Genomic DNA, 57,309 nt, shown 5'->3' on the forward strand with positions numbered 1-57,309 from the left:
TAAGAGGACGCTCATTTTCTTCAAAATTAACCGTGATTTTGTATTTATAGTCATAGATGAAATCAAAGTATTGAAAGCTTATGATGCGTATGCACATCAGGCTCACCAGTGTTGCGGCGCCGACTAGGAAAACTTTTTTCAATCGCATTGATGCTGTCCTATTAAAGCAGCTTTCGAAAGCGTGACGGAAGAAACAGCGACGTTGCGTCGCTTCTTATTCGGCGGCTGAGATGCGGGTAACCTTAAACCCTTCCTTGCGCAAAAGTTCGATGACACCCTCTTCGCCCGGCAGGTGTAGGGCTCCGACGGCCATGAAAACATTGCCGGTGTCGAGGATCGGCCTGGCGCGTGTCGCCATCACCTCATTGCGATCGATGATGATGCGTTGCTCAAAATCGGCGTAGCCGGCATCGCTATTCGCCGATTTTTTCTCCGCGACAGCTTTCATCATCGGCATGATCATGCCGATCTCGCCCGAGAGATAGAGATCGGTCGTGGTGGACATCACGTCTTCGATGGTGTCGCCCAGCGCCAGCGTCTCGATCAGCGCCTCCAGGTGGAAGGCGATTGGCAGGGCATCCATGGCCTTCAGCTGTTCGACGAGTGTTTCGAGCCCCTTCAGCGCCTTGCCATTCTGCAGGGCGTCTTCGGCCAGCTTCTTGTCGAGAAAGGATGCGCCGGCGGCCTTGCGGCTCATTTCGCAGGCGGGCAGGGCAACAAAACTGGCAATGATCCACGGCTTCATCTTGGCGACCAGCGTTAGCGGAATGCCGCGCTGCTTCAAATCGGCGGCGAGTTTGTCTTCCTGGGTGTCGTCGAGAAAATCCTGGATCGACTTGCCGTCTGGAAACATCGTCAGGTCCGGCCGCATCATCAGGGCGGCTGCCGCCTTACGATCGTCGACGATCTCGTCGGATTCGACAATGACCGTTGCCGATTGCGCATAGGCCGTTTCTGCCCCCTCGGGCATGGCCAGCACGCGCGGATCAGTGACGTGCATGGTGCCGAGCAGGTAGGACGGGGCGATCCCCGTTTTTTCGATCTTCCAGAAGGTGCCCCTGCCGTTCGGAACCGCCGCTGCTTCCTTCTCGAGGGCTGCGAATTTGGCCGGATCCGAAAGCTTGAGCGCGTCAACGAGGTTGTTGCCGCCGCAGGACGCCTCTTGCGCCTTGGCCGGGGCGACCGAAAACAGCACGGCGATCAGGCTGGCGACCAGCGCCACATGCAGGGTGGCGATCAGCCAGAGCAGGCCGTCTCCTACCTTTCCGGCTCTTGCGCGCAGCGTCTGGGCAATCTCTCGCATCATCATTCCCGTCTCCACGGCGTATTTCGTCACGCCGACCCTAGCGTCGGAAGCTTCACAAGCCCTTTAACGAAGATGGTTAATGCCCGACCCCTTTCGACGTCAGGCGGCAGTTTCAGGCGCGGGGATGCGCCCGGTCGTAGATCTCCAGCAGCCTGGCCGAATCGACGCCGGTATAGACCTGGGTCGTTGACAGGCTGGCGTGGCCGAGCAGTTCCTGGATGGTGCGCAGGTCGCCGCCACCGGCGAGCAGATGCGTGGCAAAGGAATGCCGCAGCGCATGCGGCGTCGCCGTGTCTGGCAGTCCGAGTGCGCCGCGCAGTTTCTGCATGTCGCGCTGGATGATGGCCGGCTGCAGCTTGCCGCCGCGGGCACCGCGAAACAGCGGTTCATCGGCGGCAAGAGAATAGGGGCAGAGTTTCACATAGGCGCGCACGGCGTCGATGGCCGGAGCGATCAACGGCACGATGCGGGTCTTGCCGCCCTTGCCGTTGATCCGGAGCGCCGTCGGTGTGCCGTCGAAATCGCCGGGTGTCAGGTCGAGCGCCTCGGAGATGCGCAGGCCGCAGCCATAGAGCAAGGTCAGCACCGTCGCATTGCGGGTGGCGATCCAGGGCTCGTCGGCCAGTTGCGCTTCGGTGGTCACGACCGTCAGGGCGTCGCGGTCGCTCAGCGGTTTGGGCAGTGATTTCGGCTGCTTGGGCGAACGCACGGCCGAAGCGCCGGCGGCATTGGCCAGCCCCTTCTTTTCCAGATGGCGCAGGAAGGAACGCAGGCCGGCGAGACCGCGACCAAGGGTACGCGCACCGGCGCCATCGCGACGTCTGGCCGCGAGGAAACCGCGCAGGTCGCCGGGCCGCAGCGCGTGGATGTCGGAGAGTTTTGCCGGACCTGCAAGGTGGCCGGTGAGAAATGTCAGGAATTGCCGGCTGTCGCGCTCATAGGCTTCGACTGTCTTGCCTGACAGCCGCCGTTCCTGCGCAAGGCTGTCGAGCCAGCGTTGCCGCTCGGTCATGAGTTCGGAATTGCCGATCACCAGTAGCGCGTTCACACCATGCTCCGCAGGCTTTGAAATCTCGCCGCCACTGTGGGGTTTCGATGTTATGTTTTTGCTAACGCCATCTTGGAATCTGTCATGCTTGGATCATATTCAACTGCCATAGCAGGGCAAATGAGGCGGAAAATTTGATGGCAAGACGGGATGCGGCTACCGGTTTCGCACATTTCGCAGAAACGATCGCCCTGGTTTCGCAGGGCCAGCCGGGCCATATCGTCGATACGCTGATTGCCGAGCGTGGCCGCAAGATCGCCGCCCATCCGCTCTGGCCGATGCTGCGGCCGTTCATCTACACGCTGCTCAACTATCGCAAGGCCATCGCGTTTGCCGATCAGGTTTCCAACCTGCCGGGCTTCCAGGCGTTCGAGCATCTGAGCGGCCTGCTGTCGCTGGATGTTCGCGTGCGCTATGCCGAACGGATTCCGGACAAGGGCGGTTTCCTGCTGGTCAGCAACCATCCGACCGGCATTGCCGACGGCATTGCCGTGTTCGACCTGTTGAAGACCCGACGCCCGGACATGATGTTCTTTGCCAATCGCGATGCCGTGCGGGTCAATCCGCGCTTCGTCGAGATGGTCATTCCGGTCGAATGGCGCGAGGAACACAAGAGCAAGCTGAAGGCCCGCGAGACGTTGCAGGTGACCAACCGGGCGATCGGCGAGGCGAAGGCGACCGTGCTGTTTCCCTCAGGCCGTATTGCCTACTGGGCCGATGGCCGGCTGAACGAGCGCCCCTGGAAAACCTCGGCTGTCGGCTTTGCCCGCAAGTACAATCTGCCGATCCTGCCTGTGCACATGACGGCCCGCAATTCCGGCCTGTTCTACTGGTTTGCCAAATGGTCGACCGAACTGCGCGACATGACGGTGTTTCACGAACTGCTCAACAAGAAGGGCGACCTCTTCGATTTCACCATCGGCAATCTCATCCCGCCGGAGGCGCTGGATGGTGATCCAACGGCGGTGACCCGGGCACTCGAGCGGCATACTGTGCATGATCTGGCGCGGGACGGGGATGCGGTGTTCGGGGCATCGACGTCTGCAGCGTAAGGCCATAGGCCGGACCTGCGCTGCCGCGATAAAAGAAGCAGACAGCAAAAAGCCCAGCGATCATCTCGCCGGGCTTCGTTCATTCAGGGCTACCCAAAAATAATCAGGCGATGTTCTGGCCGGTCTTTGCCCAGTCTGCGAGGAAGGTCGCGAGGCCGGCCTCGGTCAGCGGGTGCTTGACCAGCGCCTTCAGGGTTGCCGGCGGCGCGGTGATGACGTCGGCGCCGATGAGGGCTGCTTCCTTGACGTGGTTGACCGTGCGGATCGAGGCGGCGAGGATTTCGGTCTCGTAGCCGTAATTGTCGAAGATCTGGCGGATTTCGCGGATCAGATCCATGCCGTCAAAGGCGATGTCGTCCAGGCGGCCGACGAAGGGCGATACGAAGGTCGCGCCGGCCTTGGCGGCGAGCAGGGCCTGGTTGGCCGAGAAGCACAGCGTCACATTGGTCTGGTGGCCATCCGAGGTCAGGTTCTTGCAGGCCTTGAGGCCGTCGAGGGTCAGCGGCAGCTTGATGCAGATATTGTCGGCGATCTTTGCAATGACGGCCGCTTCCTTCATGATCGTGGCGTAATCGGTGGCGGCGACTTCGGCCGAAACCGGGCCTTCGACGATGCCGCAGATTTCCTTGGTGACTTCAAGAATGTTGCGTCCGGACTTCAGGATCAGGGAAGGATTGGTGGTGACGCCGTCGACGAGACCAAGGTCATTCAGTTCCTTGATTTCGTTGACATCGGCTGTATCGACAAAAAATTTCATGGCTCTCTCCCTTGGGACGCGCGGGCTGCTTCGATGTTTCGGGGTTTTCTTTAACGCAATCCGAAGGCAAGGTCACGGGCGATGACAGAAGATTCGATCGATTTGTTCGGGGGCCTACCCGGCCGCCATGTTGTGCCCGTTCTCGTGCCGATGCCGGCGCCAAAACCCTATTCCTATGCCGTCCCGGAAGGCATGGCGGTCGAGCCCGGCTCGATCGTGCAGGTGCCGCTGGGGCCCCGACTGGTGCCGGGCGTCGTCTGGGATGGCGCGGATGACGGCGCCGTCGATCCGAAGAAACTGAAGTCCATCGCGCAGGTTTTCGACTGCCCGCCTTTGACCCGCGACATGCGCGCCTTCATCGACTGGGTAGCCGCCTATACGCTGTCTCCGCCCGGCCTTGTCGCCCGCATGGCGCTGCGGGCACCAGCGGCGTTTGATCAGGAGCCGATGATCGAGGGGCTTCGCCTGACGGAGACAAGGCCGGAGCGCCTGACGCCGGCGCGGTCGCGGGTCATTGCGGCCGCCGACAACGGTTTTGCCTGGACGCGTTCGGGCCTTGCCCATGCTGCCGGGACCTCGTCCAGTGTCATTGACGGGCTGACGGTGCAGGGCGTGTTCGAGACGATGTTCATGGCGCCGCCGCCAATCGTTGCCGTGCCGGATCCGGATTATGCCGCGCACCGCCTTGAAGGGCCGCAGAAGCAGGCGGCCGTCGATCTCCTGGACAGCGTTGCCGCCGGCGGGTTCTCGGTCTCGCTGATCGATGGCATTACCGGATCCGGCAAGACGGAGGTCTATTTCGAGGCGATTGCCGCGACGCTGAAAGCCGGCAGGCAGGTGCTGATCCTTCTGCCGGAAATCGCGCTGACGGCGAGTTTCCTCGAGCGCTTCCAGGATCGTTTCGGCTCGAAGCCTGCCGAGTGGCATTCCGATCTGGCCCCCCGGACGCGCGAAAAGGTCTGGCGGCAGGTGACCGAAGGAGGCGTCAAGGTCGTTGCCGGCGCCCGCTCCGCGCTGTTCCTACCGTTCGAGAATCTCGGCCTGATCATCGTCGACGAGGAGCATGACCCGGCCTACAAGCAGGAAGACCGGGTTTTCTATAATGCCCGTGACATGGCCGTGGTGCGGGCCCGTATCGCGGATTTTCCGGTGGTTCTGGTGTCTGCGACACCATCCGTCGAAAGCCGCGTCAATGGCGAGATGGGCCGCTACAAGCCGATCCACCTGCCGACCCGTTTTGGCGATGCGGCCCTGCCGGACCTTGGCCTGGTCGACATGCGCAAGCATCCGCCGGAGCGCGGCGGCTTCCTGTCGCCGGTGCTGCTGAAACATGTCGGGAAGGCCATCGGGCGCGGCGAGCAGGCGCTTCTGTTCCTCAATCGCCGCGGCTATGCACCCCTGACGCTCTGCCGCGTCTGCGGCCACCGCTTCCAGTGCCCGGATTGCTCGAGCTGGCTGGTCGAGCACCGGTTTCGCGGCCAGATCCAGTGCCATCAATGCGGTCATGCCGAAAAGACCCCGGAAGCCTGTCCGGAATGCGGCACCTTCGATCATCTCGTTGCCTGCGGACCGGGCGTCGAGCGCATTGCGGAAGAGGTGGAGCGGCATTTCCCCGAGGCCCGCACCATCGTCCTGTCCTCGGACCTGATGGGCGTGAAGCGGCTGCGGCTGGAGCTGGATGCCATCACCCGCGGCGAGGCCGATATCGTCGTCGGCACGCAACTGGTCGCCAAGGGGCATAATTTTCCGCTGATGACCTTTGTCGGCATCGTCGATGCCGATATCGGGCTGGCCAATGGCGATCCGCGCGCTGCCGAGCGCACCTTCCAGCTGCTGAGCCAGGTGACGGGCCGGGCCGGGCGGACCGGACTGAAAAGCCTCGGGCTGCTGCAGACCTACCAGCCGCAGCACCCGGTGATGCAGGCGATCGTCTCGGGCGATTCCGACGCGTTTTATGCGCGCGAAATCCACGAGCGGGAAAAGGCGCTTCTGCCACCATTCGGGCGGCTCGCCTCGCTGATCATTTCAGCCGACAGCCGGGCGGATGCAGAAGGCCATGCCAGGGCGATGCGGCTTGCTGCGCCGCGCGTCAAGGGCATCAGCCTGCTTGGCCCGGCCGAAGCGCCGCTTGCCCTCATTCGCGGCCGCCACCGCTTCCGGCTGCTGGTCCATGGCCGGCGCAACAGCGACATGCAGGCCTTCGTCAAGGTGATGCTGGCTGCCGGGCCGAAAGTGCGCGGCTCTGTCCAGGTGCAACTGGATATGGATCCGCAGAGTTTTCTCTAGGCGGGAGAGTGCCGATGGCGGGGCGCGGAATGTTGCCGCAGGGGCAATTGTATAAGGATGCCGCCTCTCAGCGTCCTTTCGGCGGCTTTCATCCGCAGCCGTCCGGGGCGGTCGATAATTTCGCCGACGCAGAACAAAGGCACCGCCCAGCCGATTCCCTTTCGTCGCGGGCTGCGCTAAGGCTGGAGCGACGCAGCGCAGGACCAAGAGAGCGGCATGGAATTCTATATCCCGACGGAAACAGGCGAATTGCTCGCGTTTTGCGCCGCAGCCGTCACGGCCCTGCTGGGTCTCGTCTTTCTGTTTGCGCCCGGCCTTGCCTATCGGGCGCTGGGGATCGACCTTCGGGAAGGCCGGCGCGGCGGTTATGCCGAGGCGCGCTCGACCATGGGCGGATTTCATCTTGGCATCGGTCTGGCGGCCTTGCTGCTGGCTCAGCCAATGGTCTATCTGGCGCTCGGCTCGGCCTTTGCGCTTGCGGCATTCGGGCGCATCCTCTCGATGCTGTCGGATGGCGGAAACACCGCGCTCAACTGGGCGCTGGTCAGCCTGCAGGTGGTGCTTTCCGCCCTGCCGCTGGCCTATGTTTTCGGCTTTATCTAGGGGGCGATAACCGGCTGCAGAGCCGGGCGGCGTCAGCACGAACCGCATTTTCGGCAAAATTCAGCCTAACGATGCGCAGTTATGACGCATTCATGCGGTTCGCGTGTTGCGAGTCCAGATATCCTATGCTAGACGAACCCGACTTGTGGGGGAAGCGGGCCGTCCGGCCTGGATATCCTTAAAAATATAGCAACAAATTCAACGCGTTGGGTTTACGGTTTTCCGCAGACGGCGTGATTGAATTAAAAAGAGAGAAGCTTGTGCCCGTGGCAGACACATCCCAGCTTATTTCCGGTGTTGCAGAAAGGTACGCGTCTTCGCTTTTCGATCTCGCGCTTGAAGCGGGCGCGGTTGAAAGCGTTGGGTCTGATCTGGATGCGTTCCTGCGCATGATCGACGACAGTGCCGATCTGAAGCGTCTCATCGTCAGCCCGGTCTTTTCCGCCGACGACCAGTTCAAGGCCATTTCCGCGATCATCGCGAAGGCTGGGATCTCGGGTCTGGTCGGCAATTTCCTGAAGGTCGTCGCGCGCAACCGCCGTCTGTTTGCGGTTCCCGGAATCGTCAGGTCCTACCGCGCAACCGCGGCCCGTCATCGGGGTGAAATTTCTGCCGAGGTTACCTCGGCCCATGTGCTGTCCGCAGCACAGGAAACCGAATTGAAGGCGGCGCTGAAGAGCGTCACCGGCAAAGACGTGACGGTTGCCGTCACTGTCGATCCGTCTATTCTCGGTGGTTTGATCGTCAAGGTCGGGTCCCGCCAGATTGACACTTCCCTTCGCACAAAGCTCTCGAGCCTTAAGCTTGCACTGAAAGAGGTCGGCTGATGGATATCCGCGCCGCGGAAATTTCCGCAATTCTCAAAGATCAAATCAAAAACTTTGGCCAGGAGGCAGAAGTCTCCGAGGTTGGCCAGGTGCTTTCCGTCGGTGACGGTATTGCCCGCGTCTACGGTCTGGACAATGTCCAGGCCGGCGAGATGGTCGAATTCCCGGGTGGAATTCGCGGCATGGCGCTGAACCTCGAAGCCGACAATGTCGGTGTTGTTATCTTCGGTGCCGACCGTGGCATCAAGGAAGGCGACACTGTCAAGCGGACCGGTGCCATCGTCGACGTTCCGGTCGGTCCGGAACTGCTCGGCCGCGTCGTTGACGCGCTCGGCAATCCGATCGACGGCAAGGGTCCGATCAACGCAACGCGCCGTTCGCGCGTTGACGTCAAGGCTCCGGGCATCATCCCGCGCAAGTCGGTTCATGAGCCGATGTCGACCGGCCTCAAGGCCATTGACGCTCTTATCCCGGTCGGCCGCGGCCAGCGCGAGCTGATCATTGGCGACCGCCAGACCGGTAAGACCGCCATCATCCTCGACACGATCCTCAACCAGAAGGCCATTCACGACAATGGTCCGGATGCTGAAAAGCTGTATTGCGTCTATGTCGCCATCGGCCAGAAGCGTTCGACGGTTGCCCAGTTCGTCAAGGTGCTCGAAGAACGCGGCGCCCTGAAATATTCGATCATCGTTGCGGCCACCGCATCCGATCCGGCCCCAATGCAATATCTCGCACCGTTTGCCGGCGCTGCCATGGGCGAATATTTCCGCGACAACGGCATGCACGCACTGATCGGTTATGACGACCTTTCCAAGCAGGCCGTCGCCTACCGCCAGATGTCGCTCCTGCTGCGCCGTCCTCCGGGCCGCGAAGCCTATCCGGGTGACGTCTTCTACCTGCATTCGCGTCTTCTTGAGCGCGCTGCAAAGCTCTCCGACGCCAATGGCGCTGGCTCGCTGACGGCTCTGCCTGTCATTGAAACCCAGGGCAATGACGTTTCGGCGTTCATCCCGACCAACGTGATTTCGATCACCGACGGCCAGATCTTCCTTGAAACCGACCTGTTCTACCAGGGCATTCGCCCGGCGGTGAACGTCGGTCTGTCGGTTTCCCGCGTGGGTTCGGCCGCTCAGGTCAAGGCGATGAAGCAGGTTGCCGGCTCGATCAAGGGCGAACTCGCCCAGTATCGCGAAATGGCCGCCTTTGCCCAGTTCGGTTCGGACCTTGACGCTGCGACGCAGCGCCTGCTGAACCGCGGTGCACGTCTGACCGAACTTCTGAAGCAGCCGCAGTTTTCGCCGCTGAAGACGGAAGAGCAGGTCGCCGTGATCTTTGCTGGTGTCAACGGCTATCTCGACAAGGTTCCGGTCAGCAAGATCGGCGCTTTCGAACAGGGCCTGCTTTCGTACATGCGTTCGGAAGGCAAGGACATTCTTGAAGCTATCCGCAAGGACAAGGCCATCAGCGACGACGTCAAGGGCAAGCTCAAGGCTGCCATCGACACGTTTGCGAAATCCTTCGCCTAATCGGGTTCCATTTAGGACGAGGACGGATAACGGATGCCTTCACTCAAGGATCTGAAAAACAGGATCGCCTCCGTCAAGGCGACGCAGAAGATCACCAAGGCGATGAAAATGGTCGCCGCGGCGAAGCTTCGGCGTGCGCAGGAGGCGGCCGAGGCTGCTCGGCCATATTCGCAGCGGATGAGTGCTGTTCTCTCGAACATCGCCCAGGCTGTTGGTTCTGACGACAGCGCACCGCGCCTGATGACGGGCACCGGCCGCGATCAGACCCATCTTCTGGTGGTCTGCACGGCAGAGCGTGGCCTTTGCGGCGGTTTCAATAGCCAGATCGCCCGCTTTGCCCGTGATCACGTGCGAAAGCTTCTGATCGAAGGCAAGACGGTCAAGATCATCTGCGTCGGCAAGAAGGGTTTCGATATCCTGCGTCGCGAATTCGCCTCGCTGATCATCGATCGTGTCGACCTGCGTGAAGTCAAACGAGTCGGCTTTGAAAATGCCGACCAGATTGGCAAGAAGGTCATCGGCCTGTTCGAAAAGGGCGAGTTCGATGTCTGCACGCTGTTCTACTCCGAATTCAAGTCGGTGATCAGCCAGGTTCCGACGGCCTTGCAGTTGGTGCCGGCAGCCGTTTCGACGGATGTTGCTGCGGCTGACACGGGTGCTGCGGCGATTTATGAATACGAGCCAGATGCGGGCGAGATCCTTAGCGATCTTATTCCGCGCAACATTTCGGTGCAGGTTTTCCGGGCTCTGCTCGAAAATGTTGCCGGTGAAATGGGTGCCAAGATGAGCGCGATGGACAACGCCACGCGCAATGCCGGTGATATGATCAACAAGCTGACGCTGTCCTATAACCGTCAGCGCCAGGCTCAGATCACCAAGGAACTCATTGAAATCATTTCGGGCGCGGAAGCGCTCTAAGGTTACGGAAAGAGGGTAAGAATCATGGCTAAGGCAGCTACCCCCACAGATACCGCAGCGGTCAAGAAGCCGGCTGCAACGAAGAAGGCAGCTACCGTCAAGGCACCGGTTGCTGTCATGACAGCAACCGGTGCGGTCGGCCGCGTGACGCAGGTCATCGGCGCCGTCGTCGACGTTTCGTTCGATGAAGGTCAGCTCCCGCTGATCCTCAACGCGCTCGAAACCGACAACAACGGCAACCGCCTTGTTCTCGAAGTCGCCCAGCATCTCGGCGAGAACGCCGTCCGCACGATCGCCATGGACTCGACCGAAGGTCTGGTTCGCGGTCAGCCGGTCACGGATACGGGCGCTCCGATCACCGTTCCGGTCGGTCTGGAAACGCTCGGCCGCATCATGAACGTCATCGGCGAGCCGGTTGACGAAGCTGGTCCGCTGATCACCGCCACCAAGCGTTCGATCCACCAGGAAGCACCGTCCTACGTCGAGCAGTCGACGGAAGCGCAGATCCTCGTCACCGGCATCAAGGTCGTCGACCTCCTCGCCCCTTACGCCAAGGGCGGCAAGATCGGCCTGTTCGGCGGCGCCGGCGTCGGCAAGACGGTTCTGATCATGGAACTGATCAACAACGTCGCCAAGGCGCATGGTGGTTACTCGGTGTTTGCAGGCGTCGGTGAACGCACCCGCGAAGGCAACGACCTTTACCACGAAATGATCGAATCCGGCGTGAACAAGCACGGCGGCGGCGAAGGCTCCAAGGCTGCCCTCGTTTACGGTCAGATGAACGAACCGCCAGGTGCGCGCGCTCGCGTCGCTCTGACGGGTCTGACGATCGCCGAACAGTTCCGCGACGAAGGTCAGGACGTTCTGTTCTTCGTGGACAACATTTTCCGCTTCACCCAGGCAGGTTCCGAAGTGTCGGCTCTTCTCGGCCGTATTCCTTCGGCCGTTGGTTACCAGCCGACGCTTGCCACCGACATGGGCCAGATGCAGGAACGCATCACCACGACGACCAAGGGTTCGATCACCTCGGTTCAGGCCATTTACGTGCCCGCCGACGACTTGACCGACCCGGCGCCGGCAACCTCGTTCGCCCACTTGGACGCAACGACGGTTCTGTCGCGCTCGATCGCCGAAAAGGGCATCTATCCTGCGGTTGACCCGCTCGACTCCACCTCGCGCATGCTCGACCCGATGGTTGTCGGCGAAGAGCACTACGAAGTGTCGCGTCGCGTGCAGACGACCCTGCAGCGCTACAAGTCGCTCCAGGACATCATCGCCATCCTCGGGATGGACGAACTGTCGGAAGAAGACAAGGTGGCTGTTGCCCGCGCCCGCAAGATCGAGCGTTTTCTGTCGCAGCCGTTCTTCGTCGCCGAAGTGTTCACCGGTGCCCCGGGCAAGCTGGTTGCACTCGAAGACACGATCAAGGGCTTCAAGGGCCTCGTCAACGGCGAGTATGATCACCTTCCGGAATCTGCCTTCTACATGGTCGGCTCCATCGAGGAAGCGGTCGAAAAGGCAAAGCGCCTGGCTGCCGAAGCCGCGTAATTTGACGTTGGTCATGGGCGTACCGCGCCCGTGGCCGTCAAGCGTTGCAATGAAACCTCCGTTTGTGTTGCATCGAATGGACTTATCTGCCGGCATCTTCAGGCCGGCAGCGCCAAAAGAAGCGAATGATCATGGCTGATTTCAATTTTGAACTCGTTTCTCCGGAACGCCTCCTGCTCTCGGAGCGGGTCACCGAAGTCGTAATTCCGGCCACCGATGGCGAGATGACCGTGATGGCCAATCATGCGCCGACGATGACCACGATTAAGCCGGGCATCGTTACCGTCAAGGCCGTCGATGGCACGACGGCGCGCTATGTGGTGTTCGGCGGTTTTGCCGATATCTTGCCGACGGGTTGCACGCTTCTGGCCGAATCGGCCGTACCGGTTGGTGAGCTGAGCCGCGACGTCATCGAAAAGCGGATCGAAGCCGCCCGTGCGGAGCTGGAACACAGCAGTGCGGACGAGCACAAGACTGGTATCGAGCAGTTCATCTCCGAGATGACGGCGCTCAACGGCATCGTCGTCGCCGCCTGAGCGGGACCGACCGTCTCTGACAGGAACCCGCTTCGGCGGGTTTTTTTGTGCCCGGATGCGGGCCGCGCATGGCCGGACTGTGACGCCTGCCCGGACATGGCTTTACCGCTCGAACGGAAACGCCCGGGACTGGATGATCCCGGGCGCTGCGGTGGATGGCGCTGATCTTGTTGCTGGCGTTTCCCCGCAGGTCAGCTTGCCATTTTCTCCGCGTTTGACTTCTGTGCATAGTGATGGCCAAAGCGGCTGGCGAGGAAGGCATCAAGGCCGATTTCCTCCTGCCGCACGAAACCCTTTGCAGGCAGGTCGCCATGGGCGAGCATATCGAGCACCGCGCAGATGCTGGCTGCTGTGGTGATCTGTATGGCGCTCAGCATGCGGCCCGCAATCACGCTGCTGTAGACCTTGTTGGCATAGGTTTCCTGCACGAGGCGGCCCTCGCGGCGGCCGGACACGGTGACGAAGATGATGACCACGTCCTGCGTCGTCGAGGGCAGCGCGTTTTCGAGTATGTCCTTGAGCACCTCGCGGCGATGCCGCAGGCCGAGGTCATTGAGCAGCGCCTTCATGATGGCGGCATGGCCAGGATAGCGGATGGTGCGATAGTTGAGCGTCCGTACCTTGCCCTTGAGCGTCTCGCAGAGCGTGCCGAGGCCGCCGGACGTATTGAAGGCCTCGTAGGTGACGCCATCAAGCGAGAATTCCTCGCGCTCTTCCAGGGCCGGAACCTCGATCAGCTGGCCGTCGACAATCGCCTCGCAGGGCTCGATGTATTCGTTGATGACACCGTCCGTGCTCCAGGTGAGATTATAGTTGAGCGCATTGGAGGGATATTGCGGCAGGGCGCCGACCCGCATGCGGACGCTGTCGAGCGAATCGAACCGGCTGGCAAGATCATTGGCAACGATAGAGATGAAACCGGGGGCAAGGCCACATTGCGGGATGAAGGCCGTTTCGGCCTGCGCGGCGATGGCCTTGACCCGGCGTGTCGAGTCGACGTCTTCGGTGAGATCGAGATAGTGGACGCGGGCTTCGGCGGCAGCCTCGGCAATGGCGATGGTGAGGTGGAACGGTGCTGCGCTCAGGACGGCGAATTTGCCTGTCAGAAGGCTGATCAGCATGGCTCGATTGCCAATGTCGATTTCTGCGGTGGAAATGGCGTCATGCTTTTCGATCTCGGCGAGTTGCTGGCCGCTGCGGTCGGCAACGGTCACGGCATAGTCCCCGGAATGGGCGAGCAGGCGGGCGATGGTCGAGCCGATCTTTCCGGCGCCGATGACGACTATGTGCTTCATTTTCATTCCCCTGATGTCATGACAATCCGATACCTTCCAGTATCTCCGATTTTGAGTTGATTTGAAGCGTTGATCCGCGCAATCTGAAGCATCACATTGGTCATAAAGACGGGAGACTTCGGCAAAATGACGCTGGTTGACAAGGATCGGCAGTTGCTCTCGCTTCTGAGCGAGAATGCACGCATGCCGACGGCGGAGATTGCCCGCCGGCTCGGCCTGTCGCGGACGACGGTCCAGACCAAGATCGAGCGGCTGGAACGGGATGGGGTCATTACCGGCTATGGTGTGCGACTGTCGGAGGATTTCGAGCGCGGCATCGTCCGGGCGCATCTTTTGATCACGCTGGCACCCAAGGCGCTCGGCCGCGTCACGCCAGCGCTGGCGGCGATCAGGGAGGTCCAGACCCTGCATTCGGTGAGCGGCAGCTTCGATCTGATCGCGATCGTGGCGGCGACCTCGATCAGCGAACTGGACGGGATCATCGACCGCATCGGCGATCTCGACGGTGTCGAGCGAACCCTGTCGTCAATCATCCTGTCGACCCGCATCGACCGTTAGACGACCGAAGGCGCCAAAAACAAAGGCCCGACTGTTTCCAGTCGGGCCTTGTTCAATCCTTTGATGGCGGTGCCAGGCGTTCCTGTCAGAAGCCCGTGCCACCCTTCAATTCATTCATCACCGTGCGGATGATGATCTTGAAATCGAGCAGCAGCGAAAAATTGCGGACATATTCAACGTCGCAGACGATCCGGCGGATCGCCTTCCAACGGTTTGATGTCGGTCCACGCAGACCACGGGCCTGTGCAAGGCCGGTAAGGCCCGGGCGCATCAGGTGGCGGTTTTCATAGCCCTGAACGAGATCCGCATAATTCCTGCCGGCCGCCAGCATGTCGGGAACATGCGGACGGGGACCGACAAGCGACATGTCGCCGATCAGAACATTCCAGAGCTGCGGCAGTTCATCGAGATTGGTCTTGCGCAGGAAACGACCGACGCGCGTGATGCGCGGATCATTGCTGACCGTCTGGCAGACACCACTTTCGTCTCCGAGATCGGTAAACATGGACCGGAACTTGAGAATTTCGAATGGTGTTTCGTTGAGGCCCGTTCGCAACTGGCGAAAGAAAACGGGGCCCTTGCTTTCGAGCTTGATCATGAGGGCGATGATCAAGATCACCGGGCACAGCACAAGCAGACCGCAGAATGAGCCGAAAATATCGACACCGCGCTTCATCGCCAGATGAACCGGCCGGTTGGGCGCTGCTGCGGGATTGATGTAAAAATTATTGTCGTCTGCACGCCGTCCGGTCTTCTGCAGGGCAGCAATTTGCCTTGAAGAAATCGCTCTTCCCAACCGACTGACGTCGCTTCCGATAACCGTTGATTGTTGTAGCATCATCTTCTCTGTCATTGCTTCAAATACTCCTGGCACTTTTGACAGACAACACACGGCAAAATTTTGACCGCGGGCTCAAATATTGTTCGAACAAAGTTGCCGTTTAAAACTCTTAAAACAAACGAACGGGCAACATGCAGGCTATCCTGTATGCATGCATTGTGACCGTGGTTGTATCGTCCCTGGAAATTTCTTGCGCCTCATAAGGCGATTAAGCTGTTTAATGATGTATTAAATATGATCGACTTTGACAACCGGGTAAAGGTGCTATTGTCGGTGTTGTGGTTAATTTGCAGCGGTTCAGAATGGACCAATTTTGGGCCTGTTCTCTTATGTCACAGGGGGTTGCTGCAAGGACGTCCCATAATGGTTCAAGGCTGCCCTGCGAAAACGCAGGGGCTCCGGGTGCTGGAAACGCAATCTATGCGCGAATAAATTGAATCGATTTAGGTCGATGTGCCGCGAATTGCAGCGGTTCGACAGGGTGTTTCGGCCCGGGGCCTAGCGATTCGTTTCGGACGTGTCTCTTTTCGGCAATGAAATTTCCCCGGGCACCGCGCCTTCGCCGGGAATAATGCCACCTGATAGCGGATCTGCCGCGCCATCCGGCAAAGGGAACCATTCCGAGCGATCGAAATAGCGGACCTCCAGCTTTTGCGTGCGGCGATCGGCGGCCTGGCTGGCGAGGAAATTGTAGCGGGGGACCTCGCCGAACTCTTTCTTCAACTGGATCCGGCTGCCAAAGTTGCGGATGTCGAAATTCTCAAGCGCCTCGATCTTCTCGAGAACGTCGGCGCTGTCGCCCCAACGCACTTGCCGCAGAAAGATCATCACCGCCTCGCCCCCCAGGCGCGCCACCTGTTCGCGATCTGCGGGTTGCTCGATGTTCATCTTGATCCGGAAGGAGGTAACGCGGTTTTGGTTGTCGCCCTTGATGGCAATGAAGACGGATGAGGCGATCGTCTCCTCGGCCGCAGTCTTTGGCAGGGTGTTCATGGACGAACATTCCCAGCTGTCCTTGCCGGCGCTGCTCACCGTCCAGGTCAGGTCGGCGAAGCCGCCGCTGCGCATGCGATCGCACAGGGTTTGCGGATCGCTCTGGATCAGGCGAACGAAACGCTGCTGTTCGGCGCTGAAATCCGAAAATGCGTGTGCGGGCAGGGTGATCCGCGGCGCTGGCAGACGCTCGCGCCGTTCTCCAAAGGGGGATTTCCGCTCTATCGACCGAGGTACGGAGGGTGCCACATGCGGAAACCCGACATAATCCAGCAGGGTTTTTAGATTGCGGCTGTTGTTGGCGAGAAGAACCGTTGCGAAAATCGCAGCAAAGACCGTCATCACCGCCAGCAGAAAGAAGAACTTTCCCGACCGGTTTTCCCGCTTCTGCTCCATTCCGAAATCCGAACTCCCCGCCTGCCGTCTTATCCGCCCGCCTGACGATGTTTGTACGCTGATATCAGCACCCAAACCAGAGCCAGTGGCCAGACGAGGCACAGGAGGAGCCCGAAAAGACGAAGCCAGTCCCATTCTCCGCCTGCGGCGCTTCCTTCCCGATAGGTGCTATCCAGGAAGAGCAGACCGATCAATGTATAGATCGACAGGAAAAAGGCAGGCCATGTCATGATGCAGATTTCCGCGATCGCGAGAGACGGGACTATACTCGGTACACGCTGTTTCAATGGTGCCATGCAGCTGGCCGAAGACCAGACCGGCCTGGCGATGCTGCGGCAGTGGGTCAGAACAAAATTCCACTCCCGTATCGCATGATTCGACTGCACTGCACAATCGATCCGCCCGACTGCTGCCCATGCACGTCAGTCCCCGTCATCAGGAATGTTCAGGATATGGCCGCAGGCCTTGCAGTGTACGGCGTCCGTATCATGCCGCTGCAGGGCACATTGGGGGCAGGGGTGCACGACCTTGTAGGGCCGCACCACAGCCTGGGCGAGGCGGACGAAGAGCGAAATGCCGAAGATCATGGTGATGATCGAAGTGATCTTGCCGAGCGTGCCGGGCAGCGTCACATCGCCGAAACCGGTGGTCGTCACCGTCGCCACGGTGAAGTACAGCGCATCGATGAAATTGGTGATCTTCGGTTCGCGACCATAGAAGGTCGTGTAGACGAAACCGGTGACGAGGAAGAGGAAGGTCAGCAGGTTGACGCAGGCCTGAACGACATCTTCGATCCGGCCATAACCGGCTCTCAGCAGAAGCAGCTTCAACAGCTTGCTCTGGCCAAGCACCCAGATCCGCAGGAAGCGCAGGAAAGCAAAGCTCGATAGAAGCGTCGGGAAAAGCAGGGTCGCAAGGATGATCAGGTCGACCCAGGTCATGCCCCTTGCTGCCCAGTAGCGCAGATTCGGTGCGATGATGGCACGTGCAGCGAGTTCGAAGGCGATCAGCAGGGCAATGCCGTAGTCGATGACGAGGAAGACATTACCCCGCCCGAGATGCGGGGACGCGATGAAGAACCCGATGATGGCGATATCCAGCAGCGCCATGGCGATCTGGAAGCGGATCGCGACCGGATGACTGCCAAAATACAGGGAGCGCAGGCGACGGCGAAGCCGTTTGAATGCGGTCTTCCTCTCCAGGGTATGATCCGTCGTGCTGTCCATTCTTCTCGGATAGGGCCACGGATCGACCGGGTCAAGCCGAAGACGGGCGTCGAGCGGGCCGTGTGCGCCCGCCCTTTGTCTGTTTTCCGGATCTCGGATCTTTATCTGGCGCTTTCCGGGAAGGTCGGCAGCTTGGCGATGTCCTCGGCCTCGTGTTGCACGATCAGCGTCGCATCGAGCGCCTTGGCGATCCCGGTCAGCCGTTCCATGGAGGCGAGCGTTTGTGCCCGGTCGAAGTTGAAGGTGGGCACGCCGCGATTTTCGAATTGCTCCTCGAAATGGACCACGTCGCCGGACAGGATGACCGCACCGGTTTTGGCGAGGCGAACGAGAAGGCTCGTTTCGCCGGGTGTATGGCCCGGTGTCGACAGGATGGTCACGGTGCCATCGCCGAAGACGTCGCGATCACCGGAGAGCGCGTCGACCTTCGATCCGCCGTCGAGCCAGGGCTTGATGAAGGCCGGATCAACGCCGAAGGGCAGCGGTTCGGTCTTGAACTGCGCGGAGATCGGCAGCGCCGATCATCAAGGTCGCCTGCGGGAAGCGCGCGGCCTGTCCGACATGGTCGAAGTGATTGTGGCTGATGCCGAGGCGGCCTATCTGTTCGGGCTTGACGCCGATCTCTGCCAGTTGGGTCGGAAGGTCTACGGCCAGCGTCGGCGCCAGGACGGCGGTTGGGTCCAGCTTTGCACCGAGGAGCGCTGCCGGCAATCCGGCATCCCAGAGCATGTAGTCCTGATCGTGCCGGATCAGGTAGCAGCTGTCGGTCAGTGTCCGCTTTTCGCCGGCATGATTATAGGTATCGGAAAACAGCGAGAGGTCGCGGACCTCGATCTCGCCGCAATCGAGCCGCCAGAGTTCGACATCGGCGGAATGGGCGGCGGATGTCATGAGGGCCGCGCCGGCGAAGAGGATGGATGCAATCGGGTTCATGGTCGTCTCCTTGGATGGGAGACTGCTTTTGACGCATCTTGCGCCGTGCCAAGGTTCCGGATCGATCGATTTTGAGCCCGAAACGCTCATGGAAGCGGTTTTTTCCCGGATCGTCCTGCAGTATCGTCCTTTTCATGAACATGCACGACAAGAGCACTGGCGACGCCCATCTCCGCTCCATGCTGGTGGAACGGCTGCGGCCGATGATGGCGCCGAACGGCACGGCCGGCCGCTATGCACATGGCACGCAACTGTTTTCTTATTGCACCCTGGACCACGAAAGGTTGAAAGCGATCATGTTGCCTTGTCCGCTGATCGGCATCCTCCTGCGCGGCCGAAAGGAGGTCTGGCTGGGCGATACGGTTCATCTGTTCGAGCCGGGGACGGTCTTCGTTCTGCCCGCCGGTGTGCCGATGGATGTCGTCAATATCCCCGCCGGGCCGACATCCTCGTATGAATCGCTGCTGCTGGAGATGCCGGCCCTGCCCGCCGGCATGGCGCCGCTGACGGCCGTCGAAAGGGGGGACGGTCGCGAGGGGCAAAGACAGTTCCGCATACCGCTCGATCGGGATCTCGCGGATACGCTTGTGCATGCTGCAACGGCGATTGGCAGCAATGCCCTGGGCGAAGCGGTCAAGGCCGTGCGGTTGATGGAGGTGCTGACACTGCTGCGGCCGATCCCTGCCGCCGGCCCACTGTTTTCGGTCGGCCTGCCGGGGGAAGTGGGCTGGCTGATCGGCAGCGCCCCGTCCGAACCCTGGACGGTCGAGCGGGTTGCCATGCATCTCGGGCTCGGCGCCTCGACGCTGCGCCGGCGTCTTGCGGCAGAAGGCACGTCGTTTCGCGCTATTGTGCGTTCCGAGCGGTTGCGTGCCGGCCAGAGCGCCCTGGCGTCCGGCGCGTCCAGTCTTGCCGCTGCAGAAGCGGCCGGTTATGTCTCGCGCTCACATTTCGCCCGGCGCTACCGCGAGCGTTTCGGGCAATCGCCGAGTGGCCGCCGCCCTGCTGATTCCTGATGCACGCGGGCAATCGCCCTGCAAGGCATGGCCATCAAACACATCACCCTCAAATGGCATCGCCCGGAAGGTGGAACCTTCCGAGCGATGCCTGTTGTCTAGCCGTCCTGCAAGCAGGGGGATCGGAACTGGTTTATTTCTGCCAGCTCTTGACCAGTTCGTCGTAGTTGACGGTGATCGGCTGTTCTTTTTCGTTCTCGATCTTCAGCTGAGGCGCGAGGTTGCCGGCCTTGACGGCTTCCGCGTTCCAGTAGGCCAGATCATGCTCTTCGGCGAGCGCCGGGCCGATATCACCCTGAATGCCAGAGCGTTCGATACGCGACAGGACCTTTTCCTGTTCAGCGCAGAGCGAATCCATGGCTTCCTGGGCGGTCTTGGCGCCAGAAGATGCATCCCCGATTGCCTGCCACCAAAGCTGGGCCAGCTTCGGATAGTCAGGGATGTTGGTTCCGGTCGGCGACCACTGAACGCGGGCCGGCGAACGATAGAACTCGATCAGACCACCGAGTTTCGGTGCCCGGTCGGTGAAGGACTGGTGCTGGATCGTGCTTTCGCGGATCAGCGTCAGGCCAACCTGGCTCTTCTTCACATCGACAGTCTTCGAGGTCACGAACTGCGCATAGAGCCATGCGGCCTTGGCGCGGTCTTCAGGGGTCGACTTCATCAGCGTCCAGGAACCCACGTCCTGATAGCCGAGCTTCATGCCGTCTTTCCAGTAGACGCCGTGCGGGCTCGGAGCAAAACGCCACTTCGGCGTGCCGTCCGCATTGACGACGGCGAGGCCTTCCTTGACGAAGTCGGCCGTGAAGGCCGTGTAGGTGAACATCTGCTGTGCGACGTTACCCTGGGCCGGAACCGGTCCGGCTTCGCCGAAGGTCATGCCCTGTGCTTCCGGCGGTGCGTAGGCCTTCAACCAGTCCAGATACTTCTGGATGGAGTAGACCGATGCGGGGCCGTTGGTGTCACCGCCACGCGCAACGCAGGAACCGACAGGCTGGGACTTCTCGTTGACCTTGATGCCCCATTCGTCGACGGGCAGGCCGTTCGGAATGCCCTTGTCGCCGTTGCCGGCCATGGACAGCCAGGCGTCGGTGAAGCGCCAGCCGAGCGACGGGTCCTTCTTGCCATAATCCATATGGCCGAAGACCTTCTTGCCGTCGATTTCGCGACCGGTGAAGAATTCGGCGATGTCTTCGTAAGCAGACCAGTTGACGGGAACGCCGAGGTCATAGCCGTACTTCGCCTTGAAGTCCGCCTTGTTCTTCTCGTCGTTGAACCAGTCATAACGGAACCAGTAGAGGTTCGCGAACTGCTGGGTCGGAAGCTGGTAGAGCTTGCCGTCCGGCGCCGTCGTGAAGCTTGTTCCGATGAAGTCGGCCAGGTCCAGCGTCGGGCTGGTGACGTCCTTGCCTTCATTGGCCATGAAGTCGGTCAGGTTGCGCACCTGCTGGTAGCGCCAGTGGGTGCCGATCAGGTCCGAATCGTTGACATAGGCGTCGTAGATGTTCTCGCCGGTCTGCATCTGGGTCTGCAGCTTTTCAACCACGTCGCCTTCGCCGATCAGGTCGTGCGTCACCTTGATGCCGGTGATCGCCTCAAAGGCAGCAGCCAGCGTCTTGGATTCGTATTCATGCGTCGTCAGGGTTTCCGAAGCGACCTTGATTTCCATGCCGGTGAACGGCTTGGCGGCATCGACGAACCATTGCATTTCAGCTTCCTGGGCGGCGCGGTCGAGCGTCGAAACGTCGCCGATTTCCGCATCCAGGAATGTCTTGGCCTCATCCATGCCCGCGAATGCGGCCCCGGTGAATGCCAACAACATTGCTGCCGTTGTCGTGAGTAATTGCGTTCGCATCTTAATCCTCCTCTTAAGGGTTTGCGACTGCACGTCCGAGTGATCAAGGTTGCCCGGGATCACCCATTTCGTATCCCTTGTCTCAGACCAGTTTGAACACGCCGATGGCGTAGACGACCGAGAGAGCAAGGGCCCACCACAGGCTGGGGCCATCAAGCCCGAGCCATGCGAGATGAATGAAGGCGCTGCCGAGCAGCGAGATGAACAGCCGGTCGCCGCGCGTCGTTTCGAAGCGCAGGATGCCGACCCGCGGATTGCCACCTGGGCTGGCATATTCCCAGACGGCCATCAGCGACAGAAGTGCGAAGATCGTCAGGAAGAACATGGCGCCTGGAAAGGACCAGGCCATCCAGCCGCCGGGAACCAGCGGCGCAAACCAGTCGCGCACACCATCCTTGACCGGCAGGCTCATGACCAGCGTGGCTGTGGCGATGCCATAGACGGCAATCACGCCTGCCAGCGCCAGTGGCCAGCGGTTGCGACGTTGAGACAAAATGGCCATTACACCCTCCCCAGGGCAAAGCCCTTGGCGATATAGTTTCGCACGAAATAGATGACGATCGCGCCCGGAATGATGGTGAGCACGCCGGCTGCTGCAAGCACGCCCCAGTCCATACCCGAGGCAGAAACCGTGCGCGTCATGATGGCGGCGATCGGCTTGGCGTCGGTCGTCGTCAGTGTGCGGGCGATCAGAAGCTCCACCCAGGAAAACATGAAGCAGAAGAACGCGGCGACCCCGATGCCCGACGCGATGAGCGGAATGTAGATCTTGACGAAGAATTTCGGGAAGGAATAACCGTCGATATAGGCGGTTTCGTCGATCTCCTTCGGCACGCCCGACATAAAGCCTTCAAGGATCCAGACGGCCAGCGGCACGTTGAACAGGCAGTGGGCAAGCGCAACCGCGATATGCGTGTCGATCAGGCCGAAGGCCGAATAGAGCTGGAAGAAGGGCAGCGCGAAAACGGCCGGCGGCGCCATGCGGTTGGTCAAGAGCCAGAAGAACAGGTGCTTGTCGCCGAGGAAGCGGTAGCGCGAGAAGGCATAGGCTGCCGGCAGCGCCACCGAGACCGCGATGACCGTGTTCATCACCACGTAAATGATCGAGTTGATGTAACCCTTGTACCAGGACGGATCGGTGAAGATCACGGCATAGTTTCTGAGCGTCGGGTCGTGTGGATAGAGCGAGAAGGTCCCCGTGATCTCCGTATTGGTCTTGAAGCTCATGTTCACCAGCCAGTAGATCGGCAGGAGCAGGAACAGGATATAGAGCGTGGGCACGAGCCAGGAAAGCCTGACGCCGCCGGATGCCATTGGTGCAGATTGTGTTGCTGTGGTCATTGTCTTGTCCTCCCCCGGCCGTCAGGTCTGCGCATCGCTGTTGGTCATCACGGTGTAGAAGATCCATGACAGCAACAGGATGATCAGGAAGTAGATGAGCGAGAGTGCCGCTGCCGGACCGAGGTCGAACTGGCCGATAGCCGTCTTGACGAGATCGATCGACAGGAATGTCGTTGCATTGCCCGGACCGCCGCCGGTGATGACGAAAGGTTCGGTATAGATCATGAAACTGTCCATGAAGCGCAGCAGGAAGGCGATCAGGAGCACGCGTTTCATCTTCGGCAGCTGGATATAGCGGAACACCGCCCAGCGCGACGCGCCGTCGATCTTGGCCGCCTGGTAATAGGCATCCGGAATGGAGGCGAGACCGGCATAGCAGAGCAGCACGACAAGGCTCGTCCAGTGCCAGATGTCCATGACGATCAGCGTTACCCAGGCATCAAAGACATTGTTGACGTAGTTGTACTGGATGCCAAGCGCCGCCATTGTATAGCCGAGCAGGCCGATATCGACGCGCCCGAAGACCTGCCAGATGGTGCCCACGACGTTCCACGGAATCAGCAGCGGCAAGGCCATCAGCACGAGGCAGACCGGCACGCCAAGGCCTTTTTTCGGCATGTTGAGCGCAATCAGGATGCCGAGCGGTATCTCGATGGCCAGGATGATGCCGGAGAACAGCAGGTTGCGCTGCAGCGCATCCCAGAAGCGATCGGACTGCAGCACGTCGGTGAACCAGTCGGTGCCGGCCCAGAAGAATGCATTGTTGCCGAAAGTGTCCTGTACCGAATAGTTGACGACGGTCATCAGCGGGATCACCGCCGAGAAGGCGACCAGCACCAGCACCGGCAGAACCATGAACCAGGCTTTGTTGTTCCAGGTCTTCTGCATGATCAGGCTCCCCCCCCAACCCGTGACGTGTCGGGCACGCGCCAGCTATCGGCGTAGATGTTGATGGCGGCCTGATCGAAGGTGACGCGCGGATCGGATGGAATATCTCCGTCCTCGTGGACGACGATGGCGATCGGCTTGTCCGCGAACTGCGCCCGGACAATTTTCTGGCGGCCGATATCCTCGACCTTGGAAATCGTCACCGGCATGCCCTCGCGGCCAAGCCTGATGAATTCCGGGCGAATGCCGAGCTCGGTCCTGGCGCCGCTCGCGATCTTCGGCGCAAAGCCGAGATTGATTGTCTGGCCGCCCAGATGGACCGCGCTTCCCTCGACCGTGGCCGGCAGCACGTTCATGCCCGGTGACCCGATGAAATAACCGACGAAGGTGTGGCTCGGCCGCTCGAAGAGTTCGGCTGGCGTTCCGATCTGGACGATTTCGCCGTCATACATGACGACGACCTTGTCGGCGAAGGTCAGCGCTTCGGTCTGGTCGTGCGTGACATAGACCATGGTGAAGCCGAACTGTTTGTGCAGGCGCTTCAGCTGAGAGCGCAGCACCCACTTCATGTGCGGATCGATGACCGTCAACGGCTCGTCGAACAGGATGGCGCTGACATCGGAGCGAACCAGGCCGCGACCAAGCGAAATTTTCTGCTTCTGGTCGGCGGTCAGGCCTTGTGCCTTTTTCCGCGACCAGTCCGACAGGCCGATCATCTCGATGATCTCCTTGACCCGGCGATCGACCTCGGTTTCGGGAACGCGGCGATTGCGCAGCGGGAAGGCCAGATTGTCGTAGACCGTCATCGTGTCGTATATGACCGGGAACTGGAACACCTGCGCGATGTTGCGGTCCTGGGTCGACAGATTGGTGACATCCTTGCCGTCGAACAGGATCCTGCCCTCGGAGGGCTGCAAAAGGCCGGAAATGATGTTGAGCAGCGTGGTCTTGCCGCAGCCGGAGGGCCCTAGCAGGGCGTAGGCGCCGCCGTCGTTCCACTCATGATGCACTTCCTTTAGCGAATAATCGGAAGGTTTCTTGGGATTGGGGCCATAGGCGTGGCGGATATGCTCGAGATTGATGCGTGCCATGATTTTCTCCTCACGCTCCCCGCGCAGAATGGCCATCGGCCGAACCGCCGATCGCACGACCGTCGGATCCAAAGACCATGAGATGGCGGGTATCGACGAAAAGCTCGACCGCCGTATCCGGTTCGATGTCGTGAATGCCGTGTTCCAGCATGACCCAGCGCGAGCCGGCGGAATCGACGTGGATGAAGCTTTCCGATCCGGCGATCTCGGCAATGATGATCTTTGCCGGCAGCGTGGCGGAGGTTTCGTGCGGGCGCGTCAGCGACAGATGGTGCGGGTGGAAGGCGACAGTGCACGGACCATCTGCCATCGACGCCAGATGCGCCGGGACCGGCAGCACGGTCACGCCGTCGCGCTGAAAACCGGCGCCGGATTTTATGAGGTCGATGGTGTTCAGCGGCGGATCCGCAAAGGTCCGCGCGGTGACAAGATCCGTTGGCCGGCGGTAGATATCGATTGTCGTGCCGAACTGGCTGATCCGGCCCTGGTTCAGGGCCGCGGTGCTGCCGCCGAGCAGCAAAGCTTCACCCGGTTCGGTCGTCGCATAGACGAAGATCGAGCCGGATGCGGCAAACAGCTTTGGCAGTTCTTCGCGCAGTTCCTCGCGCAGCTTGTAGTCGAGATTGGCGAGCGGTTCGTCGAGCAGCACGAGGCTTGCATTCTTGACGATGGCGCGGGCAAGGGCCGTGCGCTGCTGCTGGCCGCCGGACAGGTTGAGCGGCGTGCGCTCGAGAAACGGTGTCAGCTTCATCAACTCGGCCGCCTTGCGGACTTCGCGGTCGATCGTCGCCTTGTCCTTGCCGGAAATGCGCATCGGCGATGCGATGTTCTCATAGACAGTCATGGCGGGATAGTTGATGAACTGCTGATAGACCATGGCGACGCTGCGATCCTGAACGCGCATGCCGGTCACATCCTTGCCGTCGAAATGCACGGAGCCCGTCGTCGGCTTGTCGAGGCCGGCCATCAGCCGCATCAGCGACGTCTTGCCTGAGAGCGTCGGGCCCAGAAGGACATTGAGCGAGCCCCGCTCCAGCACAAGGTTGGTGGGGTGAATATGCGTGTCCGCACCCACAACCTTGGTTATGTTTTTCAGTTCCAGCATTCCTAAAGCTTCCTCCCAGCCATGGACAGCATCATGCGCACATCACACTCAAGCGACGTTGCGTATCGTCTCCCGCATGTAGTCCTCCAGACCGTCGGCCTCTGCCGGGGTCAATTTCAATCCGAGCTTGGTCCGGCGCCAGAGAATATCGTCGGCATGCCGCGCCCATTCCTGCGCCATCAGCCACTGGACCTCGACTTCGTAGAGATCGGATCCGAAATTCCGGCCCAGGTCAGCGGTCGTTGTCGCGCTTCCCAAAAGGGCGGTTGCGAGCGTACCGTAGAGGCGCACGAGCCGGCGGGCATGGCGTTCGCTCAGGAAGGCGAAGCCGCTCTTCAATTTTGCCACTTCGGCCTCGTAGCCGGTTGCCGGAAAATCGCCGCCCGGCAGCTTGCTCTTCGCGGTCCAGGGCGCACCCTTTTCGCCGATCGATTCGGCAATCTTTTCCAGCGCATGTTCGCCAAGCCGGCGATAGGTGGTCAGCTTGCCGCCAAAGACATTGAGCAGCGGGGGCTCGCCCGGCTCGCCTTCGACCTTCAGCACGTAGTCGCGCGTCGCTTCCTGGGCCTTGGTTGCGCCATCATCGAACAGCGGGCGGGCGCCGGAATAGGTCCAGACGATGTCGTCGGGCGTCACCGGTTCGGCAAAATATTCGCTTGCCGCGTCACAGAGATAGTTGATTTCCTCCTCCGTGATGCGAATGTTCTTCGGGTCCTCGGTATAATCGCGATCCGTGGTTCCGATCAGCGTGTAGTCGGTCTCGTAGGGAATGGCGAAGATGATGCGGCCGTCGGGGTTCTGGAAGAAATAGGCGCGCGGGTCGTCGAACTTCTTCTTGACGACGATATGGCTGCCCTGCACCAGGCGGACATTGTGAACCTGGTTCTTCCCGAATGTGTTGGACAGCACCACGTCGACCCAGGGGCCGGCGGCGTTGATCAGCATGCGGGCCCTGAAGCTCTGCATGGTGCCGGTCGCCTTGTCCTGAACGTCGATCTTCCACAGCCCGTTTTCGCGGCGCGCCGAAGTGACGCGGCTGCGGCTCATGATCGTCGCACCCCGATTGGCGGCGTCGCGGGCGTTGAGCACCACCATGCGTGCATCGTCGACCCAGCCGTCGGAATATTCGAAGGCCTTGGTGAAGAGTGCCTTGAGCGGCTTTGCAGCGGGATCGCGTCGCATGTCGAGCGTGCGTGTCGCCGGCAGCAGCTTTCGTCCGCCGATATGATCGTAGAGAAAGAGGCCGAGGCGAATGAGCCAGGCCGGACGAATGCCGCCCTTGTGGAAGGGCAGGACAAAACGCATCGGCCAGATGATGTGCGGCGCCATCGCCCAGAGCACTTCGCGCTCCATCAGCGATTCGCGCACCAGCCGGAACTCGTAATGTTCGAGATACCGCAGGCCGCCATGGATGAGTTTGGTTGCACCAGAGGAGGTGCCGGAGGCAAAGTCGTTCATCTCTGCGAGCGCCACAGAGTAGCCACGCCCGACCGCATCGCGTGCAATGCCGCATCCATTGATGCCGCCACCGATCACGAAGATGTCGTGTGTATTCTGCTCAGGCACTGCATCCCCCTCCAGGAACTTTTCGCATCGCACAACACTGCGCAGATGCGAAAGTAAAACAAGTTAAAACGAAAATCTTTCGAATGTCAAACGAATGTTGAAAGAAATCCCGCTGTGAGTCTGAGGGTCAGGAGGCGGCGTTTGTCTCGATCAGGCGCACGTCCTGCTCAACGCAGATGGTGCGAACCGTCTCGAGCGGGCAATGGTCGGTGATGAAGGTATGGACCTGGGAAATATGGCCGATACGAACAGGCGCGGTGCGTTCGAATTTGGTCGAATCCGAAACCAGAATGACGTGGCGCGCATTGGCGATGATCGCCTGCGCCACCTTCACTTCGCGATAGTCAAAGTCGAGGAGGGCGCCGTCCTGGTCGATCGCCGAGGCGCCGATGACGGCGTAGTCGACCTTGAACTGGCGGATGAAATCGACGGCGGCTTCACCGACGATGCCGCCGTCGGCGCCGCGCACGACGCCGCCGGCAATCACCACCTCGATCGAGGGGAAAACCCGCAAGCGATTGGCGACATTGATGTTGTTGGTGATGACCATCAATTCCTTGTGGTCGAGCAACGCCTCGCCGACGGCTTCCGTCGTGGTGCCGATATTGATGAAAAGCGAGGAATTGTCGGGGATGAGCGCGGCGGCGGCCTGGCCGATCGTCTGCTTTTCGATGGCCGCGATCGACCGTCGGGCCTCATACTTGACGTTTTCATTGCCGCTCGGAAACAAGGCCCCCCCATGGATGCGGGTCAGCACGCGCCCGTCGCAAAGGTCGTTCAGATCCTTGCGAATGGTCTGCGGCGTCACGGAAAAGCGGCTCGCCAGCTCGTCCACGAGCACGCGGCCCTCCGATTTGGCCAGCTCCAGAATTTCCGCCTGCCGTCCTGTCAGATACATGGATGCCTCCCCGACATTTTCGTTTTTTTTCATAATATGCAAAAACGAAAGCAGCGCAATTTCATAAACGCGTTCGAATCAGAAGATCCGAATGCAGGGCGGCGCTGCGTGGCCGTTGCAATTTCCGGCGGTATACGACAGCCTGCCGTTTCACCTGGGGAGGTTTTCAGATGTTTCACCCGTCCTTGTTCAAGGGAACGAATGTTGTTGTCACCGGCGCCGGCCGCGGGATCGGTCTGGAAGTGGCGCGGCAGTTCCTGGATTGCGGTGCGCGGGTGTTCCTGCATGCCGGTCGCAAATCGTCGATGGACAGGCCGTCCGAGGACATTCCGGATTTTCTCGAGACGGCCATGGAGGAAGGCCGGGCCTTTGTCGCCCATGCCGATTTTCTCAGCCCCGGCGGTGTCGATGCGCTGTCTGAAGAGATCCGGTCGAGGTTTGCCAGCGTCGATGTGCTGGTCAACAATGCCGGCACGATGGTTGGCCGTTTTCCGGCCGGCGAGCTGACGGATGCGCAATATCAGACGGTGGTGCAGCTCAACCAGACCGCCGTTGTCGAGACGACGCGGGCACTCCTGCCGCTGTTGCGCAAGGGCACGCATGCATCCATCGTCAACACCGTGTCGATTTCGGCGCTGACCGGCGGCAGCCCGGGTTCGGCGATCTATTCGGCGTCCAAAGCTTTCGTCTCGACCTATTCCAAGGCGCTTGCCCGCGAACTGGCGCCGGAGGGGATCCGGGTCAACTGCGTCTCGCCCGGCACCATCACCACAGACTTCCATGCGCGTTATTCTTCGCCTGAAAAACTGGAGGGCACGCGCAAGACCATCCCCCTGCAGCGCCTCGGTACGGCGGAGGACTGCGCGCCCGCTTATCTCTTCCTCGCGGCCCATGCGCTGTCAGGCTACATCACGGGCCAGGTACTGGAGGTGAATGGCGGGCAGCTGATCGTATGATCGACAAGCTGGAGTTCTTCATCGCGCTGGCGCGGGAACGGCATTTCGGCCGGGCCGCGGAAGCCTGCGGCATCACTCAGCCGACATTGTCGGCGGCGATCCGGCAACTGGAAGATCAGCTCGGTGTCATGCTCGTCAGCCGCGGGTCGCGCTTTCAGGGGTTAACGCCCGAGGGCCAACGCGTGCTCGAATGGGCACGCAGGATCGTCGGCGATGCCCGCACCATGCGCGAGGAGATGCGCGCCGCGCGCACCGGTCTTTCCGGCCATATCCGGCTGGCGGCGATCCCGACGACGCTGGCCATGGTGCCGATGATTACCGCACCGTTTCAGGAAAAACATCCTGATGTCACCTTCTCTGTGCTGTCCACCACCTCGCTGAAAATCCTCAGCCTGCTTGAGAACCTCGAGATCGATGCTGGGCTGACCTATCTGGAAAACGAACCGCTCGGCCGCGTCACCAGTGTGCCCCTGCAGGTCGAGCGCTATCATCTGGTGACCGCCATCGGGTCCGAGCTGGCAGACCGGAAAAGCGTTTCCTGGAAGGAGGTCGGCAACGTTCGGCTTTGTCTATTGACGGCCGATATGCAGAACAGGCGGATTATAAACCAGCATTTTGCGGAGGCCGGCGTGACGGTCTCGCCGACGCTGGAATCCAACTCGATGATCGTGCTTTTCTCGCATGTTCGCACCGGCCGTTGGGCCAGCATCATGCCGCTCAATGTGGCAAAATCCTTTGGATTTCATGAGGATATCAGAACGATTCCGATCGTCGAACCCGATGCGCATCATACGGTGGGGCTGGTTGCGACCTACCGCGAACCGTTCACGCCGCTGGTCTCCGCACTTCTGCATGAGGCCCGTATTCAGGCCGAGGCGACGCTTGCATCTCGGGTTTGATAGGTTTTTTCTATCAGGCGACGAATGTGCTGTATTGACCCTGTCTGCCATGACTGCGAAGCTCTTGAAATCAAGCGAAAGACTGCGTTTGCGGTCTTTCTGGCATGGCCATGTGCAGAGGTTCTGGAGGAGCGCTGCATCTGGGTCGGGAGTGTATTCGGCATCGTCATCTGCGTCTTCTTGTGTCTGAGGCGAATGGTCGTGCCGTGCGGGAGGTCTTGTTATGAATTTGCATTTTGCGAGCCGTGATATCGGCGCGCGCACCCTCGAAATCGTCGACGAGATGAAGGCGCTCGAGGGGCCTTTGCTGCCGATCCTGCATGCTGTCCAGGCCGAATTCGGCTATGTGCCGCCGGAGGCCATGCCGGTGATTGCCCGCGCCCTCAACCTGTCGCGCGCCGAAGTGCACGGTGTCGTAACCTTCTATCACGATTACCGCGACCATCCGGCCGGCCGTCATGTGCTGAAGCTGTGCCGGGCCGAGGCCTGCCAGTCGATGGGCGGCATGGCGCTGGAAGAGACGGTCAAGAAGCTGCTCGGTATCGATTTCCACCAGACGACGCTGGATGGCACGGTGACACTCGAGCCGGTCTACTGTCTCGGGCTCTGTTCCACCGCACCCGCCGCCATGCTGGACGGTGAGGTGCACGGAAGGCTGGATGCTGCCGCTGTCGCCGAACTGGTCGCGGAGGCACGCGCATGACCGTGAAACTCTATATCCCCCGCGATTCCGCTGCGCTTTCCGTTGGTGCCGAAAAGGTCGCCAGAGCGTTTGCCTCGGAAATTTCAGCCCGCTCGCTGGATGCGACGATCGTCCGCAATGGTTCGCGCGGCCTGTTCTGGCTGGAGCCGATGATCGAGGTCGAGACGGCCCAGGGTCGTGTTGCCTACGGTCCGGTCAAGCCGTCCGATGTTGCCTCCCTCTTTGATGGCGGCCTGATGACGGGTGCGAACCATGCACTCTGTCTCGGCAAGACCGAGGACCTGCCGTTTCTGAAAAACCAGACGCGTCTGACCTTTGCTCGCTGTGGCGTCATCGACCCGCTATCGCTTGACGATTACAAGGCGCATGGCGGTCTCACCGGGCTGACGAACGCCGTGGCTATGGCGCCTGCCGACATCGTGGTGCAGGTGACTGAGAGCGGTCTTCGCGGCCGTGGCGGCGCGGGCTTTCCGACCGGGATCAAGTGGAAGACGGTTCTCGATACAGCCGGCGACCGCAAATACATCGTCTGCAATGCCGACGAGGGCGACAGCGGGACTTTTGCCGACAGGATGATCATGGAGGGCGATCCCTTCGTCTTGATCGAGGGCATGGTGATATCAGGCATCGCGACCGGCGCGCGCAAGGGTTTCGTCTATCTGCGCTCGGAATATCCGCATGCGATCGCAACGATGACGCAGGCCGTCGAGATTGCCCGCACGGCCGGCATTCTCGGTGCATCCGTGCTTGGCTCGGCACATGTCTTTGACATGGAAATTCGCACCGGCGCCGGTGCTTATGTCTGCGGCGAGGAAACGGCGCTTCTCAACAGCCTCGAAGGCAAGCGCGGCATTGTGCGCGCCAAGCCGCCGCTGCCGGCGCACAAAGGTCTGTTCAACTGTCCGACCGTGATCAACAACGTGATCTCGCTGGCCTCCGTGCCTGTGATCATGGACAAGGGAGCTGCGTTCTACAAGGATTTCGGCATGGGCCGCTCGCGCGGCACGATCCCGATCCAGATCGCCGGCAACGTCAAGCAAGGTGGTCTCTATGAGACGGCTTTCGGCCTGACGCTCGGCGAAATCATCGATACGATCGGGGGCGGTACGGCAACCGGCCGTCCGGTCAAGGCCGTGCAGGTCGGTGGTCCGCTCGGCGCCTATTTCCCGCGTGCGCTGTTCGATACGCCGTTCGACTACGAGGCATTTGCTGCGAAGAATGGCCTGATCGGTCATGCCGGCATCGTTGTCTTCGACGATACGGCCGACATGCTGAAACAGGCGCGTTTTGCCATGGAATTCTGCGCTGTCGAAAGCTGCGGCAAGTGCACGCCCTGCCGCATCGGCTCGACGCGCGGCGTTGAAACCGCCGACAAGATTGCCATGGGCATCGAGCCCGAGAAGAACAAGGCGCTGCTCACCGACCTCTGCAACACCATGAAGTTCGGCTCGCTCTGCGCGCTTGGCGGTTTCACGCCCTATCCCGTGATGAGTGCCATGAACCATTTCCCGGACGATTTTGCGCCGGCACCTCTGGTAGAGGCGGCGGAATGATGGAGTTCGGCGGGAGAAAATTCGAGTCTGTGCGGGGCAGCGATGTCGAACGCGACGGGATGTATATCGAAGTGAGCGAGAAAATCGGAAACCAACAGCGCGTGATGCTTGAAGTCTTCTATTCGGACGAAGACAACCGGATGACATTCACGGCCTTCGAAAAGGACCTGCCCTTCGAACTTATCGAACAGGTTGCGCAAACGGCGCGCGAGAGACTGACCCCGGTTACAACAATGGGAGCGACACGATGAGCATGGTTCCTGAAATCGACTTTGGTACCCCTGCATCGCGCGCCGAAAAGATGGTGACGCTGACGATCGACGGCAATGAGATCAGCGTGCCCGAGGGCACCTCGATCATGCGCGCGTCGATGGAGGCCGGCATCCAGGTGCCAAAACTCTGTGCCACCGACATGGTCGATGCTTTCGGCTCCTGCCGTCTCTGTCTGATCGAGATCGAAGGCCGCAACGGCACGCCGGCCTCCTGCACCACGCCTGTGGCACCCGGCATCGTCGTGCACACGCAGACCTCGCGCCTCAAGGATATCCGCAAGGGCGTGATGGAGCTTTATATTTCCGACCACCCGCTCGATTGCCTGACCTGCGCGGCCAATGGCGACTGCGAATTGCAGGACATGGCCGGTGCGGTCGGCCTGCGTGATGTGCGCTATGGTTATGAAGGCGACAACCACGTCAAGGTGCGCGGCACGGATGGCATGAACGCCAAGTGGATGCCGAAGGACGAGAGCAACCCGTACTTCACCTATGATCCGTCCAAGTGCATCGTCTGCTCGCGCTGCGTGCGTGCCTGCGAAGAGGTTCAGGGCACCTTTGCGCTGACCATCGAGGGGCGTGGTTTCGGCTCCCGCGTTTCGGCCGGCATGCATGAAAGCTTCCTGGAATCGGAATGTGTCTCCTGCGGCGCCTGCGTGCAGGCCTGTCCGACCGCGACGCTGACGGAAAAATCGGTGATCGCGATCGGCCAGCCCGAACATTCTGTTGTCACCACCTGCGCCTATTGCGGTGTCGGCTGTTCGTTCAAGGCCGAAATGCGCGGCGAGGAACTGGTGCGCATGGTGCCGTGGAAAGACGGCCAGGCCAATCGCGGCCATTCCTGCGTCAAGGGGCGTTTTGCTTACGGATACTCGACCCACAAGGAGCGCATCCTCAACCCGATGATCCGCGAAAAGATCACCGATCCCTGGCGTGAAGTCTCCTGGGAAGAGGCTTTTGCCCATACGGCGTCTGAGTTTCGCCGCATCCAGTACCAGTATGGCCGCGAATCGATCGGTGGCATCACATCGTCGCGCTGCACCAACGAGGAAACCTATCTCGTCCAGAAGCTGATCCGCGCCGGTTTCGGCAACAACAATGTCGATACCTGCGCCCGCGTCTGCCATTCGCCGACCGGCTATGGTCTTGGCGCCACCTTCGGCACCTCGGCCGGGACGCAGAATTTCGATTCGGTCGAGCATACGGATGTCGTCATCATCATTGGCGCCAATCCGACGGACGGCCACCCGGTTTTTGCCTCGCGGCTGAAGAAGCGGCTGCGCCAGGGCGCCAAGCTGATCGTCATCGATCCGCGCCGCACCGACATGGTTTCGTCGCCGCACATCAAGGCCGCGCATCACCTGCCGCTGAAGCCGGGCACCAACGTTGCCGTCATGACGGCGCTGGCGCATGTCATCGTCACCGAGGGCTTGGCCGACGAGCAGTTCATCCGCGAGCGCTGCGACTGGTCCGAATTCGAGGACTGGGCCGGCTTCGTATCCTTGCCCGAGCACAGCCCCGAAGCGATCGAAGCTTTCTCCGGCGTGTCTGCGGAAGAGCTTCGCGGTGCCGCCCGGCTGTTTGCCACCGGCGGCAATGGTGCGATCTATTACGGTCTCGGCGTCACCGAGCACAGCCAGGGCTCGACGACGGTCATCGCGATTGCCAATCTGGCCATGGTCACCGGCAATATCGGCCGTCCCGGCGTCGGCGTGAACCCGCTGCGTGGTCAGAACAATGTGCAGGGCGCCTGCGACATGGGCTCGTTCCCGCACGAACTTCCGGGCTACCGCCACGTTTCCGACGATGCGACGCGCGAGACCTTCGAAAAGCTCTGGGGCGTGACGATTTCCAACGAACCGGGCCTGCGCATTCCCAATATGCTGGATGCCGCCGTCGACGGGTCGTTCAAGGGCATCTACATCCAGGGCGAGGATATTCTGCAGTCCGATCCCGATACCAAACATGTGCAGGCGGGCCTCGCCGCGATGGAATGCGTCGTCGTGCAGGACCTGTTCCTGAACGAGACGGCGAATTATGCCCACGTCTTCCTGCCGGGCTCGACCTTCCTCGAAAAGGACGGCACGTTCACCAATGCCGAGCGCCGCATCAACCGCGTGCGCCGGGTGATGACGCCGCGCAACGGCTTTGCCGACTGGGAAGTAACGCAGAAGCTCGCCCAGACGATGGGTCTGAACTGGGCCTACAGCCATCCGTCCGAAGTCATGGACGAGATCGCGGCGACGACGCCGAGCTTTGCCAAGGTGTCCTACGAGTACCTGGAAAAGATGGGTTCGGTGCAGTGGCCCTGCAACGAGAAGGCGCCGCTCGGTTCGCCGATCATGCATATCGATGGTTTCGTGCGCGGCAAGGGCAAGTTCATCCGCACCGAATATGTCGCGACCGATGAGAAGACCGGCCCGCGCTTCCCGCTGCTTTTGACCACCGGCCGTATTCTCAGCCAGTACAATGTCGGGGCACAGACGCGGCGCACCGAAAATGTCGTCTGGCATGAGGAGGACCGGCTGGAGATCCATCCGCATGACGCCGAAGTGCGCGGCGTGCGCGATGGTGACTGGGTGCGGTTGTCGAGCCGTTCCGGTGACACGACGCTCAGGGCGCTGATCACCGACCGGGTCGCCACCGGGGTGGTCTACACCACCTTCCACCACCCGACGACGCAGGCCAACGTGATTACCACCGACTTCTCCGACTGGGCGACTAACTGCCCGGAATACAAGGTCACGGCCGTGCAGATCTCGCCATCGAACGGCCCGTCGCAGTGGCAGATCGACTATGACGAACAGGCGCGCCATTCGCGCCGCATCGCCGGCAAGATGGAGGCTGCGGAGTAGGGGATGGCCGGAATTTGCTGTTTACCCCCCTCTGTCAAGTCAGGACCGGTCTTCTTTATGGGGAGAGGTCGGCTGAGGCATGTGCCGCCGGTATCCTCTTCTCCCCAGGGGGGAGAAGGTGCCCGAAGGGCGGATGAGGGGGTCGGCGAATGCCGTAATCAAAGATGACCACGGTTTCGTTGCGCAACGAAAAAATTTATGGTGCAGGGAAGGTGGCTTCGCCCCCCTCATCCGGCGCTGAGCGCCACCTTCTCCCCGCCGGGGAAAAGAGGACGTTTGCCGCATGACCCAATTCAAAACCACCCAAACTGTCCCCGAAACCGCCCGTCGCAACGGCAAAATTTCAGCCGGAACCCGGGTCGTGCCGGAGGAAACACCGGTGGCGCTCTCCTACGGCGGCTCCACCCATGCCGTGATGATGGCGACACCCGGTGATTTCGAGGATTTTGCCGTCGGGTTCAGTCTGACCGAGGGGATCATCACTGGCCCGTCCGATATCGAATCGATCGAGGCCGTCGCAGACGACAAGGGCATCGACCTGCAGATCGTGCTCAAGGATGCGCAGAACGACGCGCTCACCGCGCGCCGCCGGCATATGGCCGGCCCGGTCGGCTGCGGCCTCTGCGGCATTGAATCGATCGAGCAGGCGGTGCGCTTGGCGCCGTCCGTTTCAGGCTCAACTCTCCAACTGTCACAGGCGCAGATCGTCGAGGCCGTCGCCCTTCTCAACGGCCAGCAGCCGCTGCATTTTGAAACCCGCGCCGTGCATGGCGCCGGCTTCTATGTGCCGGGGCGGGGGCTGATCGCCGTGCGCGAGGATGTCGGCCGGCACAATGCGCTCGACAAGCTGGTCGGTGCTGCCGCGCGCGCTGGTTATTCCGGAGCCGACGGGGCAGTCGTCGTCACCAGCCGCGTCTCGGTCGAGATGGTGCAGAAGACGGCGATCATCGGCAGTCCGATGATCATCGCCATATCGGCGCCGACGGCGCTTGCCATCCGCACGGCGGACGAAGCCAGCATGACGCTGGTAGCTCTGGTGCGCGGCGAGGATTTTGAAGTTTTCACACATATGGATCGCATTCAGCCGGGAGCCGTCGCCGATGTCGCTTGATAACACCAATGGCAAACTTGTGCGCATGGCCAACCAGATCGCCACCTTCTTCAAGTCGCAGCCCGAGAAGGACCGCGTCGAGGGGGTCGCCACGCATATCAACAAGTTCTGGGAGCCGCGCATGCGCAAGGCCTTCTTCGAACTGGTGGCGCAGGGCGATGCCGGTTTCGATCCGATCGTGATCGCCGCTGCCGCGATCATCAAGCCGCCCTATTCAGTCTCGGAGGGGGTAGGCACCGGCAGCGATGCTGCAGCCGGCGCGCCGGGCGGAAAGGGCACGGCTGCCGGCGAATCGCTGTCCGAACCGAGCATTCCGGAAAAGGCGTGACATCCAGGCCGCGATCGTCGTTTGTGCCGGATGGCGCCACTTGTTATGGTGCGCCATGAGGGATGAGGGAGAACGGTCTTTGCAAGGGGAGGCAGCACGCAAGCTATCGGTGCCGGAGCGCGATCCGGAGTTCGGTCCGTGGCTGGCACAGGCCTCGATTCTCATTGTCGATGACGAACCGGGCATGCGGCATTTCCTGGTGCGCACGCTCGGGCCCCGCTGCAAGCAGATCGAGGTGGCGGCCGATACGGAGGAAGCGTCGCGCAAGCTCGATGCCCATCACTTCGATGTGGTCATTCTCGACAATATCATGCCCGGCAAGAACGGCGTCGACTGGCTGGCCGAACAGCGCGCCATCGGCTTTTATGCGGACGCCATCCTGATGACCGCCTTTGCCGATCTCGATACGGCGATCCAGGCGCTGCGGGCCGGTGCTGTGGATTTCGTGCTGAAACCCTTTCGGTCGAACCAGATCCTCAATGCCGTCGCGCGTTGTCTGGATCGTATCCGGCTGCAGCGCGAGAATTTCGTGCTGCGCTATGAGTTGAAAGCGACATCGGACCATATTCTGCTGCGTGACCGGTTGATCGGAACGTCCGGGCCATCGGCCAGGTGCGCGACACGCTCGCCCGGGTGGCGCCGCTGCCGACATCCGTTCTTCTGACCGGCGAATCGGGAACCGGCAAGGAAGTGGCGGCACGTTCGCTGCATACGCTGTCGGACCGCTCGGCCAAGCCGTTCGTGCCGGTCAATTGTGCGGCGATCCCGCCCGACATGATCGAGACCGAGCTGTTCGGCCATGTGAAGGGGGCTTTCACGGGTGCGGAAAACAGCCGCGAGGGGCTGTTTACCCATGCGCAGGGCGGCACGCTGTTTCTCGACGAGATCGGGGAGATGCCGCTCGCCACCCAGAGCAAGCTGCTCAGGGTGATCGAGGACCGGCGCGTCCGCCCGGTCGGAGCAGAGCGCGAGGTGCCGGTTGATCTGCGCTTCGTCTTCGCCACCAATGCCGACCTGCAGAAGGATGTCGAGCGCGGACGCTTCCGGCCGGATCTGTTCTACCGCATCAATGTCATGCAGATCCACCTGCCGCCCCTGCGGGATCGCGGCGACGACGTGCAGGAACTTGCTGACCTCTTCATGCACAAGCTCTCGCAGCAACTCGGCATGCCACCGGTCAACATTGATGCGCCGGTGCGCGCCGGCCTGGCGCGCTATCCCTGGCCCGGCAATGTGCGGGAGCTTCGCAACCTCATCGAGCGGTCGCTGATCCTTGCGCGTTTCCCGGATGATTTCCGCGGCGGTCCGGTGCGGCCGGCGGAACCGGCGGGTGGCACGCTGGAGGAAATCGAGCGCCGTCATATTCTTTCGGTGCTTGAGGAGACCGGTGGCAACCGCGACGAGGCGGCGCGACGGCTTGGCATTTCACGCAAGACCATCGACCGAAAATTCGCTGTCCGGAATGGCTGATCCGGAAAACACGACCACTCCGGCGCGACCCGCCCGGTCGATCCGGTTCCGGCTTCTGGCGATCGCGCTTCTGCCGACACTGGTCATCCTGCCGCTTCTGCTGGGCATCACCGTGACGCGCTGGAATGCCAAGTTCGACGCTGTGCTGATCTCCAAGGTCAATGGCGACCTGACGATCGCGCATCAGTATCTCTCGCGCATTCTCGAAAACACCGGCGAGCATATCCAGGCGCTGGCCGCCTCTGCCGCTTTTCGCGATGCTGTCGGTGCGGTGCAGGACAAGGACCTGTCCGCCTTCCTCGATCAGAGCCGGGACCGGCTGGGGCTGGATTTCCTTTTGCTTGTCGATGAAAACGGCCGGCGCATCGAGACGTCAGGAGAGAATGCAATCGACCCCGCCTGGCCGGTTGTCTCCGCAGCACTGGGCGGCACCTCCTCGACCGCCATCGATATCTTTTCGAACGAACAGCTGGCGCGGATCGGTCAACCGCTGGCCGAGCGCGCCCGGATCGATCTGGTGCCGACCGCAAACGCGACGCCCAGCGATCGCAATCTGGAAACGCGCGGCATGGTCGTGCAGTCGGCAAGCCCAGTGCGATCCGCAGGCGGGAAAAAGGCGGCGCTGGTCGGCGGCATCCTGCTCAACCCGAATCTCGTCTTCATCGATACGATCAATGATCTCGTCTACCGCGAACAGAGCCTGCCCGAGGGCAGCAAGGGGACGGCGACGCTGTTTCTCGAGGACGTCCGGATCAGCACCAATGTGCGCCTGTTCGAGGACCGCCGGGCCCTCGGCACGCGGGTCTCGGGGGCCGTGCGGGCGACCGTGCTTGATCAGGGCCGGACCTGGCTCGACAGCGCCTTCGTCGTCAATGACTGGTATATATCGGCCTATGAGCCGATCTCCGACAGCTTCGGCAAGCGCGTCGGCATGCTCTATGTCGGCTTTCTGGAGGCGCCGTTCCGACAGGCGAAATACAGCACCCTCTTGACGATCGTGCTGGCCTTTCTGGTCGTTACCGTGATCAGCGTGCCGATCTTCCTGCGCTGGGCGCGGGCGATCTTCAAGCCGCTGGAGCGGATGAACGGCACGATTGCCGATGTCGAGGCCGGGGATCTCGGCGCGCGCACGGGACTGAGAGATGCCAGCGACGAGATCGGCCGCGTGGCGCTGCATCTCGATGGCCTGCTCGACCAGTTGCAGCAGCGCGACCGCGAGTTGCGCCACTGGAACGACGAACTCAACGACCGCGTGGCCGAGCGCACCCGCGAACTGGAGCTGGCCAATCGCCAGATCGAGGCGACGACCAAGCAGCTGATCATGTCGGAAAAACTGGCCGCGATCGGCGAAATCACTGCCGGCGTTGCCCATGAAATCAACAATCCGATCGCGGTCATGCAGGGCAACCTCGACGTGGTGCGCAGCCTGCTCGGCCGGCATGTCGATTCAGCCCAGACGGAGTTTCGCCTGATCGACGAGCAGATCCACCGCATCAGCCAGATCGTCACCAAGCTTTTGCAATTCGCCAAGCCGGAAGAATATGCAGGCTATGTCGAGCGTCATGCACCTTCGGCCGTCATCTCCGATTGCCTGCCGCTGGTCCAGCATCTCGTCAACAGCGCGAAGATCGCGCTGGTGCGGGAGGATGGCGCAACGCGTCTGGTCCTGATGAACCGGACCGAGTTGCAGCAGGTGGTGATCAACCTGATCGTCAACGCCATCCATGCCATGCCCGACGGTGGTACCCTGTCCATCCGGACGCGCGATGCGGAGATGGATGGTAAGTCTGGACTGACTATCGATATCGGCGATACAGGCTCTGGCATCGCCCCAGAGGTCATGCGGCGGATCTTTGATCCTTTTTTCACGACGAAGCGCCAGGAAGGCACCGGGCTTGGTCTTTCGATCAGCCAGCGACTGGTCGCGCGCCAGGGCGGGCGCATCACCGCCGAGAGCGTACCGGGAGAAGGTACGCGTTTCTCGATCTGGCTGCCGGAAGCGGATTGATCCGATCTTGCAATTGGCCGCATCACGCGGCGTTTCCGGACATTTTGTCCTGGAGATCATGGACATTTTGTCCATTCGGCAGAGTCATAGATCCTTAACCATCTGATATTTCGCTCATCTTGGAGTGGCACGGCGGTTGCAGGGCAAGGTGCGCCGGAGTGGAGAGCGGTTGGTCGTGCGTCTGGGAGCGCCGTCCGGAGGGGCGATCCAATGTTCCCGGCAAGGACGGCAACAGCAAACCGCGCGGCGCAGATCGTGCGGAGTGGAGGACCAATCATGTCGACAGCAACAGACACTTTCACCGGCGGGGGCGGGGCGGGCCTGCTCGACCGCGAGCGCATCATCGCCAAGCCCGGCTTCAACCGCTGGCTGGTGCCACCGGCAGCGCTGGCCATCCATCTGTGCATCGGCATGGCCTATGGTTTCAGCGTTTTCTGGCTGCCGCTGACGAAATCGATCGGTATCACCGCGTCGACCACCTGCGCCGACATGACGCTGATCTCGGCGCTGTTCACCACAAGCTGCGACTGGCGGGTCAGTGACCTCGGCTGGATCTACACGTTGTTCTTCGTTCTTCTCGGCTCGTCTGCGGCCATCTGGGGCGGCTGGCTGGAAAAGGCAGGACCGCGCAAGGCCGGTTTCGTCTCCGCCATCTGCTGGTGTGGCGGCATTGCCGTCGCGGCCGTCGGTGTGATGACGCACCAGTTGTGGCTGATGTGGCTGGGCGCTGGCGTGATCGGCGGCATCGGGCTCGGACTCGGTTACATCTCGCCGGTCTCCACCCTGATCAAATGGTTTCCGGACCGTCGCGGCATGGCCACAGGCATGGCGATCATGGGTTTCGGCGGCGGTGCGATGATCGGCGCTCCCCTGGCCGACATGCTGATGAACACCTTCAAGTCGGCAACATCGGTCGGCGTCTGGCAGACCTTCTTCGTCATGGCGGCGATCTATTTCGTGTTTATGATGGGCGGCGCCTTCGGCTACCGCATTCCGCCGGCCGGCTGGAAGCCGGAGGGGTGGACACCGCCGGCCGACAAGAGCGTGATGATCACGACGCGCCATGTGCATCTGCGCGACGCCCATAAGACAAAGCAGTTCTGGTTGATCTGGGCTGTGCTCTGCCTCAACGTTTCTGCCGGTATCGGCGTCATCGGCATGGCTTCGCCGATGCTGCAGGAGATCTTTGCCGGTTCGCTGCTCGGCCTGCCCGATGTCAAGTTCTCCGATCTCAGCCCCGAGCAATTGACGGCAATTGCCGCAATCGCCGCCGGCTTCACCGGGCTTCTGTCCTTGTTCAACATCGGCGGTCGCTTCTTCTGGGCATCGCTGTCCGACAAGATCGGCCGCAAGAACACCTACTTCACCTTCTTTGCGCTCGGCATCGTGCTTTACGCACTGGCGCCATGGGCGGCGGGCCTGGGCTCGAAGATCCTGTTTGTCGGCATGTTCTGCATCATCCTGTCGATGTATGGCGGCGGTTTTGCCACCATCCCGGCCTATCTCGCCGATATCTTCGGCACGCAGTTCGTGGGTGCCATCCATGGACGCCTGCTGACGGCCTGGGCGACGGCCGGCATCATCGGTCCGGTCGTGGTCAATTATATTCGCGAGGCACAGATTGCCGCCGGGATCCCCCGCGCACAGGTCTACGATTTCACGATGTATATCCTGGCCGGCATGCTGGCGCTGGGCTTCATCGCCAATCTGTTCATCCGCCCCCTGGCCGACAAGTGGTTCATGTCGGATGCGGAAGTGGCGTCGCTGCAGGCCAAGACAAAGGCGGCCTCGGCAGGGCCGACAGGGTCCTTCGGCATCGGCACCGGTGGTTTCGATGGCAAGGCAGCCATTGCCTGGGCCATTGTCGGACTGCCGATCCTATGGGGGGTCTGGATCACGCTGCGAAAGACCTTCGTCCTGTTTGGCTGATCCCCCACGACACAAAAATGCAAAAAGCCGCCCCGAAGGGCGGCTTTTTCAATGATGCCTCGGTATCGAATCAGGCTGCGAGGTCTTCGACTTCGCGTTCCTTGAACATGCGGGCAAGGTTGAGGAAGCAGATCATGCCGGTTTCGTTGGCAATGATGCCTTCCGCAAAGCTCTTGTCGAAGGATGTGGTGATCTCCGGAACCGGCTGCACCTGGCTGCCCTGAACCGTGAGAATGTCGGAGACGCGGTCGACCACGAGGCCGATGACCATGTTGTGGACTTCGGCAACGACGATGGCGCTGCGCTCGTTGGCGACCGTCGATTTCATGCCGAGCTTGTGGGCGAGGTCGATGATCGGGATGACGGTGCCGCGCAGGTTCATCACACCGAGAACTTCAGCCGGCGAATGCGGGATCGGCGTCGATGGCGCCCAGCCGCGGATTTCACGGATCGTCGTGGTCTTCACGCAGAATTCCTGATCGTGCAGACGGAAGGCGATGATTTCGAGGTTCTCAGTACCGAAACCGGACACCGGTGCATTGGACATTAAAATTCTCCCAGCTTTCCTGAGTAGCGGCCGTGACCGCATTCGCATCTATGGTGATGATTGTAATCACGGTTTCCTTAATTTCCCTTAAACTTATGAACCGATATTCAAATTGGTCTGGCGTTGGCCAGGCATGCAAACGCCCCGGAGGGCACAGCATCCGGGGCGTGGCATTCGCAGGATCGTCTTTGCCTTTTTCAGGCAGCTGTCAGCACGTCGGAGAACTGGCCGACACCCCAGTCCACCTGGTCCGCCGTGATTACCAGAGGGGGGGCGATGCGGATCGTGTCGCCATGCGTATCCTTGGCCAGGATGCCGCGTTCCTTCAGCGCCTCGCAGTATTTGCGCGCACCGCCGGCTTCCGGCACCAGTTCGACCGCAAGCATCAGGCCACGGCCACGAACCTCCTTGATGATGTTGGAGCGGATGTCCTTGAGGCCGGTCTGGAAGCGGTCCCCCATGGTCGCGGAATTCTCGATCATGCCTTCCTCGGTCAGCGCCTTCAGCGCCGCGCGGGCGATGGCGCAGGCAAGCGGATTGCCGCCGAAGGTCGAGCCATGCTGGCCGGGCTTCAGGACACCGAGAACCTCGGAGTTGGAAAGCACGGCCGAAACCGGGTAGAAACCACCCGACAGCGCCTTGCCGATCAGTGTCATGTCGGCTTCGATGCCTTCGTGCTCTTCGGCGAGCAACCTGCCGGTGCGGCCAAGGCCCGTCTGGATTTCGTCGAGGATCAGGGTGATGCCATGCTGCGTGCACAGCTCCCGTACGCCGGTGAAATAGCCGGATGGCGGGATCATGACGCCGGCCTCGCCTTGGATCGGCTCGATCAGGAAGGCGACGGTGTTTTCCGTGATGGCGTCGCGGAAGGAATCGAGATCGCCGAAGAGAACGGTCCTGAAACCCGGCGCAAACGGTCCAAACCCCTGGCGCGCGTCCGGATCGGTCGAGAAGCCGACAATACCCATGGTGCGGCCATGGAAATTGTTGGTGCAGACGATGATCTCGGCCTTGTCCTCCGGAACGCCCTTGACCTCGTAGCCCCATTTCCGCACGGCCTTGACGGCGGTTTCGACAGCTTCGGCGCCGGAGTTCATCGGCAGGATCTTGTGGCTGCCGGTCAAGGCGGCCAGTTCCTCGTAGAGATGGGCGAGCTGGTCGTTGCGAAAGGCGCGCGAGGTCAGCGTCAGCTTGCCGGCCTGCTCGATCATGGCGGCGAGGATCTTCGGGTGGCAATGGCCCTGGTTGACGGCGGAATAGGCCGACAGGCAATCGAGGTAGCGCTTGCCGTCGGTATCCCAGACATGCACGCCTTCGCCCCGCGCCAGGACGACGTCAATCGGTTTGTAGTTGTGGGCGCCAAGACGATATTCGGTTTCGATCAATGCGGCTGTCGTGTTCATGCGGGGTTCCCTTTTTATATATGGCACGCGGGTTCAGGCACTCTGGGTCAGGCAATGGGATTCAGTCGCTGGGGTTCAGGCACTGCGCGTCGGGCGGTCGAGGATGCGCCTGCCAAACAGGCTGGCCGTCAGCTCCACCAGAATGCGGGCGCTCTTGCCGCGATCGTCGAGAAACGGATTGAGTTCGACGAGATCGAGCGAGGCAACAAGACCGGCGTCGCAGAGCATCTCCATGATCAGATGCGCTTCGCGGAAGGTTGCGCCCCCGGGCACCGTCGTGCCGACGCCGGGCGCAAATTCCGGATCGAGGAAGTCGACGTCGAGACTGACATGCAGTAGCCCGTTGGCCGCTTTCACGGTGGCGATGATCTCGTGCATGATGTGCGCCATGCCGGTTTCGTCGATGGCGCGCATATCGAAGACGCGGACCCCGTGTTCGGCGATTTCCTCGCGCTCGCGCTCGTCGACGGAGCGGATGCCGACCTGGAAGACATTCTTCGGGTCGACGAAGGGGCGATCCTTGTCGAGGATCGGAGTAAATTCCGCCTCGCCGCAAAAAAAGGCGACGGGCATGCCGTGCATGTTGCCGGAAGGCGTTGTTGCCGGCGAATTGAAATCCGCATGGGCATCGAGCCAGAGCACGAAGAGCGGCCGGCCGAGATCGGCTGCATGCCGCGCCATGCCGGAGACCGAACCCATGGCAAGCGCATGATCGCCGCCCAGGATGATCGGGATGCCGCCGGACCGCGCCACGTCAAGAACGGCTGCATCCAGCGCCCGTGTATAGGCCGCCACGATCTGCAGGTTGTTGGCGCCCTTGTGGTTCGGCAGGTCGCGCGCGGGCAGGGGCTTCAGGTCGCCCTCGTCGGTGACGGTGTGGCCAAGCTCGGCCAGTGTCGTGTCGAGACCGGCAATGCGCAGGGCCGCCGGCCCCATGGCGCAGCCGCGCCGGCCTGATCCCTCTTCGATCGGTGCGCCGATCAGTGTGATCTTCTTCTTGATGTCCGACATGACAATCCCCGCATTGCGTGATGCCGGTTCGCCCGGCTTTTCCAGCCTATAGTCTACGGATTTTCGCGTTGGCAAATAGATGGAAAACTGTCAAATAGATGGATGTATTCGACATTTTGATAAGGTTTGGCGAACAGAATGATAAGTCTGGATGATCTCGATCATGCACTGATCAGCGCCCTGCGCCACAATGCCCGCATGCCGGTTTCCTCGCTGGCGGCGACGACCGGGGCCTCGCGGGCCACTGTCGCGGCGCGCATCGAGCGGCTGGTGTCTTCCGGGACGATTGCCGCCTTCACCATTCGCACCGGCGCGGAGCTGTCAGGCAGCGGCGTGCGTGCGATCGTCATGATCGAGGTTCACGGCAAGATGGCGGACCGGGTTGCCACGCAGCTGCGCGGTCTGCCGCAGGTGCGCGCCCTGCACTCGACCAATGGCCGCTGGGATTTCATCGCCGAACTGGAGGACAAGGACCTCGCCACCTTCGACGAAACCCTGCGCCTGATCCGGCTGATCGACGGCATCAACCTGACGGAAACCAACATCCTGCTTAAGACCAGCAAGATTTCCGGGGCTTTCTGACGGCCGAACCGGAAGCCGCCGAAAGGGAAGCCGTCAGTATTCCTTTTCGTAGAAGATACCGGCGCCGCTGCCGCCGGTGCCGGTCTCGCCGCGCAGCTTGACGCCGCGGCCGACATCGAGATTGATGATCGCCTTGCTGGAGCCTGCGTCCGAGCCCTGCTGCAGTTCGATATAGGTGCGGTCGTTGATGTATTTGCCGGCCCGCACCTGCGCGCCGCCGTTCTCATCCGTGGTGATGTCGAGGTCGTCGACACCGAGCTTGCTGCGCAAGCCGTCGAGCAGCGAGGTCGATTGTCCTCCCGCAAGCTGGCTGACGGCGCTGGCAAGCTGGGCGATCTGCAGGGCCGAAAGATTGGAGAGCGACCGGTTGAAGATCAGCTGCGCCAGAATTTCGTCCTGCGGCAGCGCCGGCGAGGAGGCAAAGGTCACGGTCGGATTGTTGGCGAGACCTGCGACATTGACAGTGATCGTGGTTGCGCCCGCGGTCGATGTCGCGTCGAGATCGATCGTCGGCACGAGACCGCCTCCGAAGCCGATGCGACCCTCGGAGAAGTCGAGGCGCTTGCCGAGAATCTCCAGCCGTCCCCGGCGCATGTCGAAGCCGCCGGATACCTGCGGTGCTGCCGCCGTGCCGCGGATCGTCAGGTTGCCGCCCAGCTCCGCGTTGATGCCGCGTCCACGCACAAAGATCTGCGTGGGGGCGTTGACCGCCAGATCAAAGGCAATACCACCGCCGTCGCCGCGATTGCCGCCGCCACTGCTATCCTTGCCAATGTCGCTTTCCATCTGAAGCACGGCTTTTGGTGCGTTCTTGTGCTGGATGTTGATCTCCGACAGCGCAGCCGGCAGGCGTTCGGGAATGGTGATGGCTGCCTTGCGAATGGTGACCTGCCCACCAATCAACGGTGTCCCGGTCAGGGGGCCCGTCAGCGTCATGTTGCCGTCGAGATTGGCCGTGAACAGCGAGCCGTCGACATAACTGGCATTGTTCAGGCGGATTGTCAGATTGGCCGGGAAGCCGGAGCCGGGCGCGATGCCGATGGTGCCGCCGACCTCGATCGTGCCACCGGTTGCGATTTTGCCCGACAGGCTGGAGATCGTCGCCTGCTGGCCGTCGAGTGTGACATTGGCGGCAAGATCGGTGAATGCAAGATTGCGGCGCACATCGACCAGACGGGCACCGGAGGTCGAGATGCTGCCGGTGATCTGCGGCGCCGTCGCCGTGCCGTTAATGGCGATGTCCACGGCCGCTTGCCCGGTCAGGGTAAAACCTTGCTGCGCCATCAACCCGGAAATCAGCGAAAACGGAACATCGCCCGACAGTTTCATCGCCAGCGGCATGCTGCCGGTAACGCCAACCGTGCCACCGCCACGAAAGGAAAGACCGCCGGCGCCGGCGATGGTCGTGTCGAGTGTGACCGAGTTGTCGGCGAATTGCCCCTTGGCGGTCACATCAAGTGTCCCGACGCCGGCGGAACGCGCCTGCGCAACGCTCGCTCCGGCCCAGTTCAGATCATAGCTGACAACGGGTGCTGCCGGGGTGCCCTTGACGTCAACCGTGCCGCTGATGGCGCCGTCGGCGCCGAGTGTTGGCGCAAAGGCATTCACAAGGCTTGCCGGAAGAGCAGTGAGCTTGACATTGAGGGCAAGTGTTTCGCCGGCGCTGCCGGCAATGACGATCGAGCCGCCGGAGGCCTGGATGGTCAGTTGCTGCAGGCCGACCTTGCCGTTGTCGATGGCGATGACGGTCGGCTTCGTCATCTTCAGGGGAATCTTGCGCGGGCTGGCCGCGAAAGAGGCAAGATTGATGGTCGTCTTGCCATTGGCGCTCTGCAGGTCGCCACGTGCGGTCAAGGGCGCGCCGTCATAGGTGCCGTCAAGTGCAAAGCCGGTCTTTTCCGCCTGCTGTTCGAAGGCAAGGCGAAGGCCGCTGACGCGATTGCCTGCCTGCGTGACCGTTTCGGCGGTGATGCTGCCCTTGATGGAGAGTTTTGCCAGATCGGCGATCGCAATGTCGGCTGCCGGTTTGACGATCGCAAGATTGCCACGCTTGATGCCGGAGCCCGTGGCGGTGAGCGCCACCGAAGTGACGCCGCTCACCGTCGTGATCCGCGCCGATCCGGCAAGATCGCCGGAGGCCTGTTCACCGGCCATCGCCGCCAGTAGGCCGATATCCGGCAGGTTGAATTCGATCGCGCCGTCCGGCTTGAAATCGGCGGACAGGTTGATCTGTCCTGTCAATGTGTTGTCGCCGATCCGGGCTTCCAGCACCGGGATCGCCGTGCGCCCGTTTTCGGAGATGAGATCTGCCTTGATGTCGATTGCCTGGCCGTCCAGCGCACCGGTTGCGGTGACTGTGGCCGACGGGCTATTCTTGTCGAGCGTGGCTTTTGCCGTGACGATCAGGTCGCTGAGCATGCGTCCCGCCAGTGTTGCGCCGCTCGAGGTCACCTCGGCATTGAGGCCGAGCGTATCAAGCGGGCCGGAAATATCCGCCTTGAAATCGGCCCTGCCGCTGGCATCGCCAAGCAGTCTGCCGATCTCCGGCACGGTGCCTGTCAGCGCGGCTGTCAGTATATTGTCCGTCATCGACACGGAGCCTGCTGCCTCGACGGTTCCGGATTTCAGATCAAGCCCGGTAATTTCAAGATTGCCGTTGGCACCGGTCTGGAGATTGCCGGCAATGGCGATCGTCGTCTCGAACTTTTCAGCCAGATTGTCCGGCAGCACGGCGGGCAGGGCAAAGAGCTTGAAGTCTGTCGAAAGGCCCTTGGTTTCCAGGTCGTAGCCGCCGGTCAATGTGCCGCCGATGCTGGCGCTTTCGATCGTCAGCGGATCGAAGCGGACCGCGTCAGGCGAAAGCCCGATGGCACCGTTGATCCTGACCGGGCCCTTGACCAGACGGTCGACATCCGGGCTCGTGAATTGGGTCGCGCCGGTCGAAAGTGCTGTTTTGAGAGCCCCCGATCGTGTCGTCAGGTTGAAGTCGTCGCTGGAGGCCTGAAGCTGGATGGCGTCGATGCGGCCCTGCGGCAGGGTGGAGCGGGCAATGTCGGCGGCGATGTCGAGGATGGCGGCCTGCGCATCGCCGATGACAGAGACATTGGCGGAATTGATCAGCAGTTGCGCTTCGCCTGCGGCAAGCGGCCAGCGGAAGTCGACAGGGCCGCTCTTGCCGGCAAGGCTCGCCTGCAGATTGTTTTCGCCCTGTTGGCTGACAGTGCCGGATGCGGAAAGCGTCAAGGCGCCGGTCGAGACAGTGCCCCGCTCGATCCTGAGGGTCGATCCGCCTTCGATGGCGGCGGCGAGATCGATATCGGTCGTGCCTTCGAACAGCGGCCGGAACGCCGGCGGCATCAGGGTGCCAAAGGCGCCGCCGCCCTTCAGCGAGAGGTTGCGCAGGCCATCGGTGGCCAGCGTGTGGCGACCGTCGAGTTTGAGGATTTCGGTGCCGTCGAGTGACGCCGTGCCCGATCCGGACCAGTCGGAGAGCGGTCCGGTGCCGGTTACCGCGATTGATACGGCCGGCTCGTTCGGCAGTTGCAGGAGTTTCGAAAGCAGGCCGCCCTTCGGCTCGTCGATCGCCGCTTCAAGCTTCAAGGCGTTATCGGCGGGATTGAAGACGATGTCGAAAACGGCCTTGGCGTCGGGGCGATCGCGCTGGGCAATAGTGAAGGCCGAGGCAATGCTTTCATTGGTGGCATCGACCTTGCCGGTCAGTGCCAGGAACTGGTCGACGCCAGCGATCTCCTTGCCGATGATCACTTCTGGAAGGGTCAGTGCGTCGATCTTGACGCCGATCGGCAGCGCGAATGTCGAGCGCACCTCCTGCGTCTCGGTGGAAGGTGCTGGCAGGCGCTCGATTCGCACGGAGCCCGCCGTCACCGTTGCGGCGTCGAAGCGGGAAGAGAAAAGAGCCGTCGGCGACCATTCCACCTTCAACTCGCGCAGTTCGGCATAAATCCCCTTGCTGTCGAACAGGGTGACGGTTGCCGCCGAAAAATTGCCGGTCAGAAGCGCGCTTGGATCATTGATGCGAACGATCTGGTCGGGCGTCGAGGCATATTTCTCGATCATGCTTGCTGCCAGCCGGGCGCCAGGCGCGGTAAAGCCGATGAACAGAAACAGCAGCATGCCGGCAACGACAATGAAGCCTGCACAATAAACGACGAAACGCAGCGCGATTTTCAGGAAACGGACCAAGTGATTCATGTTTTACCCATAGCGCATTTGCGGCAAAATTGCTTCCTGCTCAAAGCCCGGGCTCCATAGAGGTTCCCGTTCCGGCGGAAAAAACAGCCGTTGTCAGAAAGATTGGCCGATACCGGCATAGATCCCGTAGGTCGTGCCGCCGGGATAGGGATTGAGCGGCACGGCAAAATCCAGCCGGATCGGACCGAAAGGCGTCGCATAACGAAGCCCGATGCCGGCGCCGGCACGGATATCGGAGAAGTCAGGGGTGCTTTTGCTGGATACGGCTCCGGCGTCGATGAACGGCACGATGCCGATCGTGTCGGTCACGCCGATCCGGGCTTCGAGCGTCGCATTGACATAGGAGCGACCGCCGAGAAGTTCGTTGTCGCCATTGCGCGGGCTGATCTCCTGATAGGAATAGCCGCGCACCGTGCCGCCGCCGCCGAGGAAGAAGCGGCGTGTGGCGGGAATATCCGCCAGGCTGTCGCCGCCGAAAATCGATCCGGCCCCGATTTTTCCGGCCAGCACGAAACGATTGGCGGCATCAAGCGACTGGTACGCGGCCGCCGATCCTTCGAACGAACTGAAGAAAGTCTGGCCGTTGATCTCGTAGCTCGGCTTGACGCTGAGCGAGGCGCGATACCCTTCCGTTGCATTCAGCTTGTCGTCGCGCGTGTCGCGGACATATTCGAGCGGGATGCTGGCGGTCAGATATTCGTTCTGCCCGAAGGCATCCTCGACATCGGCAAAGCTCAGCTCAACCCCGCCTGACACTGTATCTTCCGGTGAAAGCTCGAAGGTTGCCCCTGCGGCCCCGGTAAAGATCGTCGCCTTGTAGGCGTCCGGGTCGACGATCGATGCCTTGAGGCTGGCATTGAAAGTCGATGCCGGGCCGAAGGCGCCGGGCTTGGCAAACAGGATGGCGGCGGAATAATCCAGATCGGTGACGTCGGTCGTCTCGCCGATGCGATTGACCGCACCTTCGACACGCAGCGATTCGGCCTTGCCGAACAGATTGCGATGGCCCCAATAGCCCTGGACCCCGAAACCGTCGGTGGTCGAGAATTGCGCGCCGGCTCCGAAATAGCGGTGCTTGCCTTCCGAGACCTCGATGGTCATCGGGATGGTGCCATCCGCGGACAGCTGCTTGGCCTCCCGGATGGTGATGCTGGAAAACACGCCGAGCTGGCGCAGCCTTTCGGAGGCTTTTTTCAGGTCTTCAGGCGAGTAGGGCTTGCCGGCATTGAGGCGCGAATAGTCTGCGACGAAACCCGGATCGACGGTCTTGGTGCCGGTGACATCGACATCGCCGACATTTGCAACCGGACCACCCCTGGCGGCGATCACCACGTCCACCGTCGAGGTCTTGTGATCGGCGACGACGCTGCGTTCGGTCAGCTCGGCCAGCGGCCGGCCTTCTTCCTTGAGGTCGACGACGATCTTTTCGCCCGCCTTGATGATCAGGGTCGAATCGGCGCGGCCTCCCGGCGGCAGGTCGTATTCTGCAGGATCGCGGCCGGCAGCATCCTCCTCGAAACGCACGGCGCCCAGCGTGAAGGCAGGCCCGGGCGTCACCGTGATTTCGACGGGGATCGCCGCACCGTCAGGGAAGACCGGGTCAGGCGGCAGGTCATCGACATTCTGGCCGTTGACGCGGACATCAACAGTGCCGCCATAACGGGCTTTCTCATACAGGGCTGCCAGAAGGCGGTCGCGGTCGTCGCGCGCCTTGATGGCCAGTCCGAGATCGCCCGAGACCGGCTTTTCCTTGTCCTGGAAGAGGCGCGAACTGTTTTCCAGTGCTTCGCGCAGGTCCTCATCCTCGTCGCCGCCGTTCAGCGTCAGCGTATAGTTGACGGGGTCGATGACCTGGTCAGTATCGTCTTCGCCTTCGAAAAAGCTCATTCCAAAAATCTTGAAGGCATTGGCCGGCGTTGCCGATAACGGCCCGCACAGAGCCATTGCGGCCACCGCAAGCACAGTGCCGGCCTTCCGATACGCAAGACGTGTTTTCGGCAGACGCATTCGTTCCGTATTCCGCTCTTCAGGCTACTCGTGACACCGGCCTGTTGACGGCAGGGCCACAATCGCATGTCAAGATTTTCCATTCGTTAACGATGACACTACACAGCAATGTCGGCCGCTTGAAGCATCAAAGGCGAAATTTGCTTCAAAGTTCCCATTTGCTCTGGCGCTGATACCAAAAAGCCCCGGATTTCTCCGGGGCCATGCGTCTGTTCTGCTGCGTTAGCCAATTGTGACGGACAAATGCCGCGTCGTCCGGCATTGCGCCGCGGTGTTCGATCAGCCGCGCGGGCAATCGTCGACATAGCGGCGGCCGTAGCGGTCGCGGTAGTAGCACTGGCCAGGCTGTTCGGAAACATTGCCGATCACGGCACCCGAAACGCCGCCGATGGCTGCACCGACGGCGGCGCCGCGGACGTTGCCGGTGATCGCACCGCCGATGATGGCGCCGGACACGGCACCGATGCCGGCGCCCTTTTCAGTCTGCGTGCAGCTTGTGGCGGCAAGAGCCACCAGAATGAGCGCGATGGTCTTCTTCATTTTTCTCTCCAGATTTGGACGCTGGGCCTCTAAGGATGCGTCGCCGGTTTGTCTTCAAGTATTGAAGTCGGACGATGCAGTCCTCCCCCCGTTGAACTTGCAGGTCGAAGGATAATCGGCTGCCTGTGAAAGTCCACAGAAATGCAGCAAATTCCCCCGGGTCGCAAGATAATGCCATCCATGCTGAATGGAAGCTGAAAGCGCTGTTCCCCAGGGGACAGGCTTCAATGGAAAACGGTCGTTTCACGGAAATTTTGGTCCCAAACCGAAAGTAGCAGTTGCGGCACTTCCAAAAACAACAAATGATGCCACTTGCGGCACCGCTCGGGAGGAGTGAGCGTTCCGCTCCGGCATGAAGAGTTGACGCGGTTTTACTTGCGGGAACGAGTTGCCTGCCTGGATACCGCTCTCATGTTGGGACGTCCAACCTCGGAGGAGCGAGATGGCTAAAGTTAAGATGACGGTGAACGGCCGGCAGGTCGGCAGCGAGTGCGACGATCGCACCTTGCTGGTACATTTCCTTCGCGAAAATCTCGGTCTGACCGGAACGCATGTCGGATGCGACACGTCGCAATGCGGCACTTGCGTCGTCCACATGGACGGCCGCTCGGTGAAGAGCTGTTCGATCCTGGCCGCCCAAGCGGCCGGGTCCGACATCGTGACGATCGAGGGGCTGGCCAGCGGTGGCGAGCTGCATCCGGTGCAGGCGGCGTTCAAGGCCAATCACGGCCTGCAATGCGGTTTCTGCACGCCTGGCATGGTGATGACAAGCGTCGACATGATCCGGCGCCATGGGGCAGCTCTCGATGAGGCGACGGTGCGCGCCGAGCTGGAAGGCAATATCTGTCGATGCACCGGCTATCACAACATTGTCCAGTCCGTGCTTGCGGCCGCCGCAGAAATGGGCGGCGCCAAGGAAGCGGCTGAGTAGGGCCTTGCAGGTTTTGGCCGGCCGGCGATAGCGCCGGCTGTCCCCGGCTATTTCGCTGGATATTCGATCTCGGGAGGAGATGACCATGGGTGTTGAAGGCATTGGCGCGCGCGTCGCACGCAAGGAAGACAAGCGGTTTCTGACGGGCAAGGGCCGCTATACCGACGACATGACGGTTCCGGGCATGAAATATGCCTTCTTCGTCCGCAGCGCCTATGCGCATGCGCGGATCCTGTCGATCGATACGGCGGCGGCGGAGGCCATGCCCGGCATCATCGCCGTTCTCGGCGGCAAGCAGCTGCAGGCCGACGGGATCGGCAACCTGATCTGCGGCTGGATGATCCATTCCAAAGACGGTTCGCCGATGAAGATGGGGGCCTGGCGGCCGCTGGCGCATGAAACCGTGCGTTATGTCGGTGACGCCATCGCCATCGTGGTGGCCGACAGCCTGTCCGAGGCGCGGGATGCCGCCGAAGCCGTGGTGGTCGAGTATGAGGTGCTTTCCGCCGTGACGCAGGCATCGCTTGCTCTTGCGGACGGTCAGCCGCAGATCCATCCGGAAGCGGCGAACAATATCATCTTCGACTGGCAGCTCGGCGATGGCGATGCCACCGATGCAGCGCTTGCCAGGGCGGCGCATGTGACGGAAATGAAGATCGTCAACAATCGGCTGTCGCCCAATCCGATGGAGCCGCGCGCGACGCTCGGCATCTATGACGATGCCGAGGACCACTATACCTGCTACACCACAAGTCAGAACCCGCATGTCGCGCGTCTCGTGATGAGCGCGTTCTACAATGTCGCGCCGGAAAACAAGCTGCGGGTCATCGCCCCGGACGTCGGCGGCGGCTTCGGCTCGAAGATCTATATCTATCCGGAGGAGATCGTCTGTCTCTGGGCCTCGAAGAAGACAGGCGTTCCGGTCAAGTGGACGTCCGATCGCACCGAGGCATTCCTCACCGACGCGCATGGCCGCGATCACGAGACGACGGTGAAAATGGCCTTCGACGCCGATCACAGGATCATCGGGCTGAAGGTCGATACGATCGCCAATATCGGCGCCTATATGTCGCTGTTCTCTTCGGCGACCCCCACCTATCTCTATGCCACGCTGCTGTCGGGCCAGTATGATATCCCGGCCATCCACGCCAATGTGCGGGCGGTCTATACCAATACGGCACCTGTCGATGCCTATCGCGGCGCCGGGCGGCCCGAGGCGACCTATGTCATGGAACGCACCATCGAGACGGCGGCGCGCGAACTCGGCGTGTCGCCGGTGGAGCTGCGGCGGAAAAATTTCATCCGCTCCTTTCCGCACCAGACACCGGTGATCATGAATTACGACGCCGGCGATTTTGATGCCTCGCTGGACGCGGCGCTGGCAGCCTCCGACTATGCCGGCTTTCCGGCCCGCAAGGCGGCGGCGGCGGCACGCGGCATGAAACGCGGCATCGGCATGAGCTGCTATATCGAGGCCTGCGGCATCGCGCCGTCGGCGGCGGTCGGCTCGCTCGGGGCCGGCGTCGGTCTTTGGGAATCGGCCGAGGTGCGGGTCAATGCCGTCGGCACGATCGAGGTGCTGACCGGATCGCACAGCCACGGCCAGGGCCACGAGACGACGTTTGCGCAGCTGATCGCCGACCGGTTCGGCGTTCCCATGGACAATGTCAACATCGTCCATGGTGATACCGACAAGGTGCAGATGGGCATGGGCACCTATGGTTCGCGCTCCGGCGCGGTCGGCATGTCGGCGATCGTCAAGGCGCTCGACAAGGTCGAGGCCAAGGCAAAGAAAATCGCGGCCCATCTGATGGAAGCCGACGAGAGCGACATCGTCATCGAAAACGGCGAGCTGAAGGTTGCCGGCACCGACAAGACGCTGCCCTGGTTCCAGGTGGCGCTGGCCGCCTACACCGCTCACAACCTGCCGTCCGGCATGGAGCCGGGCCTGAAGGAAACCGCCTTCTATGATCCCTCAAACTTCACCTTCCCGGCCGGCTGCTACATTTGCGAGGTCGAGGTCGATCCGGAAACCGGCAAGACGCAGATCGTCCAGTTCGTCGCCGCCGATGATTTCGGCAACATCATCAATCCGATGATCGTCGAGGGCCAGGTGCATGGCGGTATCGCGCAGGGGATCGGCCAGGCCCTGCTGGAGGCCGTGCATTATGATCCGGCCAATGGACAGCTGATCACCGCGAGCTACATGGATTACGCCATGCCGCGGGCCGATGACCTGCCGTCCTTCCAGCTGTCGCACCAGACGACGCCCTGTCCGTCCAATCCGCTCGGCATCAAGGGATGCGGCGAGGCAGGCGCCATCGGGTCACCACCGGCGCTGATCAATGCCATCACCGATGCCATTGGCAACAACGATCTGAGCATGCCGGCCACGCCGCAAAAGGTCTGGCTTGCTGCGAACGTCGCCCACTGAACCGGAGGAGAAAGCCATGTATGCAACCCATTACCATCGTGCGTCTTCGGTCCAGGATGCGCTGAGCCTGAAATCCGCCGCCGAGGACAGCCGCTATCTCTCCGGCGGCATGACGCTGATCGCCACCATGAAACAGCGGCTGGCGGCACCCACCGATCTTGTCGATCTCCGGCATGTGGAGGCCATGAAGGGCGTTACGGTCGCTGGCCGCACCGTTCGCATCGGGGCGGGTACGACCCATTACGACGTCGCTTCGTCTGCGGCCCTCGCAGGCGTCTGTCCGGCGATCTGCGCGCTTGCCAGCCATATCGGCGATCCGCATGTGCGCCACATGGGAACGATCGGCGGCTCGATCGCCAACAATGATCCGGCGGCGGACTATCCTTCGGCGCTCCTCGCACTCGATGCCGTGATCGTCACGGATCGCCGCGAGATCGGGGCGGCGGATTTTTTCACCGGATTGTTCGAAACGGCGCTGGTGGAGGATGAAATCGTCACGGCCGTAACCTTTGAAGCGCCCGAGAAAGCCGGTTATGCCAAGTTCCCCAATCCGGCTTCGCGTTACGCCATGACCGGCGTCTTCGTGACAAAGGGTGCCGGTGGCGTTCGAGTGGCCGTAACGGGTGCGGGCTCGGACGGCGTTTTCCGGCATGCCGGGCTGGAGCAGGCCCTATCGGCACGCTGGTCGCCCGATGCTGTGGCCGGTGTCGCCGTCGATCCCTCGAACCTGATGGCCGACCTTCATGCCTCGGCCGATTACCGGGCCAATCTGGTGAAGGTCATGACAAAACGCGCCGTCGCTGCCGCATGACGTGTTGTGCATGCGTTTGAACAGAATAGAAGGGCGGGCTGGTCCGTCCTTTTTTCATGCGGTCTTGACTCTTATTGCGGTTGCTTGGCATTGAAATTCGTAACCATTGTTTGGAATAGTTACAAACTATGGGCCTTTTGCCGCAGGTTGCCCGCTTTTCCCGGATCAGGGTTGACGCTGGACGACTTTGAATCGAGAAAGGCGGCAAGGTTCTGGAGACGATAATGGATTTCGAGGGTTTCTTTCAAAGCGCGTTGGACGGCCTGCATCAGGAAGGCCGCTACCGCGTTTTTGCCGATATCGAGCGGCAGCGCGGCAACTTTCCGAAGGCGACG

General features: G+C 61.3%; 47 protein-coding genes and 2 pseudogenes. 26 read left to right on the forward strand and 23 right to left on the reverse strand.

The window, feature by feature from the left end; translation table 11 throughout:
• Positions 1-214: 214 nt before the first annotated feature.
• Together AX760_RS13005 and AX760_RS13010 are read right to left on the reverse strand one after the other, a co-directional pair.
• Complete coding sequence (locus AX760_RS13005; protein WP_071833365.1) at positions 215-1,303, reverse strand: TraB/GumN family protein; 1,089 nt, start codon at positions 1,301-1,303, stop codon at positions 215-217.
• Between the two features lie 115 nt (positions 1,304-1,418).
• On the reverse strand, positions 1,419-2,318 hold the full coding sequence (locus AX760_RS13010; protein ID WP_083531179.1) for a tyrosine recombinase XerC: 900 nt from the start codon (positions 2,316-2,318) through the stop codon (positions 1,419-1,421).
• A 173-nt stretch (positions 2,319-2,491) separates the two neighbouring features.
• Here AX760_RS13010 and AX760_RS13015 point away from each other — a divergent pair, with 173 nt between their 5' ends.
• Positions 2,492-3,406 carry a GNAT family N-acetyltransferase gene (locus tag AX760_RS13015; RefSeq protein ID WP_071833327.1) on the forward strand — a complete coding sequence of 305 codons (915 nt, stop codon included), beginning with the start codon at positions 2,492-2,494 and terminating at the stop codon, positions 3,404-3,406.
• Positions 3,407-3,509: 103 nt separating this feature from the next.
• On the opposite strand, the gene fsa is transcribed toward AX760_RS13015, so the two are convergent.
• On the reverse strand, positions 3,510-4,163 hold the full coding sequence (gene fsa, locus AX760_RS13020) for a fructose-6-phosphate aldolase (RefSeq protein ID WP_071833328.1): 654 nt from the start codon (positions 4,161-4,163) through the stop codon (positions 3,510-3,512).
• 81 nt (positions 4,164-4,244) lie between these two features.
• Between fsa and AX760_RS13025 the strand changes: the two genes are divergently transcribed.
• From AX760_RS13025 to AX760_RS13055, 7 genes are all read left to right on the forward strand, one after another.
• Positions 4,245-6,449, forward strand: coding sequence for a primosomal protein N' (locus AX760_RS13025; RefSeq protein WP_071833329.1), 2,205 nt, complete (start codon positions 4,245-4,247; stop codon positions 6,447-6,449).
• 216 nt (positions 6,450-6,665) lie between these two features.
• Complete coding sequence (locus AX760_RS13030; protein ID WP_071833330.1) at positions 6,666-7,052, forward strand: AGROH133_08824 family phage infection protein; 387 nt, start codon at positions 6,666-6,668, stop codon at positions 7,050-7,052.
• Between the two features lie 260 nt (positions 7,053-7,312).
• Positions 7,313-7,879: a F0F1 ATP synthase subunit delta gene (locus tag AX760_RS13035; protein WP_071833331.1), complete on the forward strand. Its 567-nt coding sequence runs from the start codon at positions 7,313-7,315 to the stop codon at positions 7,877-7,879.
• The gene (gene atpA, locus AX760_RS13040) at positions 7,879-9,408 is read left to right on the forward strand and encodes a F0F1 ATP synthase subunit alpha (protein ID WP_071833332.1); all 1,530 of its coding nucleotides are present in this window, start codon (positions 7,879-7,881) and stop codon (positions 9,406-9,408) included. The genes AX760_RS13035 and atpA overlap by 1 nt, the downstream gene beginning before the upstream one ends.
• A gap of 33 nt (positions 9,409-9,441) precedes the next feature.
• Complete coding sequence (locus AX760_RS13045) at positions 9,442-10,326, forward strand: F0F1 ATP synthase subunit gamma (protein ID WP_071833333.1); 885 nt, start codon at positions 9,442-9,444, stop codon at positions 10,324-10,326.
• A 24-nt stretch (positions 10,327-10,350) separates the two neighbouring features.
• Positions 10,351-11,874: a F0F1 ATP synthase subunit beta gene (gene atpD / locus AX760_RS13050; protein ID WP_071833334.1), complete on the forward strand. Its 1,524-nt coding sequence runs from the start codon at positions 10,351-10,353 to the stop codon at positions 11,872-11,874.
• 131 nt (positions 11,875-12,005) lie between these two features.
• Positions 12,006-12,410 carry a F0F1 ATP synthase subunit epsilon gene (locus AX760_RS13055; RefSeq protein ID WP_071833366.1) on the forward strand — a complete coding sequence of 135 codons (405 nt, stop codon included), beginning with the start codon at positions 12,006-12,008 and terminating at the stop codon, positions 12,408-12,410.
• A gap of 191 nt (positions 12,411-12,601) precedes the next feature.
• On the opposite strand, the gene AX760_RS13060 is transcribed toward AX760_RS13055, so the two are convergent.
• Positions 12,602-13,705 carry a saccharopine dehydrogenase family protein gene (locus AX760_RS13060; protein ID WP_071833367.1) on the reverse strand — a complete coding sequence of 368 codons (1,104 nt, stop codon included), beginning with the start codon at positions 13,703-13,705 and terminating at the stop codon, positions 12,602-12,604.
• Positions 13,706-13,831: 126 nt separating this feature from the next.
• On the opposite strand from AX760_RS13060, the gene AX760_RS13065 reads away from it, so the two are divergent.
• Positions 13,832-14,263 (forward strand): Lrp/AsnC family transcriptional regulator, encoded by a 432-nt coding sequence (locus AX760_RS13065; RefSeq protein WP_071833335.1) that lies wholly within the window; start codon positions 13,832-13,834, stop codon positions 14,261-14,263.
• Positions 14,264-14,387: 124 nt separating this feature from the next.
• On the opposite strand, the pseudogene AX760_RS13070 reads toward AX760_RS13065, so the two are convergent.
• A pseudogene (locus tag AX760_RS13070) lies at positions 14,388-15,116 on the reverse strand (sugar transferase); the annotation flags it as partial.
• 486 nt (positions 15,117-15,602) lie between these two features.
• Positions 15,603-16,493 carry a DUF6030 family protein gene (locus tag AX760_RS13075; RefSeq protein WP_071833336.1) on the reverse strand — a complete coding sequence of 297 codons (891 nt, stop codon included), beginning with the start codon at positions 16,491-16,493 and terminating at the stop codon, positions 15,603-15,605.
• A 228-nt stretch (positions 16,494-16,721) separates the two neighbouring features.
• Here AX760_RS13075 and AX760_RS27215 point away from each other — a divergent pair, with 228 nt between their 5' ends.
• The gene (locus AX760_RS27215) at positions 16,722-16,868 is read left to right on the forward strand and encodes a hypothetical protein (protein ID WP_175552060.1); all 147 of its coding nucleotides are present in this window, start codon (positions 16,722-16,724) and stop codon (positions 16,866-16,868) included.
• A 47-nt stretch (positions 16,869-16,915) separates the two neighbouring features.
• Here the strand turns inward: AX760_RS27215 and AX760_RS13085 are convergent, their stop codons facing one another.
• The 3 genes from AX760_RS13085 to AX760_RS27725 form a co-directional block, all read right to left on the reverse strand.
• Positions 16,916-17,719, reverse strand: a complete 804-nt coding sequence (locus AX760_RS13085; RefSeq protein WP_071833338.1) for a potassium channel family protein — start codon at positions 17,717-17,719, stop codon at positions 16,916-16,918.
• A gap of 101 nt (positions 17,720-17,820) precedes the next feature.
• Positions 17,821-18,099: an MBL fold metallo-hydrolase gene (locus AX760_RS27720; RefSeq protein WP_245295011.1), complete on the reverse strand. Its 279-nt coding sequence runs from the start codon at positions 18,097-18,099 to the stop codon at positions 17,821-17,823.
• 85 nt (positions 18,100-18,184) lie between these two features.
• A complete protein-coding gene (locus tag AX760_RS27725; RefSeq protein WP_245295012.1) occupies positions 18,185-18,652 on the reverse strand; it encodes an MBL fold metallo-hydrolase in 468 nt (155 codons plus the stop codon).
• 134 nt (positions 18,653-18,786) lie between these two features.
• Between AX760_RS27725 and AX760_RS13095 the strand changes: the two genes are divergently transcribed.
• Positions 18,787-19,668 (forward strand): helix-turn-helix domain-containing protein, encoded by an 882-nt coding sequence (locus AX760_RS13095; protein WP_245295013.1) that lies wholly within the window; start codon positions 18,787-18,789, stop codon positions 19,666-19,668.
• Between the two features lie 133 nt (positions 19,669-19,801).
• Here the strand turns inward: AX760_RS13095 and AX760_RS13100 are convergent, their stop codons facing one another.
• The 8 genes from AX760_RS13100 to AX760_RS13135 form a co-directional block, all read right to left on the reverse strand.
• Positions 19,802-21,523, reverse strand: a complete 1,722-nt coding sequence (locus AX760_RS13100; RefSeq protein WP_071833339.1) for an ABC transporter substrate-binding protein — start codon at positions 21,521-21,523, stop codon at positions 19,802-19,804.
• Positions 21,524-21,605: 82 nt separating this feature from the next.
• Positions 21,606-22,025 (reverse strand): DUF2160 domain-containing protein, encoded by a 420-nt coding sequence (locus AX760_RS13105; RefSeq protein ID WP_083531177.1) that lies wholly within the window; start codon positions 22,023-22,025, stop codon positions 21,606-21,608.
• Complete coding sequence (locus tag AX760_RS13110) at positions 22,025-22,864, reverse strand: carbohydrate ABC transporter permease (protein ID WP_071833340.1); 840 nt, start codon at positions 22,862-22,864, stop codon at positions 22,025-22,027. The genes AX760_RS13105 and AX760_RS13110 overlap by 1 nt, the downstream gene beginning before the upstream one ends.
• A gap of 21 nt (positions 22,865-22,885) precedes the next feature.
• A complete protein-coding gene (locus AX760_RS13115; RefSeq protein WP_071833341.1) occupies positions 22,886-23,752 on the reverse strand; it encodes a carbohydrate ABC transporter permease in 867 nt (288 codons plus the stop codon).
• 2 nt (positions 23,753-23,754) lie between these two features.
• Positions 23,755-24,843, reverse strand: a complete 1,089-nt coding sequence (locus AX760_RS13120; protein ID WP_071833342.1) for an ABC transporter ATP-binding protein — start codon at positions 24,841-24,843, stop codon at positions 23,755-23,757.
• Positions 24,844-24,853: 10 nt separating this feature from the next.
• The gene (locus AX760_RS13125; protein ID WP_071833343.1) at positions 24,854-25,948 is read right to left on the reverse strand and encodes an ABC transporter ATP-binding protein; all 1,095 of its coding nucleotides are present in this window, start codon (positions 25,946-25,948) and stop codon (positions 24,854-24,856) included.
• Between the two features lie 48 nt (positions 25,949-25,996).
• A complete protein-coding gene (gene glpD, locus AX760_RS13130; protein WP_071833344.1) occupies positions 25,997-27,514 on the reverse strand; it encodes a glycerol-3-phosphate dehydrogenase in 1,518 nt (505 codons plus the stop codon).
• Positions 27,515-27,641: 127 nt separating this feature from the next.
• The gene (locus AX760_RS13135; protein ID WP_071833371.1) at positions 27,642-28,412 is read right to left on the reverse strand and encodes a DeoR/GlpR family DNA-binding transcription regulator; all 771 of its coding nucleotides are present in this window, start codon (positions 28,410-28,412) and stop codon (positions 27,642-27,644) included.
• A 170-nt stretch (positions 28,413-28,582) separates the two neighbouring features.
• Here AX760_RS13135 and AX760_RS13140 point away from each other — a divergent pair, with 170 nt between their 5' ends.
• The 11 genes and pseudogenes from AX760_RS13140 (at position 28,583) to AX760_RS13190 (ending at position 42,496) form a co-directional block, all read left to right on the forward strand.
• The gene (locus tag AX760_RS13140; protein WP_071833345.1) at positions 28,583-29,368 is read left to right on the forward strand and encodes an SDR family NAD(P)-dependent oxidoreductase; all 786 of its coding nucleotides are present in this window, start codon (positions 28,583-28,585) and stop codon (positions 29,366-29,368) included.
• Complete coding sequence (locus AX760_RS13145; protein ID WP_071833346.1) at positions 29,365-30,267, forward strand: LysR family transcriptional regulator; 903 nt, start codon at positions 29,365-29,367, stop codon at positions 30,265-30,267. Before AX760_RS13140 ends, AX760_RS13145 begins: the two co-directional genes overlap by 4 nt.
• A 223-nt stretch (positions 30,268-30,490) precedes the next feature.
• A complete protein-coding gene (locus AX760_RS13150) occupies positions 30,491-30,970 on the forward strand; it encodes a formate dehydrogenase subunit gamma (protein ID WP_071833347.1) in 480 nt (159 codons plus the stop codon).
• Positions 30,967-32,523 (forward strand): formate dehydrogenase beta subunit, encoded by a 1,557-nt coding sequence (locus AX760_RS13155; protein ID WP_071833348.1) that lies wholly within the window; start codon positions 30,967-30,969, stop codon positions 32,521-32,523. The genes AX760_RS13150 and AX760_RS13155 overlap by 4 nt, the downstream gene beginning before the upstream one ends.
• Positions 32,520-32,774, forward strand: a complete 255-nt coding sequence (locus AX760_RS13160) for a hypothetical protein (RefSeq protein ID WP_071833349.1) — start codon at positions 32,520-32,522, stop codon at positions 32,772-32,774. Before AX760_RS13155 ends, AX760_RS13160 begins: the two co-directional genes overlap by 4 nt.
• Positions 32,771-35,650, forward strand: a complete 2,880-nt coding sequence (gene fdhF / locus AX760_RS13165) for a formate dehydrogenase subunit alpha (RefSeq protein ID WP_071833350.1) — start codon at positions 32,771-32,773, stop codon at positions 35,648-35,650. Before AX760_RS13160 ends, fdhF begins: the two co-directional genes overlap by 4 nt.
• A gap of 283 nt (positions 35,651-35,933) precedes the next feature.
• Positions 35,934-36,761 carry a formate dehydrogenase accessory sulfurtransferase FdhD gene (gene fdhD, locus AX760_RS13170; RefSeq protein WP_071833351.1) on the forward strand — a complete coding sequence of 276 codons (828 nt, stop codon included), beginning with the start codon at positions 35,934-35,936 and terminating at the stop codon, positions 36,759-36,761.
• Entirely contained in the window at positions 36,751-37,089 is a 339-nt protein-coding gene (locus AX760_RS13175; protein ID WP_071833352.1) for a formate dehydrogenase subunit delta, read from the forward strand. Before fdhD ends, AX760_RS13175 begins: the two co-directional genes overlap by 11 nt.
• Before the next feature lie 55 nt (positions 37,090-37,144).
• Positions 37,145-38,559: pseudogene (locus AX760_RS13180) on the forward strand (sigma-54-dependent transcriptional regulator).
• Entirely contained in the window at positions 38,552-40,567 is a 2,016-nt protein-coding gene (locus tag AX760_RS13185; protein ID WP_071833353.1) for a sensor histidine kinase, read from the forward strand. Before AX760_RS13180 ends, AX760_RS13185 begins: the two are co-directional and overlap by 8 nt.
• A gap of 276 nt (positions 40,568-40,843) precedes the next feature.
• Positions 40,844-42,496 (forward strand): OFA family MFS transporter, encoded by a 1,653-nt coding sequence (locus AX760_RS13190; protein ID WP_071833354.1) that lies wholly within the window; start codon positions 40,844-40,846, stop codon positions 42,494-42,496.
• A 70-nt stretch (positions 42,497-42,566) separates the two neighbouring features.
• Here AX760_RS13190 and AX760_RS13195 read toward each other — a convergent pair whose 3' ends face one another.
• The 3 genes from AX760_RS13195 to rocF form a co-directional block, all read right to left on the reverse strand.
• Positions 42,567-43,043, reverse strand: coding sequence for a chemotaxis protein CheW (locus AX760_RS13195; protein ID WP_071833355.1), 477 nt, complete (start codon positions 43,041-43,043; stop codon positions 42,567-42,569).
• Between the two features lie 197 nt (positions 43,044-43,240).
• On the reverse strand, positions 43,241-44,446 hold the full coding sequence (gene rocD, locus AX760_RS13200; protein WP_071833356.1) for an ornithine--oxo-acid transaminase: 1,206 nt from the start codon (positions 44,444-44,446) through the stop codon (positions 43,241-43,243).
• 75 nt (positions 44,447-44,521) lie between these two features.
• The gene (gene rocF / locus AX760_RS13205; protein ID WP_071833357.1) at positions 44,522-45,457 is read right to left on the reverse strand and encodes an arginase; all 936 of its coding nucleotides are present in this window, start codon (positions 45,455-45,457) and stop codon (positions 44,522-44,524) included.
• A gap of 138 nt (positions 45,458-45,595) precedes the next feature.
• Between rocF and AX760_RS13210 the strand changes: the two genes are divergently transcribed.
• Positions 45,596-46,039, forward strand: a complete 444-nt coding sequence (locus tag AX760_RS13210) for an Lrp/AsnC family transcriptional regulator (RefSeq protein WP_071833358.1) — start codon at positions 45,596-45,598, stop codon at positions 46,037-46,039.
• Positions 46,040-46,072: 33 nt separating this feature from the next.
• Here AX760_RS13210 and AX760_RS13215 read toward each other — a convergent pair whose 3' ends face one another.
• The 3 genes from AX760_RS13215 to AX760_RS13225 form a co-directional block, all read right to left on the reverse strand.
• Positions 46,073-50,251, reverse strand: a complete 4,179-nt coding sequence (locus AX760_RS13215; RefSeq protein WP_071833359.1) for a translocation/assembly module TamB domain-containing protein — start codon at positions 50,249-50,251, stop codon at positions 46,073-46,075.
• A gap of 93 nt (positions 50,252-50,344) precedes the next feature.
• The gene (locus AX760_RS13220) at positions 50,345-52,258 is read right to left on the reverse strand and encodes an autotransporter assembly complex protein TamA (RefSeq protein WP_071833360.1); all 1,914 of its coding nucleotides are present in this window, start codon (positions 52,256-52,258) and stop codon (positions 50,345-50,347) included.
• 279 nt (positions 52,259-52,537) lie between these two features.
• A complete protein-coding gene (locus AX760_RS13225; protein WP_071833361.1) occupies positions 52,538-52,798 on the reverse strand; it encodes a YMGG-like glycine zipper-containing protein in 261 nt (86 codons plus the stop codon).
• A gap of 442 nt (positions 52,799-53,240) precedes the next feature.
• Between AX760_RS13225 and AX760_RS13230 the strand changes: the two genes are divergently transcribed.
• The 3 genes from AX760_RS13230 to AX760_RS13240 all read left to right on the forward strand — a co-directional run bounded on the left by AX760_RS13230 (position 53,241) and on the right by AX760_RS13240 (position 56,974).
• On the forward strand, positions 53,241-53,729 hold the full coding sequence (locus tag AX760_RS13230; protein WP_071833362.1) for a (2Fe-2S)-binding protein: 489 nt from the start codon (positions 53,241-53,243) through the stop codon (positions 53,727-53,729).
• Positions 53,730-53,814: 85 nt separating this feature from the next.
• Positions 53,815-56,163: a xanthine dehydrogenase family protein molybdopterin-binding subunit gene (locus AX760_RS13235; protein WP_071833363.1), complete on the forward strand. Its 2,349-nt coding sequence runs from the start codon at positions 53,815-53,817 to the stop codon at positions 56,161-56,163.
• A 16-nt stretch (positions 56,164-56,179) separates the two neighbouring features.
• Positions 56,180-56,974, forward strand: a complete 795-nt coding sequence (locus tag AX760_RS13240; RefSeq protein WP_071833364.1) for an FAD binding domain-containing protein — start codon at positions 56,180-56,182, stop codon at positions 56,972-56,974.
• The last annotated feature ends 335 nt before the right edge of the window (positions 56,975-57,309 follow it).

It is taken from the genome of Pararhizobium antarcticum (genome assembly GCF_001885585.1).
GTDB classification, from domain to species: domain Bacteria; phylum Pseudomonadota; class Alphaproteobacteria; order Rhizobiales; family Rhizobiaceae; genus Pararhizobium; species Pararhizobium antarcticum.

What these genes read in the sequence shown, in the direction of transcription:
- AX760_RS27215 (WP_175552060.1), top strand. Translation starts at nt 16,722, where the DNA reads ATGATGCAGATTTCCGCGATCGCGAGAGACGGGACTATACTCGGTACA.
- AX760_RS13185 (WP_071833353.1), top strand. Translation starts at nt 38,552, where the DNA reads ATGGCTGATCCGGAAAACACGACCACTCCGGCGCGACCCGCCCGGTCG.
- AX760_RS13135 (WP_071833371.1), bottom strand. Translation starts at nt 28,412, where the DNA reads ATGTATCTGACAGGACGGCAGGCGGAAATTCTGGAGCTGGCCAAATCG.
- AX760_RS13120 (WP_071833342.1), bottom strand. Translation starts at nt 24,843, where the DNA reads ATGGCACGCATCAATCTCGAGCATATCCGCCACGCCTATGGCCCCAAT.
- AX760_RS13025 (WP_071833329.1), top strand. Translation starts at nt 4,245, where the DNA reads ATGACAGAAGATTCGATCGATTTGTTCGGGGGCCTACCCGGCCGCCAT.
- AX760_RS13100 (WP_071833339.1), bottom strand. Translation starts at nt 21,523, where the DNA reads ATGCGAACGCAATTACTCACGACAACGGCAGCAATGTTGTTGGCATTC.
- AX760_RS13045 (WP_071833333.1), top strand. Translation starts at nt 9,442, where the DNA reads ATGCCTTCACTCAAGGATCTGAAAAACAGGATCGCCTCCGTCAAGGCG.
- fdhD (WP_071833351.1), top strand. Translation starts at nt 35,934, where the DNA reads ATGACCCAATTCAAAACCACCCAAACTGTCCCCGAAACCGCCCGTCGC.
- AX760_RS13075 (WP_071833336.1), bottom strand. Translation starts at nt 16,493, where the DNA reads ATGGAGCAGAAGCGGGAAAACCGGTCGGGAAAGTTCTTCTTTCTGCTG.
- AX760_RS13230 (WP_071833362.1), top strand. Translation starts at nt 53,241, where the DNA reads ATGGCTAAAGTTAAGATGACGGTGAACGGCCGGCAGGTCGGCAGCGAG.
- AX760_RS13055 (WP_071833366.1), top strand. Translation starts at nt 12,006, where the DNA reads ATGGCTGATTTCAATTTTGAACTCGTTTCTCCGGAACGCCTCCTGCTC.
- fsa (WP_071833328.1), bottom strand. Translation starts at nt 4,163, where the DNA reads ATGAAATTTTTTGTCGATACAGCCGATGTCAACGAAATCAAGGAACTG.
- AX760_RS13010 (WP_083531179.1), bottom strand. Translation starts at nt 2,318, where the DNA reads ATGACCGAGCGGCAACGCTGGCTCGACAGCCTTGCGCAGGAACGGCGG.
- AX760_RS13085 (WP_071833338.1), bottom strand. Translation starts at nt 17,719, where the DNA reads ATGGACAGCACGACGGATCATACCCTGGAGAGGAAGACCGCATTCAAA.
- AX760_RS13115 (WP_071833341.1), bottom strand. Translation starts at nt 23,752, where the DNA reads ATGCAGAAGACCTGGAACAACAAAGCCTGGTTCATGGTTCTGCCGGTG.
- atpA (WP_071833332.1), top strand. Translation starts at nt 7,879, where the DNA reads ATGGATATCCGCGCCGCGGAAATTTCCGCAATTCTCAAAGATCAAATC.
- AX760_RS13225 (WP_071833361.1), bottom strand. Translation starts at nt 52,798, where the DNA reads ATGAAGAAGACCATCGCGCTCATTCTGGTGGCTCTTGCCGCCACAAGC.
- AX760_RS13220 (WP_071833360.1), bottom strand. Translation starts at nt 52,258, where the DNA reads ATGCGTCTGCCGAAAACACGTCTTGCGTATCGGAAGGCCGGCACTGTG.
- AX760_RS13240 (WP_071833364.1), top strand. Translation starts at nt 56,180, where the DNA reads ATGTATGCAACCCATTACCATCGTGCGTCTTCGGTCCAGGATGCGCTG.
- AX760_RS13150 (WP_071833347.1), top strand. Translation starts at nt 30,491, where the DNA reads ATGAATTTGCATTTTGCGAGCCGTGATATCGGCGCGCGCACCCTCGAA.
- AX760_RS13030 (WP_071833330.1), top strand. Translation starts at nt 6,666, where the DNA reads ATGGAATTCTATATCCCGACGGAAACAGGCGAATTGCTCGCGTTTTGC.
- AX760_RS13235 (WP_071833363.1), top strand. Translation starts at nt 53,815, where the DNA reads ATGGGTGTTGAAGGCATTGGCGCGCGCGTCGCACGCAAGGAAGACAAG.
- AX760_RS27725 (WP_245295012.1), bottom strand. Translation starts at nt 18,652, where the DNA reads ATGAACCCGATTGCATCCATCCTCTTCGCCGGCGCGGCCCTCATGACA.
- AX760_RS13065 (WP_071833335.1), top strand. Translation starts at nt 13,832, where the DNA reads ATGACGCTGGTTGACAAGGATCGGCAGTTGCTCTCGCTTCTGAGCGAG.
- AX760_RS13190 (WP_071833354.1), top strand. Translation starts at nt 40,844, where the DNA reads ATGTCGACAGCAACAGACACTTTCACCGGCGGGGGCGGGGCGGGCCTG.
- AX760_RS13145 (WP_071833346.1), top strand. Translation starts at nt 29,365, where the DNA reads ATGATCGACAAGCTGGAGTTCTTCATCGCGCTGGCGCGGGAACGGCAT.
- AX760_RS13215 (WP_071833359.1), bottom strand. Translation starts at nt 50,251, where the DNA reads ATGAATCACTTGGTCCGTTTCCTGAAAATCGCGCTGCGTTTCGTCGTT.
- AX760_RS13210 (WP_071833358.1), top strand. Translation starts at nt 45,596, where the DNA reads ATGATAAGTCTGGATGATCTCGATCATGCACTGATCAGCGCCCTGCGC.
- AX760_RS13110 (WP_071833340.1), bottom strand. Translation starts at nt 22,864, where the DNA reads ATGACCACAGCAACACAATCTGCACCAATGGCATCCGGCGGCGTCAGG.
- AX760_RS13195 (WP_071833355.1), bottom strand. Translation starts at nt 43,043, where the DNA reads ATGTCCAATGCACCGGTGTCCGGTTTCGGTACTGAGAACCTCGAAATC.
- AX760_RS13155 (WP_071833348.1), top strand. Translation starts at nt 30,967, where the DNA reads ATGACCGTGAAACTCTATATCCCCCGCGATTCCGCTGCGCTTTCCGTT.
- AX760_RS13095 (WP_245295013.1), top strand. Translation starts at nt 18,787, where the DNA reads ATGAACATGCACGACAAGAGCACTGGCGACGCCCATCTCCGCTCCATG.
- AX760_RS13060 (WP_071833367.1), bottom strand. Translation starts at nt 13,705, where the DNA reads ATGAAGCACATAGTCGTCATCGGCGCCGGAAAGATCGGCTCGACCATC.
- AX760_RS13140 (WP_071833345.1), top strand. Translation starts at nt 28,583, where the DNA reads ATGTTTCACCCGTCCTTGTTCAAGGGAACGAATGTTGTTGTCACCGGC.
- atpD (WP_071833334.1), top strand. Translation starts at nt 10,351, where the DNA reads ATGGCTAAGGCAGCTACCCCCACAGATACCGCAGCGGTCAAGAAGCCG.
- AX760_RS13160 (WP_071833349.1), top strand. Translation starts at nt 32,520, where the DNA reads ATGATGGAGTTCGGCGGGAGAAAATTCGAGTCTGTGCGGGGCAGCGAT.
- AX760_RS13175 (WP_071833352.1), top strand. Translation starts at nt 36,751, where the DNA reads ATGTCGCTTGATAACACCAATGGCAAACTTGTGCGCATGGCCAACCAG.
- AX760_RS13105 (WP_083531177.1), bottom strand. Translation starts at nt 22,025, where the DNA reads ATGGCCATTTTGTCTCAACGTCGCAACCGCTGGCCACTGGCGCTGGCA.
- rocD (WP_071833356.1), bottom strand. Translation starts at nt 44,446, where the DNA reads ATGAACACGACAGCCGCATTGATCGAAACCGAATATCGTCTTGGCGCC.
- rocF (WP_071833357.1), bottom strand. Translation starts at nt 45,457, where the DNA reads ATGTCGGACATCAAGAAGAAGATCACACTGATCGGCGCACCGATCGAA.
- fdhF (WP_071833350.1), top strand. Translation starts at nt 32,771, where the DNA reads ATGAGCATGGTTCCTGAAATCGACTTTGGTACCCCTGCATCGCGCGCC.
- AX760_RS13005 (WP_071833365.1), bottom strand. Translation starts at nt 1,303, where the DNA reads ATGCGAGAGATTGCCCAGACGCTGCGCGCAAGAGCCGGAAAGGTAGGA.
- AX760_RS13125 (WP_071833343.1), bottom strand. Translation starts at nt 25,948, where the DNA reads ATGCTGGAACTGAAAAACATAACCAAGGTTGTGGGTGCGGACACGCAT.
- AX760_RS13015 (WP_071833327.1), top strand. Translation starts at nt 2,492, where the DNA reads ATGGCAAGACGGGATGCGGCTACCGGTTTCGCACATTTCGCAGAAACG.